Annotated in this window: 50 protein-coding genes, 2 rRNA genes and 3 pseudogenes (1 of these 55 cut by a window edge); 34 read left to right on the top strand and 21 right to left on the bottom strand. The window is 71.5% G+C overall.

Annotated features, from left to right (window positions below):
• The 7 genes and pseudogenes from DRB89_RS38980 to DRB89_RS38945 form a co-directional block, all read left to right on the top strand.
• A protein-coding gene (locus DRB89_RS38980) for a TIGR03364 family FAD-dependent oxidoreductase (RefSeq protein ID WP_112452695.1) crosses the window boundary here: on the top strand, positions 1-47 show its final stretch. It extends 1,075 nt beyond the left edge of the window; the window shows 47 of its 1,122 coding nt (coding positions 1,076-1,122); its start codon lies off the left edge, out of view; the stop codon is at positions 45-47.
• Positions 48-52: 5 nt separating this feature from the next.
• On the top strand, positions 53-844 hold the full coding sequence (locus DRB89_RS38975) for a phosphonatase-like hydrolase (protein WP_112452696.1): 792 nt from the start codon (positions 53-55) through the stop codon (positions 842-844).
• Positions 841-1,890: an ABC transporter ATP-binding protein gene (locus DRB89_RS38970; protein ID WP_112452697.1), complete on the top strand. Its 1,050-nt coding sequence runs from the start codon at positions 841-843 to the stop codon at positions 1,888-1,890. The genes DRB89_RS38975 and DRB89_RS38970 overlap by 4 nt, the downstream gene beginning before the upstream one ends.
• Positions 1,883-2,908: a zinc-binding dehydrogenase gene (locus DRB89_RS38965; protein ID WP_112463664.1), complete on the top strand. Its 1,026-nt coding sequence runs from the start codon at positions 1,883-1,885 to the stop codon at positions 2,906-2,908. Before DRB89_RS38970 ends, DRB89_RS38965 begins: the two co-directional genes overlap by 8 nt.
• A 134-nt stretch (positions 2,909-3,042) precedes the next feature.
• A complete protein-coding gene (locus tag DRB89_RS38960; protein WP_112452666.1) occupies positions 3,043-3,573 on the top strand; it encodes a DUF6879 family protein in 531 nt (176 codons plus the stop codon).
• Positions 3,570-4,195: pseudogene (locus DRB89_RS38955) on the top strand (Scr1 family TA system antitoxin-like transcriptional regulator). Before DRB89_RS38960 ends, DRB89_RS38955 begins: the two are co-directional and overlap by 4 nt.
• A gap of 515 nt (positions 4,196-4,710) precedes the next feature.
• On the top strand, positions 4,711-5,655 hold the full coding sequence (locus tag DRB89_RS38945) for a methyltransferase domain-containing protein (protein WP_112452664.1): 945 nt from the start codon (positions 4,711-4,713) through the stop codon (positions 5,653-5,655).
• Positions 5,656-5,941: 286 nt separating this feature from the next.
• Here the strand turns inward: DRB89_RS38945 and DRB89_RS38935 are convergent, their stop codons facing one another.
• Both DRB89_RS38935 and DRB89_RS46155 read right to left on the bottom strand, forming a co-directional pair.
• A complete protein-coding gene (locus tag DRB89_RS38935) occupies positions 5,942-6,418 on the bottom strand; it encodes a GNAT family N-acetyltransferase (protein WP_112452662.1) in 477 nt (158 codons plus the stop codon).
• Between the two features lie 9 nt (positions 6,419-6,427).
• Positions 6,428-6,748 (bottom strand): annotated as a pseudogene (locus DRB89_RS46155) (aminoglycoside phosphotransferase family protein); the annotation flags it as partial.
• Positions 6,749-6,943: 195 nt separating this feature from the next.
• On the opposite strand from DRB89_RS46155, the gene DRB89_RS38925 reads away from it, so the two are divergent.
• Positions 6,944-7,195, top strand: coding sequence for a prolyl oligopeptidase family serine peptidase (locus DRB89_RS38925; RefSeq protein WP_112463944.1), 252 nt, complete (start codon positions 6,944-6,946; stop codon positions 7,193-7,195).
• 132 nt (positions 7,196-7,327) lie between these two features.
• Here the strand turns inward: DRB89_RS38925 and DRB89_RS38920 are convergent.
• From DRB89_RS38920 to uvrB, 3 genes and pseudogenes are all read right to left on the bottom strand, one after another.
• Positions 7,328-7,846: pseudogene (locus DRB89_RS38920) on the bottom strand (TerD family protein); the annotation flags it as partial.
• A 79-nt stretch (positions 7,847-7,925) separates the two neighbouring features.
• Entirely contained in the window at positions 7,926-8,504 is a 579-nt protein-coding gene (locus DRB89_RS38915) for a TerD family protein (RefSeq protein ID WP_112452729.1), read from the bottom strand.
• An 88-nt stretch (positions 8,505-8,592) separates the two neighbouring features.
• Positions 8,593-10,743 (bottom strand): excinuclease ABC subunit UvrB, encoded by a 2,151-nt coding sequence (gene uvrB, locus DRB89_RS38910; protein WP_112452728.1) that lies wholly within the window; start codon positions 10,741-10,743, stop codon positions 8,593-8,595.
• Positions 10,744-10,985: 242 nt separating this feature from the next.
• On the opposite strand from uvrB, the gene DRB89_RS38905 reads away from it, so the two are divergent.
• The 7 genes from DRB89_RS38905 to DRB89_RS38875 are packed head-to-tail and all read left to right on the top strand — an operon-like array spanning position 10,986 to position 16,003.
• Positions 10,986-11,870, top strand: coding sequence for a glycerophosphodiester phosphodiesterase family protein (locus DRB89_RS38905; RefSeq protein ID WP_112452727.1), 885 nt, complete (start codon positions 10,986-10,988; stop codon positions 11,868-11,870).
• Between the two features lie 40 nt (positions 11,871-11,910).
• On the top strand, positions 11,911-12,357 hold the full coding sequence (locus tag DRB89_RS38900) for a cupin domain-containing protein (RefSeq protein ID WP_112463943.1): 447 nt from the start codon (positions 11,911-11,913) through the stop codon (positions 12,355-12,357).
• Positions 12,354-13,652 (top strand): beta-ketoacyl-[acyl-carrier-protein] synthase family protein, encoded by a 1,299-nt coding sequence (locus tag DRB89_RS38895; RefSeq protein WP_112448184.1) that lies wholly within the window; start codon positions 12,354-12,356, stop codon positions 13,650-13,652. The genes DRB89_RS38900 and DRB89_RS38895 overlap by 4 nt, the downstream gene beginning before the upstream one ends.
• Positions 13,649-14,884: a ketosynthase chain-length factor gene (locus tag DRB89_RS38890; RefSeq protein ID WP_112448183.1), complete on the top strand. Its 1,236-nt coding sequence runs from the start codon at positions 13,649-13,651 to the stop codon at positions 14,882-14,884. The genes DRB89_RS38895 and DRB89_RS38890 overlap by 4 nt, the downstream gene beginning before the upstream one ends.
• Positions 14,885-14,902: 18 nt before the next feature.
• The gene (locus DRB89_RS38885; RefSeq protein WP_112448182.1) at positions 14,903-15,160 is read left to right on the top strand and encodes a phosphopantetheine-binding protein; all 258 of its coding nucleotides are present in this window, start codon (positions 14,903-14,905) and stop codon (positions 15,158-15,160) included.
• Position 15,161: 1 nt separating this feature from the next.
• Positions 15,162-15,641: an SRPBCC family protein gene (locus DRB89_RS38880; RefSeq protein ID WP_112448181.1), complete on the top strand. Its 480-nt coding sequence runs from the start codon at positions 15,162-15,164 to the stop codon at positions 15,639-15,641.
• Positions 15,642-15,661: 20 nt separating this feature from the next.
• Positions 15,662-16,003 carry a TcmI family type II polyketide cyclase gene (locus DRB89_RS38875; RefSeq protein ID WP_112448180.1) on the top strand — a complete coding sequence of 114 codons (342 nt, stop codon included), beginning with the start codon at positions 15,662-15,664 and terminating at the stop codon, positions 16,001-16,003.
• Between the two features lie 143 nt (positions 16,004-16,146).
• On the opposite strand, the gene DRB89_RS38870 is transcribed toward DRB89_RS38875, so the two are convergent.
• Positions 16,147-16,491 carry a hypothetical protein gene (locus DRB89_RS38870; RefSeq protein WP_112448179.1) on the bottom strand — a complete coding sequence of 115 codons (345 nt, stop codon included), beginning with the start codon at positions 16,489-16,491 and terminating at the stop codon, positions 16,147-16,149.
• Between the two features lie 469 nt (positions 16,492-16,960).
• On the opposite strand from DRB89_RS38870, the gene DRB89_RS38865 reads away from it, so the two are divergent.
• Complete coding sequence (locus DRB89_RS38865; protein ID WP_112452592.1) at positions 16,961-19,228, top strand: FdhF/YdeP family oxidoreductase; 2,268 nt, start codon at positions 16,961-16,963, stop codon at positions 19,226-19,228.
• Between the two features lie 10 nt (positions 19,229-19,238).
• On the opposite strand, the gene DRB89_RS38860 is transcribed toward DRB89_RS38865, so the two are convergent.
• The 10 genes from DRB89_RS38860 to DRB89_RS38815 form a co-directional block, all read right to left on the bottom strand.
• A complete protein-coding gene (locus DRB89_RS38860) occupies positions 19,239-20,558 on the bottom strand; it encodes a VWA-like domain-containing protein (RefSeq protein WP_112454294.1) in 1,320 nt (439 codons plus the stop codon).
• A complete protein-coding gene (locus DRB89_RS38855) occupies positions 20,558-21,883 on the bottom strand; it encodes an AAA family ATPase (protein WP_112463663.1) in 1,326 nt (441 codons plus the stop codon). Before DRB89_RS38855 ends, DRB89_RS38860 begins: the two co-directional genes overlap by 1 nt.
• Positions 21,884-21,909: 26 nt before the next feature.
• Positions 21,910-22,809 carry an ABC transporter permease gene (locus DRB89_RS38850; RefSeq protein WP_239516593.1) on the bottom strand — a complete coding sequence of 300 codons (900 nt, stop codon included), beginning with the start codon at positions 22,807-22,809 and terminating at the stop codon, positions 21,910-21,912.
• Positions 22,806-23,636 (bottom strand): ABC transporter ATP-binding protein, encoded by an 831-nt coding sequence (locus tag DRB89_RS38845; RefSeq protein WP_112452891.1) that lies wholly within the window; start codon positions 23,634-23,636, stop codon positions 22,806-22,808. The genes DRB89_RS38850 and DRB89_RS38845 overlap by 4 nt, the downstream gene beginning before the upstream one ends.
• 8 nt (positions 23,637-23,644) lie before the next feature.
• The gene (locus DRB89_RS38840) at positions 23,645-24,676 is read right to left on the bottom strand and encodes an ABC transporter substrate-binding protein (protein ID WP_112452890.1); all 1,032 of its coding nucleotides are present in this window, start codon (positions 24,674-24,676) and stop codon (positions 23,645-23,647) included.
• Between the two features lie 115 nt (positions 24,677-24,791).
• Positions 24,792-25,349, bottom strand: a complete 558-nt coding sequence (gene ssuE / locus DRB89_RS38835) for an NADPH-dependent FMN reductase (RefSeq protein ID WP_112452889.1) — start codon at positions 25,347-25,349, stop codon at positions 24,792-24,794.
• A 41-nt stretch (positions 25,350-25,390) separates the two neighbouring features.
• On the bottom strand, positions 25,391-26,347 hold the full coding sequence (locus DRB89_RS38830) for a TauD/TfdA family dioxygenase (RefSeq protein WP_112463662.1): 957 nt from the start codon (positions 26,345-26,347) through the stop codon (positions 25,391-25,393).
• 321 nt (positions 26,348-26,668) lie between these two features.
• Complete coding sequence (locus DRB89_RS38825; protein ID WP_112463661.1) at positions 26,669-27,736, bottom strand: hypothetical protein; 1,068 nt, start codon at positions 27,734-27,736, stop codon at positions 26,669-26,671.
• Complete coding sequence (locus DRB89_RS38820; RefSeq protein WP_112450815.1) at positions 27,733-28,419, bottom strand: GntR family transcriptional regulator; 687 nt, start codon at positions 28,417-28,419, stop codon at positions 27,733-27,735. The genes DRB89_RS38825 and DRB89_RS38820 overlap by 4 nt, the downstream gene beginning before the upstream one ends.
• A gap of 311 nt (positions 28,420-28,730) precedes the next feature.
• On the bottom strand, positions 28,731-30,083 hold the full coding sequence (locus DRB89_RS38815) for an aspartate aminotransferase family protein (protein WP_112463660.1): 1,353 nt from the start codon (positions 30,081-30,083) through the stop codon (positions 28,731-28,733).
• Between the two features lie 187 nt (positions 30,084-30,270).
• Here DRB89_RS38815 and DRB89_RS38810 point away from each other — a divergent pair, with 187 nt between their 5' ends.
• From DRB89_RS38810 to DRB89_RS38745, 12 genes are all read left to right on the top strand, one after another.
• Positions 30,271-30,957, top strand: a complete 687-nt coding sequence (locus DRB89_RS38810; protein ID WP_112453000.1) for a DJ-1/PfpI family protein — start codon at positions 30,271-30,273, stop codon at positions 30,955-30,957.
• A gap of 28 nt (positions 30,958-30,985) precedes the next feature.
• On the top strand, positions 30,986-31,525 hold the full coding sequence (locus DRB89_RS38805) for a helix-turn-helix domain-containing protein (RefSeq protein ID WP_112453001.1): 540 nt from the start codon (positions 30,986-30,988) through the stop codon (positions 31,523-31,525).
• A 403-nt stretch (positions 31,526-31,928) separates the two neighbouring features.
• Positions 31,929-32,315 carry a hypothetical protein gene (locus tag DRB89_RS38795; protein WP_112463659.1) on the top strand — a complete coding sequence of 129 codons (387 nt, stop codon included), beginning with the start codon at positions 31,929-31,931 and terminating at the stop codon, positions 32,313-32,315.
• Positions 32,316-32,324: 9 nt separating this feature from the next.
• Positions 32,325-33,296 (top strand): LysR family transcriptional regulator, encoded by a 972-nt coding sequence (locus DRB89_RS38790; RefSeq protein ID WP_112452686.1) that lies wholly within the window; start codon positions 32,325-32,327, stop codon positions 33,294-33,296.
• Positions 33,297-33,409: 113 nt separating this feature from the next.
• On the top strand, positions 33,410-34,780 hold the full coding sequence (locus DRB89_RS38785; protein WP_112452685.1) for a nitrate/nitrite transporter: 1,371 nt from the start codon (positions 33,410-33,412) through the stop codon (positions 34,778-34,780).
• A gap of 192 nt (positions 34,781-34,972) precedes the next feature.
• On the top strand, positions 34,973-36,121 hold the full coding sequence (locus DRB89_RS38780) for a uroporphyrinogen-III synthase (RefSeq protein WP_112452684.1): 1,149 nt from the start codon (positions 34,973-34,975) through the stop codon (positions 36,119-36,121).
• Between the two features lie 969 nt (positions 36,122-37,090).
• Positions 37,091-37,540 (top strand): acyl-CoA thioesterase, encoded by a 450-nt coding sequence (locus tag DRB89_RS38770; RefSeq protein ID WP_204358208.1) that lies wholly within the window; start codon positions 37,091-37,093, stop codon positions 37,538-37,540.
• Positions 37,531-39,822, top strand: a complete 2,292-nt coding sequence (locus tag DRB89_RS38765; protein WP_112463940.1) for an FAD-dependent monooxygenase — start codon at positions 37,531-37,533, stop codon at positions 39,820-39,822. The genes DRB89_RS38770 and DRB89_RS38765 overlap by 10 nt, the downstream gene beginning before the upstream one ends.
• A gap of 19 nt (positions 39,823-39,841) precedes the next feature.
• Entirely contained in the window at positions 39,842-40,888 is a 1,047-nt protein-coding gene (locus tag DRB89_RS38760; RefSeq protein WP_112452638.1) for a carbon-nitrogen hydrolase family protein, read from the top strand.
• Entirely contained in the window at positions 40,885-41,997 is a 1,113-nt protein-coding gene (locus DRB89_RS38755; RefSeq protein WP_112452637.1) for a cupin domain-containing protein, read from the top strand. Before DRB89_RS38760 ends, DRB89_RS38755 begins: the two co-directional genes overlap by 4 nt.
• 166 nt (positions 41,998-42,163) lie before the next feature.
• A complete protein-coding gene (locus tag DRB89_RS38750; protein ID WP_112463658.1) occupies positions 42,164-42,343 on the top strand; it encodes a hypothetical protein in 180 nt (59 codons plus the stop codon).
• Positions 42,340-43,332 (top strand): hypothetical protein, encoded by a 993-nt coding sequence (locus tag DRB89_RS38745; RefSeq protein ID WP_343234834.1) that lies wholly within the window; start codon positions 42,340-42,342, stop codon positions 43,330-43,332. Before DRB89_RS38750 ends, DRB89_RS38745 begins: the two co-directional genes overlap by 4 nt.
• 18 nt (positions 43,333-43,350) lie before the next feature.
• Here the strand turns inward: DRB89_RS38745 and DRB89_RS38740 are convergent, their stop codons facing one another.
• Positions 43,351-44,226 carry an NmrA family NAD(P)-binding protein gene (locus DRB89_RS38740; RefSeq protein ID WP_112452676.1) on the bottom strand — a complete coding sequence of 292 codons (876 nt, stop codon included), beginning with the start codon at positions 44,224-44,226 and terminating at the stop codon, positions 43,351-43,353.
• A 129-nt stretch (positions 44,227-44,355) separates the two neighbouring features.
• Between DRB89_RS38740 and DRB89_RS38735 the strand changes: the two genes are divergently transcribed.
• Both DRB89_RS38735 and DRB89_RS38730 read left to right on the top strand, forming a co-directional pair.
• Positions 44,356-44,748 (top strand): VOC family protein, encoded by a 393-nt coding sequence (locus DRB89_RS38735; protein WP_112452677.1) that lies wholly within the window; start codon positions 44,356-44,358, stop codon positions 44,746-44,748.
• Positions 44,749-44,916: 168 nt separating this feature from the next.
• Positions 44,917-47,304: a helicase gene (locus DRB89_RS38730; RefSeq protein ID WP_239516592.1), complete on the top strand. Its 2,388-nt coding sequence runs from the start codon at positions 44,917-44,919 to the stop codon at positions 47,302-47,304.
• Here DRB89_RS38730 and DRB89_RS38725 read toward each other — a convergent pair.
• Together DRB89_RS38725 and DRB89_RS38720 are read right to left on the bottom strand one after the other, a co-directional pair.
• Positions 47,303-50,425 (bottom strand): 23S ribosomal RNA (locus DRB89_RS38725). The genes DRB89_RS38730 and DRB89_RS38725 overlap by 2 nt on opposite strands.
• A 284-nt stretch (positions 50,426-50,709) precedes the next feature.
• Positions 50,710-52,234: ribosomal RNA gene (locus tag DRB89_RS38720) — 16S ribosomal RNA — on the bottom strand.
• Together the 16S and 23S rRNA genes form the textbook arrangement of a ribosomal RNA operon.
• 233 nt (positions 52,235-52,467) lie before the next feature.
• On the opposite strand from DRB89_RS38720, the gene DRB89_RS38715 reads away from it, so the two are divergent.
• Entirely contained in the window at positions 52,468-53,118 is a 651-nt protein-coding gene (locus tag DRB89_RS38715) for a hypothetical protein (protein WP_112463657.1), read from the top strand.
• Positions 53,119-53,206: 88 nt separating this feature from the next.
• On the opposite strand, the gene DRB89_RS38710 is transcribed toward DRB89_RS38715, so the two are convergent.
• Positions 53,207-54,007 (bottom strand): SGNH/GDSL hydrolase family protein, encoded by an 801-nt coding sequence (locus DRB89_RS38710; RefSeq protein WP_112453994.1) that lies wholly within the window; start codon positions 54,005-54,007, stop codon positions 53,207-53,209.
• A 218-nt stretch (positions 54,008-54,225) separates the two neighbouring features.
• On the opposite strand from DRB89_RS38710, the gene DRB89_RS38705 reads away from it, so the two are divergent.
• Both DRB89_RS38705 and DRB89_RS38700 read left to right on the top strand, forming a co-directional pair.
• Positions 54,226-55,326, top strand: a complete 1,101-nt coding sequence (locus tag DRB89_RS38705) for a DUF5925 domain-containing protein (RefSeq protein ID WP_112453996.1) — start codon at positions 54,226-54,228, stop codon at positions 55,324-55,326.
• 292 nt (positions 55,327-55,618) lie between these two features.
• Positions 55,619-56,161, top strand: coding sequence for an FABP family protein (locus DRB89_RS38700; protein WP_112451751.1), 543 nt, complete (start codon positions 55,619-55,621; stop codon positions 56,159-56,161).
• An 83-nt stretch (positions 56,162-56,244) separates the two neighbouring features.
• On the opposite strand, the gene DRB89_RS38695 is transcribed toward DRB89_RS38700, so the two are convergent.
• The gene (locus DRB89_RS38695; protein ID WP_112451752.1) at positions 56,245-56,637 is read right to left on the bottom strand and encodes a GntR family transcriptional regulator; all 393 of its coding nucleotides are present in this window, start codon (positions 56,635-56,637) and stop codon (positions 56,245-56,247) included.
• Between the two features lie 82 nt (positions 56,638-56,719).
• Here DRB89_RS38695 and DRB89_RS38690 point away from each other — a divergent pair.
• A partial coding sequence (locus DRB89_RS38690) for a GNAT family N-acetyltransferase (protein WP_162688907.1) occupies positions 56,720-57,671 on the top strand: 952 nt, incomplete at its 3' end.

Here is a 57,671-nt window from a genome sequence, read left to right as displayed (position 1 = left end):
GCTCGCCCGCCATAGCCGAGACCACCGCGAACGAACTGGGCTGGTAAGCACCATGACCGACAACACCCCCCACGGCCAGGGCCACGGCCAGGGCCACGGCCACGACAACGGCAACGGCAACGGCAACGGCAACGCGAGCGACGACCGCAAGCTGATCGTCCTCGACATGGCCGGCACCACCGTCGCCGACGGCGGCCTCGTCGAGCGCGCCTTCGAGCGGGCCGCCGAACGCCTCGGCGTCGAGCCGGGCAGCGCCGACCACGACACCAAGCTCCAGTACGTCCGCGACACCATGGGCGAGTCGAAGATCTCGGTCTTCCGCCACCTCTTCGGCGCCGAGGACCTCGCCCAGCGCGCCAACTCCGCCTTCGAGGAGGCCTACGGGGAACTCGTCGACGGCGGCCTCATCGCCCCGCTCCCCGGCGCCCGCGCCGCCATCGAGCAACTGCGCGCGGAGGGCCGCACCGTCGTCCTCACCACCGGCTTCGCCCGCGTCACCCAGGACGCCATCCTCGACGCCCTCGGCTGGCAGGACCTGGCCGACCTCACCCTGTGCCCCGCCGACGCGGGCGGCCGCGGCCGGCCCTACCCGGACATGGTGCTGGCCGCCTTCCTGCGCACGGGCGCCGTGGCCGACGTACGCCACACCGTGGTCGCCGGCGACACGGCCTACGACATGCTCGGCGGCGTCCGCTCCGGCGCCGGCCTCGTGGCGGGCGTCCTCACCGGCGCCCACGACCGCGCGACCCTGCGGGAGAACGGCGCCACCCACGTCCTGGCCTCCATCGCGGAACTCCCCGGGGTGCTGGAGCAGCAGCAGCGGGATCGGGAGCCCGGCGCGTGAGCGGCATCCGCTTCGAGTCGGTCTCGGTCGCCTACGCCGGCCACACCGTCCTGGACAGGCTCGACCTCACCGTCGAGCCCGGCGAGGTCATGGCCCTGCTCGGGCCCTCCGGCTCGGGCAAGACCACGGCGCTGCGCGCGGTCGCCGGCTTCGTGCGGCCGCTCTCGGGCCGGGTGCTGATCGGCGGCCGGGACGTCACCGCGCTCCCGCCCCACAAGCGCGGCATCGGCATGGTCGTCCAGCAGTACGCGCTCTTCCCCCACATGCGCGTCGAGGACAACGTCGCCTTCGGCCTCAAGGCGCAGAAGGCCCCCAAGGCCGAGATACCCGGCCGCGTCGCCGAGGCCCTCGAAATGACCGGGATGGCCGCCTACGCCAAGCGCTACCCGCGCGAACTCTCCGGCGGCCAGCAGCAGCGCGTCGCCATCGCCCGCGCACTCGCCATCCGGCCCGGGGTGCTGCTGCTGGACGAGCCGCTGTCCGCGCTCGACGCGCAGCTGCGCTCCGGGATGCTCGCCGAACTGGCCCGCCTGCACCGCGAACTGCCCGACGTGTCGATCCTGTACGTCACCCACGACCAGGTCGAAGCGCTGACCCTGGCCGACCGGATCGCCGTCATGGACCAGGCCCGGCTGCGGGACTGCGGCACCCCGCAGGAGCTGTACCGGGCGCCGCGCACCGAGTTCACCGCCTCCTTCGTCGGCAACGCCAACCTGCTGCCGGTCACCGTGGCCGCCGAAGGCGCCGTGTTCGCCGGACACCCCCTCGCCCTCGACCGCGCCGGCGCGGCCGTCGGCGCGAGCGCGACCCTGTGCGTACGGCCGCACCTGCTCGGCCTCGGCGCCGGCCCCAACGCGCTGAGCGGGACGATCACCGAGGTGCAGTGGCGCGGCTCGACCCACCGGCTCTACGTCGACGTCGAGGGCCACCGCGTCAAGGCGGACCTGCCCGAACTGCGCGAGACCCCGGCCCTGGGCGACCGCGTCACCCTGCACTTCGAGCCGCGCGACGCCGTGCTGCTGGCCGCGGGGGTCTCCGATGGCTGAGGCCACGGACCGTCGCGCCCCCGGCCCGCCGGCCACCCCGAACCCGGCCGCCGACGCAGCCGCCGACGCCCCCGGCCAGCTCCGCATCGCCGTCACCGCCGCCGGCGTCCACCTCCTCGACACCAGCCTCCGCCGCGGCGTCCAGGGCCCGCCCGCACCCCTCCCCGAGCTCCCGACCATCCCCGGCCGCGAAGTCGCCGGCACCGTCGACGCCCTCGGCCCCGGCACCGACCCCGCCTGGCTCGGCCGCACCGTCGTCGTCCACCTCGGATTCACTCCCGGCGGCTACGCCGAGTACGCCGTCGCCGACGCCACCCGCGTCCACCCCGTCCCACCGGGTCTCGACACCGCCGAAGCCGTGGCCATGATCGGGACCGGCCGCACCACGCTCGGCATCCTCCAGTTCGCCGACCTCGGCCCGGGCTCGGTCGCCCTCGTCCCCGCCGCCGCGGGCGGCATCGGCACCCTGCTCGTCCAGTACGCGAAGAACGCCGGAGCCACGGTCATCGCCCTCGCCGGCGGACCCGACAAGACCGCCCTCGCCGCCGCGGCCGGCGCCGACCTCGCCCTCGACTACACCCGCCCCGACTGGGCCGACGCCGTACGCGCCCACCACCCCGACGGCGCCACCGTCCTCTTCGACTCCGTCGGCGGCACCATCGCCCGCACCGCCCTCGACCTCCTGGCCGACGGCGGCCAACACCTCGTCTTCGGCTGGTCCGGCGGCCCGATCCCGCTCACCGACGCCGACCGCACCGCACTCGAAGCCCGCTCCGTCACCACGCTCAACGTCCTCGGCCCCGCCATGCTCCAACGCGCCGGCGGCGACGACCCCCTCCGCCTCCTGGAAACCCGCGCCCTCGCCGAGGCCGCCTCCGGCCGACTGCGCCCCGCCCTACGCCGCTACCCCCTGTCCGAAGCCGCCACGGCCCACCGCGACCTGGAAAACCGCGCCACCACGGGCAAAGTCATCCTGGAGCCCCAGATCATGCCGCCAAACCCCCGTCCGGCCCCCTGATCCCCTGGCACGCGCACGGGAGCCAGCCGGGCCCTTCCGCGTCGCGTCCCGAGATTCATCGCGCATCACGCAGGACAGGGAGTCCGTACCCGCCCCACCCCGGTCGGGACTCGTGGGACACGGAAAGGACGCCCGTGCTGATCGGCTTCGAGGAGTTCGCCGGGATGTTCCGGACCTTCGCGCACACGGCTTGGCGTCTGGAGACCCGGCGCCGCTACCAGTCGGACGAGGAGACCGAGACGTACCAGCGGTTCGTTCGGGGCGAGGACACCGGCTGGGACCTGGACGACCCCTGGTGCGTGTCCCGGCGTGAACAGTCCGCCCTGGGCAAGCGCTTCGAGCGGGTGCGGATCGCCGACAACCCACCCACGCCCGGTCAGAGCTACCTGCTCGACAACGCCCGCCGCAACAGCGCGGTCGGCGAGGACATCCGCAACCTGTGGCGCTCCAAAGCCGAAGCCCTGCAACTTCCCAACGAAGACTTCTGGCTCTTCGACTCCCGGGTGATCGCCCGGCTCCACTTCGATGACGACGACGTGATGACCGGCGTCGAGCTGGTCACGGACCCCGTCGAGGTGGCCCGCGCGTGCCAGGTCCGGGACGCCGCGTGGCACCACGCCGTGCCGTACGAGACCTTCGCGGAACAGGTGCCGTCCGCCGAGTGAGCACCGACTTCCAACAAGCACGAGTTGCCTCGGTGCGCGGCTGCGCGAGCTGCGCACCGATCGGCGTCTCACCGGCCGCCAGTTGGCGGTCCTGCTCGGCTGGACCCAGTCCAAGATCAGCAAACTGGAGACCGGGCGCCAGACCGCGACGACGGACGACCTGCTGGCGTGGGCGGACGCCACCGGACATCCACAGGCGGCTGAGGAGCTGATCACCCGGCTCCGGAGCCTGGAGTCCCGGTCCCGCGCGTGGCGCAGACAGTTGGCCGCGGGCCACAAGCCGGTCCAGGACACGCTGACAGCGGAGTACGAACGCACGAGGACGTTCCACGTCTGGCAGGGCTCCACGGTCGTGGGCATGCTCCAGACCGCCGAGTACGCCCGCCGCGTCTTCACCCGTTACGCCGACCTCCACCAGTCCGTCCGGGACACGGAGGAGGCCGTACGGGCCCGTGTGAAGCGTCAGGAGATGCTGCACTGGCACGCGGAACTCTGGCTGGACGACGCGGACAGCGTGGGCGTGTACCGGAAGGTCTGGCAGGCACTCTCCGATTCCGCGGTCTACGGGGCAGACGCCCACCGCGTGATCGCCCGCGCCCGGCGGGCTCTCGACACCGCCTGAGAATCCGCCGGAAGGTCACGGACCAGCCCGAGAATCCCGGCGAATCAGCCCCGACAGGACCCGGCACCCGGCCCTAGCGTCCCTCTCATGGACAGCTCGCACGAACTGGAGACAGTGACCCCGAGCACGGTCGTGGAGTCGCTGCGCGAATCGCTGACAGCCGCTGGAATCGTTCGCCCCTCCCTGGGCATCGACCCGGCGCCGCCCGGCCCGGGGCTGGTGAGGCTGGGCAGTGTCCGCCCCGACGTCGCCGTGAAGCTGGCGCACGTTGTGAAGCGGCGAATGGACCGCCCAGCTCTCGCACCACCTGGCTCCGGGGAAGTCCCCTTCTGGAGTTCCTGGCAGAGGCCGGAGAACGGCAGATGCAGGCCCGGCCGGAGCGCACTCCCGGGGCCCTCACTCCAGGGTCCGACTGACCCCACCCCACAGACTCCGCCCCGGTGACCGATCCACCGATCAGCCGGGGCGGCTCACAGCACCGCTCACTCTCATCCCTCACGAGAAGGAGCACGTTCATGGGCGGACAGCACGGCGGAGGCAGCGGCTCGGGCCAGGGCGGAAGCCAGCAGGACGACGGCCAGTCGGGCGCCGGTCACGGCGGCGGCGGTTCGGAGGGCCAGGACTCCGGCCACAGCGACACGAAGGGCCCCGCCCGGGGAAACATCCCGACGTGCAGCAACTCTCAGCCCGCCATGGTGTTCTCCATGCTGGCGGCCTTGGACGTGCAACCTGGTGCCAAGGTCCTGGAAGTAGGCACGGGCACCGGCTGGAACGCGGCTCTGCTGTCCGAACGGGTCGGCTCGGAAACGGTCACCACCATCGAGTTCGACCCGGAGAACGCGGCCACGGCCCGAGCCCGATTGCATGCCGCCGGCTACAACCCGGTCGCCGTCGTCGGAGACGGCTCCCAGGGCTGGCCCGCAGGCGCCCCGTACGACCGAGTACTCATCACGGCCTCCCTCCAGGAGATCCCGGCGGACATCGTCCGGCAGACCCGGCCCGGCGGGATCATCGTCTCCCCGTACGCCACGGAGTACGGCGGGGAGGCCGTGGTCCGCCTGACCGTCGAGGGGGACGGAAGCGCATCCGGCCCGTTCGTCAGCTCCTCCGCCTTCATGCGCCTCCGGCAACAACGTGCCTACCGGACGCACGTGAAGACGTACCTGGGCGGGAAGCCGTGGCCGGCCGATGGCCGCCGGACGACCACGTCCCTGTCCCCGGAGGACGTGGCCGACTGGCTCCCCATGTTCGCCGTCGGACTCCAGACCCAGGGGATGTTCCCCTACCCGGAAAAACTCGACGGCGGCCGCTACACGCTCTGGCTCCGGGACACCCGGGTCACTTCCTGGGCGTCGATCGACTTCGTACCCGGCGCGGAGGAGTTCGAGGTCTACCAGTCCGGGCCCCGGGAACTCTGGGGCGAAGCCGGACGGCCTGGGCCCCGCGGCCGCGTGCCGTGACGCCCCGCGTGACTTCGAGACTCCAGCAAGACGGAGGCCAGGAGTCACGCGCGCAAGCGTTCCGCCTCCGCGCGGGCGGCCACCGCCTCGGTACGTGCCATGGCCCTGTCCGCAGGTTGCTCCAGGTGCTCCGCCAGGTTGTCCAGAGCCTCGGCAATGTCGTCCCGCCACGCCGCGTAGGCGGCATCGGTGCAGGGCGCTCCGGGACGCCGGCCACGGACACTCCGCAGGTGGCGGAGGGCTGCCTTGAGCGCGGTAGTGATCGGTGGCAAGGGCTCCGGTGCGCTCACTCAGCCCCGCCCAGCTTGCGGAGCGCGTCGTCCGTCAGGCGGTTCACGGTCCACTCGTCCATCGGCACCGCGCCGACCGATCGGTAGAAGTCGATGGCAGACAAATTCCAGTCGAGGACCGACCACTCCAACCGTTCGTACCCGCGCTCCACGCAGATCCGCGCCAGCTCCGCCAGCAGCGCCTTCCCGTGGCCACCGCCCCGTACCCCCGGGCGCACGTACAAGTCCTCCAGGTAGATGCCGTGCACCCCGCGCCACGTCGAGAAGCTGAGGAACCACAGCGAGAAGCCGACAGGCTCCCCCTCCGGCGTCTGCGCGATGTGCGCGAAAGCCGCCGGCCGCTCCCCGAACAGCGCCTCCCGCAACTGCTCCTCGGTCGCCCGCGCCTCCTCGGGCACCCTCTCGTACTCCGCGAGCTCGCGGATCATGGCCTGGATGACGGGAACGTCCCCGACGACAGCGCTACGGATCATGCCGGCAGCCTACGACCGACCCCCGAGCAGCAGCTCCGCCACCGCCAACTGGACCTCCGCCGGCTGCTCCTCGTCCTCCAGGTCCCACAGGCAGTTCTGCAACACCCGCCCCAGCGTCCACGCCCGAGCCCGCTCCCGGTCCGCGCCCACCGCCTCCGAAAGCAGGTCGAAGCGCCACCGCACCTCCGCCTCACGGAAGTTGTTGACGATCGCCGGCAGCAGCTCGAACCCCGGGTCACCGGCCAGCGGCTTCGGATCGATCGCCAGCCACGGCTCGCGACCGCCCGCGAGCACGTTGTCGTAGTGCAGGTCCCAGTGCAGCAACCGCTCCCCGGCCGGCCCGGCCGGCCTGCCGGCCGTCGGGGCCGGAACGGACGGGCAGGAGGCCCTGGCCCGCCAGGCGGAGGGACTCTCGGCGTCCTTGGAGTACGTCCGTGTCGAGCCCCGCGCGATCACTCCGCACCGGGTGGTGGGACGGCACGACGGTGACGCGTACGCGATGGGCGGCGGCAGGGGCGCGCCCAGGTGGACGGGCGGGACTGCCTGATCCCCGACGCGGCGGGGCGGAGACGGCCGCTGCTGCTGGTCACGGGCCTGGCCGACGACAACGTCCACCCCTCCCACACGCTGCGGCTCTCGCAGGCCGTGACCGACGCCGGGCGGCCGCACGAACTGCTCGCGCTGCCGGGCGTCACGCACATGACCCCCGGCGGGGTGCGGGAGAAGGTCATGGCCCTGGAGCTGGAGTTCTTCCGCAAGGGGCTGGGCCTGGCCTGAGGCCGGGGCGGGCACGGCGTCCTGCGGGGCGGGAGCCGGTGCCCGCAGGCCGCGCGGGACGGTCGGGGCCGGCCCGCCGGGCATGGCGGCCAGGGTGATGTCCCCGGTCGCCGCCACCCCCATGGCGAGGGCGGCGAGCTCGGCGGCGGCCGGGCCGGGCAGTCCCGCGTCGGCCAGGAGCGCGCCGAGTCCGCCGGCGTAGCCCTGGCCGACGGCGCGGACCTTCCAGGCGCCCTGGCGCCGGTACAGCTCCAGGGCCACGACGGCGGTCTCGGACTCCAGGTCCGTGAGCGTGTACCCGGCGAGCTCGGCGCCCTCCGGGTCGGCCACGGACACGTAGGAGGCCGGGACCGCGCCGAAGCGGGCCGGACCGCCGGGCGGCAGGACCAGCACGAGGCCGACCCGGTGCACGGCCGGGTCGACCGCGTCGAGGTCGACCAGCATGCTGTGGTGCCCCGAGACCGCGCCGGGCACTTCCAGCCCCGGCAGGGTCCGGGCGCCGGGATGGGCCAGCGCCTGGGGACCGGCGAGCCGGCCCTCGTCATCGCCGACCTGGGCCAGGGCGAGCACAGGTGTGCCCGCCGAGACCCTGATCTCCACCCGGCTCCGGGACAAGGGGTGGTTCTGCCCCCGGACCAGTTCGGCCGTCATCGTGCAGCCCCTCCCCCGTACCCGTTCTTCTGCTGTGCCGTCGTCTGTGGCGCTGTGCTTCGTGGTGCGTGCGTACTGTTTACAGGTGCGGCAGGATCGCCGGCATCAGGTCCTGGAACGTGCGGCCGTTGGCCGGGTTCCCGAGGGCCGTCATCTGCCAGCCGGTGCCCGCGCGCGACACCTTCGCCATGATCTGCGCGGTGTACTGGCCACCGCCGTCGAGGGTGTAGCGGGCCAGCTCCTGGCCGTTGGTCTCGTCGACGATGCGGCAGAAGGCGTTCTCCACCTCCTGGAACGTCTGGCCGGTGAAGGAGTTCACCGTGAAGACGATCTGGTCGATGTGCACCGGCACCCGCTGCAGGTCGACGAGGATCGACTCGTCGTCCCCGCCCTGGCCGACACCGCCGACGAGGTTGTCGCCGGTGTGCTTGACCGAGCCGTCGTCGCTCTGCAGGTGCCGGAAGAACACGACGTCCACGGGCTGCTTGTCGGCGAAGAGCACCGCCGAGGCGTCGAGGTCGATCTCCCGGGTCCGCGAGCCGAACAGCCCCCGGCGCTTGGCAGCCTGCCAACCGAGGCCCATCCGGACCGCGGTCAGCGTGCCCCCGTCCGCCTTCTGCAGATTGATGGCCTGACCCTTGGTCATGTTGACCGTCACGCGCTGTCCCCTCTCCATAGCCCTCCCCCGATGGGGGTGCGCAGCGTGTACCTGCGGCTGAGTCCCAACCCTACTGACCGGCTCCGGGTCAGGCGAGGCCCGCTTCCCTCATCTGTCGGAGCTCCTTCTTCAGCTCGCCCACCTCGTCCCGGATCCGGGCGGCCACCTCGAACTGCAACTCCGCCGCCGCGCCGCGCATCCGCTCGGTCATCTGCTCGATGAGCGAGGCCAGTTCGGCGGCGGGACGGTCGGTCAGGACCGCGCCGCCCTTGGCCCCCTTCGCCCCCTTGGCCCCGGCCTTGCCGCCCGCGGCCGCCTTGCCGCCCAGCGCCGGGACCGGCGCCTTGAGGGCCTTGCCGTCCTTGGTCTGCCGGTATCCGGTGCCGAGGAGCTCCTCGGTGTCGAGCTCCTCGCGGGCGATCGTCGCGACGATGTCGTTGATCTTCTTGCGCAGCGGCTGCGGGTCGATCCCGTGGGCCGTGTTGTAGGCGACCTGCTTCTCCCGACGGCGGTTGGTCTCGTCGATCGCCTGGGCCATGGCCGGGGTGATGGTGTCCGCGTACATGTGGACCTGGCCGGAGACGTTGCGCGCCGCGCGGCCGATGGTCTGGATGAGCGAGGTCCCCGAGCGCAGGAAGCCCTGCTTGTCGGCGTCGAGGATCGCCACGAGCGACACCTCGGGCAGGTCGAGGCCCTCGCGCAGCAGGTTGATGCCGACCAGGACGTCGTACTCGCCGGCCCGCAGCTCGCGCAGCAGCTCGATGCGGCGCAGGGTGTCGACGTCGCTGTGCAGGTAGCGGACCTGGATGCCGAGCTCCAGGAAGTAGTCGGTGAGGTCCTCGGCCATCTTCTTGGTCAGGGTGGTGACCAGGACCCGCTCGTCCTTCTCCACCCGCTGCCGGATCTCGTGCACCAGGTCGTCGATCTGGCCCTCGGTGGGCTTGACGACGACCTCCGGGTCGATGAGGCCGGTGGGGCGGATGATCTGCTCGACGAAGCCGTCGCCGCGCGAGAGCTCGTACTTGCCCGGGGTGGCCGAGAGGTAGACGGTCTGGCCGATCCGCTGCTGGAACTCCTCCCACTTCAGCGGCCGGTTGTCGAGCGCGGACGGCAGCCGGAAGCCGTGGTCGACCAGGGTCCGCTTGCGGGAGGCATCGCCCTCGTACATCGCGCCGATCTGCGGCACCGTGACGTGCGATTCGTCGATGACGAGGAGGAAGTCCTCGGGGAAGTAGTCGATGAGGGTGTTGGGTGCGGAGCCGCGCTCGCGGTCGTCCATGTGCAGCGAGTAGTTCTCGATGCCCGAGCAGGACCCGATCTGGCGCATCATCTCCAGGTCGTAGGTGGTGCGCATGCGCAGCCGCTGGGCCTCGAGCATCTTGCCCTGGTTGTCCAGCTCCGCCAGGCGCTCGGCCAGCTCGGCCTCGATGCCGCGGACCGCCTTCTCCATGCGCTCGGGGCCGGCCACGTAGTGGCTGGCGGGGAAGACGTACAGCTCGCGGTCCTCGCTGATCACCTCGCCGGTCAGCGGGTGCAGGGTGGACAGGGCCTCGATCTCGTCGCCGAACATCTCGATGCGGACGGCCAGTTCCTCGTAGACCGGGAAGATCTCGATGGTGTCGCCGCGCACGCGGAACGTGCCGCGGGTGAAGGCCACGTCGTTGCGCGTGTACTGGATGTCGACGAAGCGGCGCAGCAGCTGGTCCCGGTCCATCTCCGCGCCGACCTTGAGGGGGACCATCCGGTCGACGTACTCCTGCGGGGTGCCGAGGCCGTAGATGCAGGACACGGAGGCGACGACGATGACGTCGCGCCGGGTGAGGAGGGAATTGGTCGCGGAGTGGCGCAGCCGCTCCACCTCCTCGTTGATCGAGGAGTCCTTCTCGATGTAGGTGTCCGACTGCGGTACGTAGGCCTCGGGCTGGTAGTAGTCGTAGTACGAGACGAAGTACTCGACGGCGTTGTTCGGCAGGAGCTCGCGGAACTCGTTCGCCAGCTGGGCGGCGAGCGTCTTGTTCGGTGCCATCACCAGCGTGGGCCGCTGGAGCTTCTCGATCATCCAGGCCGTCGTGGCCGACTTGCCGGTGCCGGTCGCGCCGAGCAGCACGACGTCCTTCTCACCTGCGCGGATGCGCTTCTCCAGCTCGGCGATGGCCGCCGGCTGGTCTCCGCTGGGCGTGTAGGAACTGACGACCTCGAAAGGCGCCACCGTGCGTTCGATCTTCGATACGGGCCGCATGGGTCAACCGTACGACCCCCCACTGACAGCCGGGGGCCCGGCGGCCCGGCGGGACCGTCCGGGTCTGGTCCGTTTGTCGTAGTTCGGTGGCGGCCCCGCGATCTTCAACCCCATGATCGCCGTACCCGGCTCTCCCTGAAAGGGCGTCGAGAACGCACCACCGGAAGTGCGTCGCCGCAACGAATGCCGCTCCGCGCCCGTTTGAAGGCCGGAGCAGGGCTCACGACCCGAGGAGAACGCGCATGTACGTCCGACCCGCCGCCGCGGCCACCGCCGCCTTCCTGGGACTCACCCTCACCGTGTTCGGCGCGACGGCCGCCGCCGCGGCCGCCGGCCCGGGCTGGCTCTCCAACCCGATCGTGTACGCCCACCGGGGGGCTTCCGCGTACGCCCCGGAGAACACCCTGGAGGCGATCGACCTCGCCATGGAGCTGGGCTTCGACTGGGTGGAGAACGACGTCCAGCGCACCGAGGACGGCGAGCTGGTGGTGGTCCACGACGACACCCTGGCCCGCACGACGGACGTCGAGCAGGTGTTCCCCGATCGCAAGCCTTGGCGGGTCAAGGACTTCACGGCCGCCGAGATCGCCCGGCTGGACGCGGGCAGCTGGTTCGACCGGCGGTTCGCGGGCGCCCGGGTGCCGACCCTGCGGGAGTACATGGACCGGGTCCAGCGCAACCAGCAGCGGCTCCTCCTGGAGATCAAGAAGCCGGAGCTCTACCCCGGGATCGAGGAGCAGACCCTGCGGGTGCTGCGGGACACCGGCTGGCTCGACGAGAACCACGTGAGCCGCCGCCTGGTGGTGCAGAGCTTCAGCGCCGGCTCCGTCCGGACCGTGCACGAGCTGCGCCCGGACCTGGTGACGGCCTTCCTCGGCACCCCGGCCATCGCCGACCTGCCGTGGTACGCGCAGTTCACCGACCGGATCAACCCCTGGTACACCACCATCGACGGCGCCTGGGTGGACGCCGTGCACGGGCTGGTCGGCGCCCACGGCAAGGCGATGGAAGTGGACGCCTGGATCGTCGACGACGCGGCGACCGCCCGCAAGGTCCAGGACATGGGCGTGGACGGGATCATCACCAACAAGCCCGATGTCGTACGCGAAGCGGTGGGCGGGTACTGAGCCGGCCGCCCGGCCCGCCCTGTCCGGCCACAACCCCGCCATGACCAGACAACACCCACCGCACATCGTGGACCTCAGCGAGACGCAGCCCAACACCAGGCGCGGCGGCGACCTCAGGGCAGTGCTCACCCCGACTTCGGTGGGCTGCACCAGCGGTTTCATGGGCCTGGCCGTCATGGCGCCGGGCGAACACATCGCGGAGCACTACCACCCGTACTCCGAGGAGTTCGTGTACGTGGTCGCCGGGACGCTGGAGGTCGACCTCGACGGCGAGGCCCACCCGCTCCTCACCGACCAGGGACTCCTCGTCCCGATGAACGTGCGCCACCGGTTCCGCAACGTCGGGGACACCGAGGCCCGCATGGTCTTCCACCTCGGCCCGCTCGCCCCGGACCCGAAGCTCGGGCACGTGGACACGGAGGAGGCCGTCCACCCGGAGGGCTCCGCCTGGGAGCGGCCCCCGGACCGCGCGGGAGCGGTCTCGTGACCCGCCGGGTGGCCGTCACGGGGGTCGGCGTCGTCGCCCCCGGCGGTATCGGCACCGCCGCCTTCTGGGACCTGCTGTCCAACGGCCGCACGGCGACGCGCGGCATCACCCTCTTCGACCCGACCGGTTTCCGCTCCCGGATAGCCGCGGAGGTCGACTTCGACCCCGCCGAGCACGGACTCTCACCCGAGGAGGCGGCCCGCGCGGACCGGTACATCCAGTTCGCCCTGGTCGCCGCGGGAGAGGCCGTCCGCGACGCGGGCCTCGACCTCACCACCGACGAGGCCTGGCGCACCGGAGTCTCCCTCGGCACCGCCGTGGGCGGCACCACCCGCCTGGAGCACGACTACGTGGCCGTCAGCCAGTCGGGCGCATGGTGGGACGTGGACCACCGGCTCGCCGGGCCCCACCTGCACCGGGCGTTCACCCCGGCCACCCTGGCCTCCGCCGTGGCGGAGAAGACCGGAGCGCGCGGGCCCGTCCAGACCGTCTCCACCGGATGCACCTCCGGACTCGATGCCATCGGCTACGCCGTCCACTCCATCGCCGAAGGCCGGATGGACATCTGCATCGCCGGGGCCTCGGACTCACCCGTCTCGCCCATCACCGTGGCCTGCTTCGACGCCATCAAGGCCACCTCGCCGAACAACGACGACCCCGCCCACGCGTCCCGGCCCTTCGACGCCGACCGCGACGGCTTCGTCCTCGGCGAGGGCGGCGCCGTCCTCGTACTGGAAGAGCTGGAACACGCCCGCGCCCGCGGCGCCACCGTCTACTGCGAGATCGGCGGCTACGCCACCTTCGGCAACGCCCACCACATGACCGGGCTGACCACCGACGGTCTGGAGATGGCGCGGGCCATCGAAACCGCCCTCGCCCAGGCCCGGACAGGCGCCCACGAGATCGACTACGTGAACGCGCACGGCTCCGGGACCAAGCAGAACGACCGCCACGAGACCGCCGCGGTCAAGCGGGTCCTGGGCGCCCACGCGTACAAGACGCCGATGACCTCCATCAAATCCATGGTGGGGCACTCCCTCGGCGCGATCGGGGCGATCGAGCTGGCCGCCTGCGTCCTGGCGATGACCCACCAGGTGGTACCGCCCACGGCCAACTACGAGACCCCCGATCCCGAATGCGACCTGGACTACGTCCCCCGCGTCGCCCGCGAACGCACGCTGCGCAGCGTGCTCTCCGTCGGCAGCGGGTTCGGCGGCTTCCAGTCCGCGGTCGTCATGACCCGGTCCAAGGAGCCCAAGAAGTCCAAGCAGCCCAAGGAGGAGGTGGTCTCGTGAGCGACCGTACGGTCATCACGGGCATCGGGGTCATCGCGCCCAACGGCATCGGCGCCGACGCCTTCTGGAAGGCGACACAGGCGGGCACCTCGGTCCTGGGCCGGGTCACCCGGGAGGGCTGCGAGCACCTCCCGCTGCGCGTCGCGGGCGAGGTACGGGGCTTCGACCCGGCTTCGATGGTCGAGGAACGCTATCTCGTCCAGACCGACCGCTACACCCACCACGCCCTCGCCGCGGCCGACCTCGCCCTGGAGGACGCCCGGCTCGGCCGCGCCGACTACGAGGACGACCCCTTCTCGGTCGGCGTGGTCACCGCGGCCGGCTCCGGCGGCGGCGAATTCGGCCAGCGCGAGCTGCAGCACCTGTGGGAGCAAGGCCCCCGCTATGTCGGCCCCTACCAGTCGATCGCCTGGTTCTACGCCGCCAGCACCGGCCAGATCTCCATCCGCCGGGGTCTCAAGGGCCCGTGCGGGGTCGTCGCCGCCGACGAGGCCGGCGGGCTCGACGCCTTCGCACACGCGGCCCGGGCCATCCGCCAGGGCAGCCGGGCCATGCTCGTCGGAGCGACCGAGGCGCCCCTGGCCCCCTACTCCATCGTCTGCCAGCTCGGCTACGAGGCACTGAGCACGCACGACGATCCGGAGCGCGCCTACCGGCCGTTCACCGACAAGGCCTGCGGCTACGTACCCGCCGAGGGCGGCGCGATGTTCCTCGTCGAGGACGAGCGGGCGGCCCGGCGCCGCGGCGCCTCCGTCCGGGCCGTCCTGGCCGGGCACGCCGCGACCTTCACCGGCCCGCACCGCCCCGAGACGGCCGAGAAGTCCGGCGAAGGACTGGCCCACGCGATCCGGGGAGCCCTGCGGGACGCGGGCTGCGCCCCCGAGGAGGTCGACGTGGTCTTCGCCGACGCGGTCGGCACCCCGCAGGCCGACCGGGCCGAGGCGGCCGCGATCCTCTCCGCCCTCGGAGCACACGGCCGCACGGTGCCGGTGACGGCGCCCAAAACCGGCACGGGCCGGGCCTACTGCGCGGCCCCCGTCCTCGACACGGCCGCCGCCGTCCTCGCCCTGGAGCACGGCATCGTCCCGCCCACGCCGAACGTCTTCGACGTGTGCCACGACCTCGACGTGGTGACCGGCAGCGCCCGCACGGCGGAGCTGCGCACCGCGCTCGTCCTGAGCCGGGGCCTGATGGGCTCCAACGCCGCGCTCGTCCTGCGCATCCCCGCCTAGAGACAGAAGGAGCCGCTCATGTCCGAACGACTGACCGTCGAAGAGCTGGCCGCGCTGATGAAGTCCGGCGCCGGCATCACCGTGGACCCGGCCGACATGAAGAACCGCCCGGACTCCCTGTTCGACGACTACGGCCTCGACTCGCTGGGCCTGCTCGGGATCGTGGGCCTGCTGGAGAACCAGCGCGGCCGGGCGCTGCCCACCGACGCGGACCGCTGCAAGACCCCCAAGGAGTTCCTCGAACTCGTCAACACCAGCCTGATGACCGGAGCTTGAGATGGCAGGACACACGGAGAACGAGATCACCGTCGGTGCGCCGATGGACGTGGTCTGGGAGATGACCAACGACCTCCCCAGCTGGCCCGGACTCTTCAGCGAGTACGCCTCGCTGGAGATCCTCGAGGAGGACGGGCCCACCACCCGCTTCCGCCTGACCATGCACCCCGACGAGAACGGCACGGTGTGGAGCTGGGTCTCCGAGCGCACCCCCGACCCCGTCAGCCGGACCGTGCGCGCCCGCCGCGTCGAGACGGGCCCCTTCGAGCACATGGACATCCACTGGCAGTACTTCGAGGTGCCCGGCGGCACCCGGATGGTGTGGACCCAGGACTTCGCGATGAAGCCGCAGGCCCCCGTGGACGACGCGGGCATGACCGACCGCATCAACCAGAACTCCAAGATCCAGCTGGAACTGATCCGGGACAAGATCGAACAACGCGAACGCGAGAGCCGCACGCCCGCGGTCAGCCGCGTCTGAGACGAAAGGCACCACTTCGGATGCACCGCGCCCTCATCGTCGCCCGCATGGCGCCGCAGTCCGCCCCCGACATCGCCGAGCTCTTCGCGGCCTCGGACTCGGGTGAACTGCCGCACCTCGTCGGGGTCACCCGCCGCAGCCTCTTCCAGTTCGGCGACGTGTACATGCACCTCATCGAATCCGACCGCCCCCCGGGCCCGGCCATCGCAGAGGTGACCGGCCACCCGGAGTTCCGGGACCTCAGCGACCGGCTCACCGCCTACATCAGCCCGCACAACCCGGAGACCTGGCGCAGCCCCAAGGACGCCATGGCCCAGGAGTTCTACCGCTGGGAGAGCCCGGGCCGCTCCCGTACATCCTGACCATACGGGCGCCCCGCGCGACCGGCAGGCCTCGGGCCCCGCACCCACCTGGTGCGGGGCCCGCCACCGGTCGCCCCGCCACAAGCTCCCCGGCAACCCGACGCCGCACCGCAGACTGCCCCGGACCGCCCTCCATGCGCCGCTCACGTCCGCCTCCCCGCCACCGCCGCGCAGGCCAGCGCCAGCGGCAGCTCCGCACCGGCCGCCAAGAGCAGCGCCAGCGCCCGCTCCCCGCCTGCCGAGGTCGTGACATCGAACCAGGCATCGGCCACCAGCAGCGCCGCCGTCGCCGCAGCCACGGGCACCACCCGCGGGTCCTGCCGGCGCAGCAGCAGCCCCGTACCCGTGAGCCCCGCCGCCAGCATCACGTCCAGGCCTATCCACGCCGTCGCCCAGTTCGACACTTCGGTGCGCTGCGGCAGCGTCTTGGCCAGCACCAGCATCCACGGCACCAGCGCCAGCCCGGCGCCGGTCAGCACCGAAGCCATCTTCGGAGGAGTCCGCCCGACGGACCGACCGGTTTTCCGGGCGGCCGGGCGGGGCGACGTACGGGGTCGGTACTGCGGGGCTGCGAGGGCCATGGCGGAGTCTCCTTCCGCCCGCCGGTCCGTCCGCCGGGCACACCACAAGATTCCTCGCGCGGGCCCCCGAAATCAGTAGCCCCAATGTCCGAACCGGGGGTGGTGCCAGCTACACCCCAGACCGGGCACCAACGTGGTGGATCCGCCCTGGCCGGCGCGATTACCGTACGTGCATGGCAAGTTCCGGAGCGCTGCGGCGTACATTCGACTGGACCAGGGCGCATGCGCCCTGGTCTCCCTGGGCCTGGCGCAACACCGCCTTCAGCGCGGCCGCGATCCCGCCCGCCCTGCCCCTCGCGCTCGGTGGAGCGGGTCGTGGGGCAGGCCGTGGGGCGGCCGCGCACCAGGGACCGATCCCGCCCAGGACGACCCCCGCATCACCCCGCCCGAGCACCACGCGGTCGGCGTGCACGCGGTGATCAACGCGATGCTGATGGCGCGGCGGCAGATGGGCGTCGTACGCAGTGCCCGCACCCTCCTGCGGGTCAACCAGCCCGACGGCTTCGACTGCCCGGGCTGCGCCTGGCCCGAGGAGGGCAAGGTCCACCGGGCCGAATTCTGCGAGAACGGGGCCAAGGCCGTGGCCGAGGAGGCCACCCGGCGGCGAGTCGCGCCCGAGCTCTTCGCCCGGCACCCCGTGGCCGAGCTGCTCGGCATGTCCGGCCACTGGCTGGGACAGCAGGGCCGGCTCACGCACCCGATGCTCCTCGAAGAGGGCGCCGACCACTACGTCCCCGTCGACTGGGAGCGGGCCTTCGAGATCATCGGCGAGGAGTTCGCCGCCCTGGACTCACCCGACGAGGCCGTCTTCTACACCTCCGGGCGCACCCCGAACGAACCGGCCTTCGCGCTCCAGCTCTTCGCCCGGAAGCTGGGCACCAACAACCTCCCGGACTGCGCCAACATGTGCCACGAGGCCACCGGGGACGCGCTGGTGGAAACCCTCGGGGTCGGCAAGGGGAGCGTGTCCCTGGAGGACGTCCACCGGGCCGACCTGGTGATCGTCGCCGGACAGAACCCGGGCACCAACCACCCCCGGATGATGGCCGCCCTGGAGGAGACCAAGGGCAACGGCGGCCGGGTCATCAGCGTGAACCCGCTCCCCGAGGCGGGCCTGGAACGGTTCAAGAACCCGCAGCGCCCGCGCGGAGTCGTCGGCGCCGGCACACAACTGACCGACCTGTTCCTGCAGATCCGCGCGGGAGGCGACCTCGCGCTGTTCCGCGCGCTCAACCTGCTCCTGCTGGAGGCCGACGACGCGGACCCCGCGGCCGGCGTCATCGACCGGGCCTTCATCGCGGAGCACACCCTCGGCCACGCGGCTTGGGAGGCGGAGGCCCGCACCACCGACTGGGACGAGGTCCTCGCCGCCACCGGCCTGCCCCGCGAGCAGATCGAACAGGCCGCGCGGATGGTGCTCGAAGCCAAGAGCGTCATCGTGTGCTGGGCGCTCGGCCTTACCCAGCACAAGCACTCCGTGCCCACCCTGCGCGAGGTCGTCAACTTCCTGCTCCTGCGCGGCAACGTGGGCCGCCCCGGCGCCGGCGTCTGCCCGGTCCACGGCCACTCCAACGTGCAGGGCGACCGCACGATGGGCATCTACGAGCGGCCCGCCGAGGCCTTCCACGAGGCGCTCGGCAAGGAGTTCGGCTTCACCTCGCCGCGCCGCCACGGCTACGACTCCGTCAACGCCGTCAGGGCGATGCGCGACGGCAAGGTGAAGGTCTTCGTCGGCATGGGCGGCAACTTCGTCGCCGCGGCCCCCGACACCCCGGTGACCGAGGAAGCCGTACGCCGCTGCGCGCTGACCGTGCAGATCTCGACCAAGCTCAACCGCTCGCACCTGGTCACCGGCCGCCGGGCCCTGATCCTGCCGACCCTGGGGCGCTCGGACGAGGACCGCACGGCGGCGGGGCCGCAGTTCGTGACCGTCGAGGGCTCGATGGGCCTGGTGCACGCCTCGCGCGGGCGCATGGCGGGCGGACCGGCGCTGCGCTCGGAGACCGCGATCGTCTGCGCGATGGCCCGGGCCGCGCTCGGCCCCGCCGACGACGTGCCCTGGGAGGAGTTCGAGGGCGACTACGACCGGCTGCGCGACCGCATCGAGCGGGTCGTCCCCGGCTTCGAGGACTTCAACGCCCGGGTCCGGGTGCCCGGCGGATTCGCCCTGCCGCACGCGCCCCGCGACGAGCGCCGCTTCCCCACCCGCACCGGCAAGGCCAACTTCACGGTCAACGCCATGGTGGTCCTCGACCTCCCCGAAGGCCGGCTGCTCCTGCAGACCCTGCGCGGCCACGACCAGTACAACACCACCGTCTACGGCCTCGACGACCGCTACCGCGGTGTCCACGACGGACGCCGCGTCGTCCTGGTCAACCCGGCGGACATCGCCGCGCTCGGCCTGACCGAGGGCGCCCACACCGACCTGGTGTCCGAGTGGCCCGACGGCCGCGAGCGCCGGGCCGCCCACTTCAAGGTGGTCTCCTACCCGACCGCGGTCGGCTGCGCCGCCGCCTACATGCCGGAGGCCACCGTCCTGGTGCCCCTCGACCACACCGGGGACATCAGCAACACCCCCGCCTACAAGTCGGTGGTCATCCACCTCGAGCCGGACAGCGGCCCGGACGCCGTCGTGGTGATCTGAGGGCACGGCGTCAGCCGATGTCGACCACCCGGGCCCACGCGGGCGGAGAGTCCGGGACGTAGTCGGGATTGTCCTCGTCCCAGGACTCGGAACCCCGGAAGAGGCCCACCACCGTGCGGCACGGCGGTCGGCTGTCCGGCCAGGGGGTCTGCCCGTCGGTCAGGACCACGATGACGTCGGGGCGCGGGCCGCTCCGCAGCGCCTTGGCGAAGCCCGCGCGCAGGTCCGTGCCACCACCGCCCAGGAGCGGGATCCCCTCGGCCCGGGCCAGCGGGTGCGCGATCCGGGCGGCGGCGTCGCACGGCACCACGGTGATCAGGTCCCGGCGGCCGCCCACGGCACGGGAGATGGCGGCGACCTCGTGCAGGGCGCTGCCCAGCTCCGCGTCGCTGACCGACGCGGAGGTGTCGATGATCACGCTGACGCGCGGCGGCCGGCGCCGGAGGCTCGGCAGGACCACGCCGGGCAGCCCGGCCGAGCGGCGCGACGGCCGCCCGTACGTGTAGTCCTCGCCCGCCCCCGAACCCGAGGTCGCCGAGCGCACCGCCGCCCCCAGCAGCTCCCGCCACGGCTGCGGCGGGTGGAAGGCCTCCTCCGCCCAGCGCCGCCATCCCTTGGGGGTGTCGCCCGGCCGGCCCCTGATGCCCTGCGCCACCCGGAAGCGGACCGCGTCCCGTTCCTGCGCGCTGAGGCCGTACGCGCCGTCCGGGCCCAGGTCCCACTCCCGGTCCAGGCCGTCGGCGCCGCTGCCGCAGTCCAGCCAGGCCAGGTGCTGGGTGTGCGGACCGAATCCGAACATGCGCAGGTAGTCCTCCATGAGCTCCCCCTCGGGCAGCCCCACGTGCCTCGGGTCCACGGCGTCCGGGGGCCGGACCAGCCCGTCGCCGAACACGTCGTCGTTGATCTCGAAGTCCGCGGCGATGTTCATCCGCAGCCGTTCGCCCGGGCCGGTCAGCCCGCGGGCCCGGGCGACCCGGTCGCTGCGCCCGTGGTGGTCGCGCAGCAGGTGGGACACCTCGTGCACCCACACCCCGGCCAGTTCCTCCACCGGGGTGCGGTCGACGAACGCGGGGGAGACGTAGCACCGCCAGTGCCGGTCGACGCCCATCGTCGGCACCCGCCGCGACTCCACGACGTGCAGGGCGAAGAGTGCGGTGGCCAGGTAGGGCCGGACCCGGACGGCGTGCAGGCGGGCGGTGAAGAGTTTGCCGAGGTCCAGCGCACCCGTCCCGTCCGGCGTTCCTGTCCCGTCCGGTGTCCCCGTCCCGTCCGGTGCCCCTGTCCCGTCCGGTGTCCCCGTCCGGTCCAGCGTCCCCGTCTCGTCCGGCATCATCGGCCGCCGTTCGCCGCGCCCGCCATGGACCGGGCCGCCACCCGGTCGGCGCGCCGGGACAGGGCCACGGCTCCGGAGAGCCGCTCGATCGACTCGGGGACGTCCCAGTCCTCGCGGCGCAGCGCGGCGAGCGTGGTCGCGGGGACGACCACCAGGTCGGGGGCCCCGGTCTCCATGGCCCGGGCCAGGATCGCCCACGCCGCCTCCCACCGGGACTTCTCCGGGCGTTTGCGGACCGCCGCCACCACGCCGTCGAGCACGGCCTGGCGCAGGTCCCCGCGCTCGGGCAGGACGGCGCTCGCTGGGTCGGCGAGCAGCACCTCGGGGTCCGGGAGGTCCATCCGGTCCAGGCCGGCCAGCAGTTCCAACCCCGGACCGTCGCCCACGGTGCCCCTGACCAGGAGGGAGAGGACCTCGCGGGAGGAGCCGGCCGCGGTGGCGAAGGCGATCAGGGACAGCGTCATCTCCCAGCTGCGGGGCGACGGCCAGGGGCCGCCCCGGCGGGCCTCGCCGGTGGGGAGCCGGTGGACGAGCTCGGGGCGGGCGGTGAGGAGCCCGCACACCGCGCGGCGGGCGAAGGCCACGGCTTGCGGCAACCTCGAAGGGTCGAGCAGCGGCAGGGTCGCCGTGGGCCAGGTCCCGCCGAGGCCGCGTACGACCACGTCGGGGTCGTGGGTCCACTGGAGGTGGACGAACCGGTTGGCCAGGGGCGGGCTCAGCTCCCAGCCGTCGGCCGCCGAGGACCGCGGATTGGCGGCGGCGACGATCCGTACCTCGGGCGGCAGCCGCAGGGCGCCGATCCGCCGTTCCAGTACGAGGCGGAGCAGGGCGGCCTGGACGGCCGGCGGCGCGGTGGACAGCTCGTCCAGGAACAGCAGTCCCCGGCCGGCCCGTACGAGGCGCACCGCCCAGTCCGGCGGTGCCATCGGGACGCCCTGCTCGGCGGGGTCGTCCCCGATGACGGGCAGGCCGGAGAAGTCGGACGGCTCGTGCACGCTGGCGATCACCGTGGTCAACGGCAGGTCCAGGGAAGCGGCGAGCTGGGTCAGGGCCGCGGTCTTGCCGATGCCCGGCTCGCCCCACAGGAGTACGGGCAGGTCCGCGGCCACGGCCAGGGTCAGGGCCTCCAACTGGGTGTCGGGGCGGGGTTCGGTGGTCGTGTCGCGCAGCAGGGCCAGCAGCCGGCCGGGGGCCAGCATCCGGGCGGGCCCGGCGAGCATGGCGTCCGGTTCGGGCACGTACATGAGGACGCCGTGGCAGAGCACGACGTCGAAACTGCCCGGCAGGAAGTGCGCGCCGGTCTCCCGGCCGTCGCCCTCCATGAGGCGGACGCGGGTGGGACGCCGGGTCAGGACGGGACGCGCCAGACGCTCAGGCGGCGTTCGATCGCGACCAGGACCTGGTTGAAGACCAGCCCGATGGCGGAGATGGTGACGATGCCCGCGTACATCTGGGGGATCGCGAAGTTGAACTGCGAGGCGTTGATCAGGTAGCCGAGGCCCGCCTTCGCGCCGATCATCTCGGCGGCCACCAGGACCAGGATCGAGACGGCCCCGGCCAGCCGGACGCCCGTGAAGATGGCCGGCACCGACGCGGGCAGGATCACCTTCTGGAAGAGCCTCGGCGTGGACAGGTCCATGGACCGCGCCAGTTTCACCAGCGTCGGATCGGCGTTGCCCACCGCGCTGATGGTGTTCAGCAGGATCGGCCAGACGCAGGCGTACACGACGATCGAGACCTTGGAGGTCTCCCCGATGCCCAGCAGCAGCACGAACACCGGCAGCAGCGCGAGGGCCGCCGTGTTGCGGAACACCTCCAGCAGCGGCCCGAGCAGCGCGGCCACCGGCCGGTACCAGCCGATCAGCAGTCCGAGCGGCACCGCGACCAGCACCGCGATGCCGAAGCCCCCGAAGGAGCGGACCAGGCTGGCCCGGGTGTGCTCGCCGAGCTGTCCGTCGGCCAGCAGCCCCCACCACGCCGTGGCGACCTCGCTGACCGGCGGCAGGAACGTCGCGTCGACGAGCCCCAGCCGCGGCGCCGTCTCCCAGAGCGCGAGCAGGGCGAGGATCGCGGCCGAGCGCAGCGCCACCGCCCGCAGCACGCGCAGGACCCGCAGGGCCAGGGCCGCGGCCGGCACCCGTACGGGGGGCCGCGCGGGCTCCCGTACCGCCGGGGGCGCGGGATCGCGTACCGGCGGCTCCGCGACCCGGGCCTCCTGGACCTGCGCCGACTCCACTGTGGTGCTCATACCGTGGCCTCCTCCTTCTCCAGTTGCTGGGCGCGGGCCACCTCGTCGTGGAGGAGGGTCCAGATCTCGTGGCGGTAGCGGGCGAACTCCGGGCTGGAGCGCAGGTCTTCTCCGGTGGCCCCGGCGGAACGGTCGCCGAACGACACCGGGACGACCTCCTTGACCCGCCCGGGGCGGGAGGTGATGACGGCCACCCGCTGCCCGAGGTACACGGCCTCCTCGATGCCGTGCGTGATGAACACGACCGTCTTGCCGGTGCTCTGCCAGATCCGGCGCAGTTCGTCCTGGAGGGACTCCCTGGTCTGCGCGTCGAGCGCGGCGAACGGCTCGTCCATGAGCAGCACGTCCGGGTCGTAGGCGAGGGAGCGCGCGATGGCGACGCGCTGGCGCATCCCTCCGGACAGCTCGTGCGGATGGCGGTCCTCGAAGCCGGTGAGACCGACGAGGTCGAGGAACTCCCGGGCCCTCGCCGTCCGCAGGCGGCGCGGTACGCCGGTGGCCTCCAGGCCGAATTCGATGTTGCCGAGCGCGGTGCGCCACGGCAGCAGCGCGTACTGCTGGAAGACGATGCCGCGGTCCAGTCCCGGGCCCGTGACCGGCTTGCCGTCGAGCAGGATCCGGCCGGAGGTGGGCGGGGTCAGGCCGCCGAGCAGGTCGAGGAGGGTGGACTTGCCGCAGCCGCTGGGGCCCACGACGACCAGGAACTCGCCCGCCGCGATCTCCAGGTCGATGCCGTCGAGGGCGGTGAACTGCTCCTTGTTCTTCTTGTTCTTCTTGTCCTTCGTCGGGAAGGTCTTCGTCACGGACTCGAACACGATCTTCGCCATGGCGCGCCTCAGCCCTTCCCGAATCCGTTGAACTCGTTGGTGTAGAGGTCGGCGGCCTTCAGCTGCCCCTTCTTGACCTCGCCGCGCTCGCCCAGCCAGTCGATCCAGAGCTGGAACTCCTTGTCGGCGATCCGGCCGCCGGGCTCGGCGACCCCGTACGAGCGCCAGTACTGCAGGGTCGCCGTGTCCTCGTTGCGGCCGCGCTTCTTGACGATCTCCGTCATCTTGGCGATGACCTCCTCGCGCGGGGTGGAACGGGACCACTCGATGGCCTTGGCGACGCCCGTGGTGAAGGCCCGCACGGTGTCCGGGTTCTCCTTGATGAAGCGCTGGGTCATCACGTACGAGCCCGCGCTGAAGGATCCGAGGAGCTCGAAGTCCTTGAACAGCGGGCGGATGCCGCCGGCCGCCAGGGCCTTGTCGCGCAGCACGCCGCTGAGGACGCCGACCTCGATCTGCTTCTGCCGCAGCGCCTGTTCGGTGTTGACGGGCGGCACGACGAGGGACTCGACCTTGGCCGCATCGGCCTTGGGGACGCCGTTGCGCTCCAGGTAGATGTCCAGCAGGGCCTGGGCGTGGGCGCCCAGGGTGTTCATGCCGACCTTCTTGCCGATCAGGTCTCGGGCGGAGCGGATCGGGCTGTCCTCCAGGACGTAGTAGCCGAGGTACGTGTCCTTGTCGGAGCCGTAGTAGGAGGTGACGGCCTTGATCTGGGCCTTGCTGGAGGCCAGTTTGACGATCGCGCCGTTGAAGGCGCCGCCGAAGTGGGTCTGGCCGGTGGCGGCGGACTGGATGTCCTGGGGGCCGCTGATGGTGTTGCCGACCCAGTCCAGGGTGACGTCTGCGAGGTAGCCGAGTTCGGCGGCGAGTTCGGGGAGCGTGACCGCGCCGACGGATCCCTGGTACTTCAGGGAGGTGACCTGGCTGCCGCGGGCGCCGGTGGCGGTCGCCGTCCCGCAGCTCACCGCGGCCGCCGAGATGCCGAGCAGGGTGAGGAACTGGCGTCGGGAGGTGCGGGTCGTGGTGAAGGCTGCGGTCATGGCGATTCCTTGTCGATCCGGTCGGGCGCGTCGCACTGGTGGGTTCGGTCGGGTCTGACGGGCGGGCTGACGGGGCTGACTGGCGGGCTGACGGGCCGGCTGGTCCGTACGGAGGTCAGTGCGCGGTGGTGAGCACGGCTGCCTGGGCGGCGCGCAGGGCCTCGGCGAACTCGTCGACGGCCTGGAAGAGGTCCAGTTCGGCCTCGGGCCGCAGCCGGTCGGGGCCGTCCCCGCGCTCGACGGAGGAGTCCAGGACGAAACGGCCGGCGGTCACGTGCCGGGCACCGAGCGCGGCGAGGACCGGGCGCAGGGCGTAGTCGATGGTCAGGACGTGCGCGAGGCTGCCGCCGGTGGCCAGCGGGAGAACCGTTTTGCCGGCCAGTCCGTCCTGCGGGAGCAGGTCGAGGAAGGCCTTGAGCAGTCCGGTGTACGAGGCCTTGTAGACGGGGGTCGCGATGACGACCCCGTCGGCTTCGGCGACGGCTTCGAGGGCCCGCCGGATCTCCGGCTCGCCGCGGCGGGCGGAGAGCAGGTCGGCGGCGGGGAGCTCGCGCAGGGAGAGGTGCGCGGTCTCGAACCCGGCGTGGTTCAGCCGGCGCAGCACGTGGTCGGCGACGACGGCGGTACGGGAATGGACGGACGGGCTGCCGGTGAGGGCGAGCAGCTTGGGCACGGAGCGCTCCTTGGCTGGCGGGGCGGGCGGTTCGGGCGGGGTCAGGCGGCGGAGGTCGGGGCGGAGGCGGAGGCGGAGGCTCCGGAGGCGATGCCGAAGGACGGGTCGGGCACGGTCTCCGGGCTGATCAGCCGGGACGGGACCCCGTCCGGCCCGACCGGGACGTCGCCGTCGACGGTGACGCGGCGCAGGGTGCGCTCGTGGTCGTCGGAGTCGTCGACGCCGTAGTGCTGGGTGGCGCGGTTGTCCCAGATGGCGACGTCGCCGGCCTGCCACTGCCAGCGGACGGTGTTCTCGGGGCTCTCGATGTGGGCCTGGAAGAGGTCCTGGAGCAGGCGCGAGTCCCGGCCGGTGAGGCCGTTGATCCGCTGGACGAAGTTGCCGAGCAGCAGGGTGCGCTCGCCGGTCTCGGGGTGGACGCGGACCACCGGGTGCTCGGTGAGGAACGTGGTGGAGGTGAAGACCTCGCGGTACTGGGCGAGCGCCTCGGGCAGGGCGTCGGGACGCAGGGCGGCGTAGTCGTACTCGTTGGAGTGCACGGCGCGCAGGCTGTCGGCCAGGGCGCGCAGCGGCTCGGGGAGGCTGTCGTAGGCGGTGGCGGTGTTGGCCCACAGGGTGTCGCCGCCGTACGGGGGGATGGTGACGGCGCGCAGGATGGAGAAGGCGGGGTAGGCGGGGACGAAGGTGACGTCCGTGTGCCACTGGTTGGCGCGGGCTCCGTGGTGGGAGTCGATGCCGAGGGCGTAGCGGCCGTCGGCGGACGGCACGGTGGGGTGCGCGACGGGGGCGCCGAGCAGCTCGGCGAAGGCTTCGTGGCCGTCTTCGTCGAGGTGGTCCTGGCCGCGGAAGAAGACGACCTTGTGGGCGAGCAGCGCGGCCCTGATGCCGGCGACGTCCTCGGCCCCGAGCTCGCCGCCGAGGCGGACCCCGCCGATCTCGGCGCCTATGCGGCCGCCGATCTTGGTGACGGTGATGTCGGTGCGGGTGGCGGTGGTCATGATGGCTCCTTGTTTATTTCCGCAGCGGAAGAAATGAAGGTGAGCGAAGGGGGGCGGCGCGGGGGTGCGGGTGGAGACGGCTGAGGTGGTGGCGGTGGCAGGCCGCGGCCGGGCGGATCACCACGCGACGGACCGGACCGGATCGGACCCGACCGGAACGGATCGGACTCGACCGGAACGGAACGGACTCGACCGGAACGGAACCGTCCGACAGGGGGCGACCCGCGACACCGCGAGAGGATCCCGGGTCCGAGGGGATCGACGGGAAGGAGCGGGCGTCAACGGGAACGGGCGGCCGGCGGAGCGCCGGGGCGGCGCCTCTCAGGCGTGGCGGCGGCGGGCCGGACAGCGGCCCTGACACTCGCCCGGCGCGGTACAGGAGCCGGGGGTGCGGAGCCGCGGGGCGAGGATCTCGTTCGCGGACATGTCCCGGAGACTGCCAGCGCCCCCGACCCGGGTCAACCCCGTACGACCCCGCGTCCCGCACCCTCCACAACCCTGCCCACACCCGCCGCGACCTGCGCTTTCCCCCGTTCGGGCCACCTCCTCCACGGCCGAAAACGTGCGGGCCGGGTCTGCGGTGCGGGCCGGGTCTGCGGTGCCGGGGGCGCGGTTCAGCGGGACCTCGGCCACGTGCCAGCCCTGGCGGCGGATCCAGCGCAGGACCTCGGCGTCGATGGCGGGGCCGTCGAGGGTGGAGGCGCCGAAGGCGGCGCGGGCGCGGTCGCCGTCGAAGAGGGCGAAGCCGCAGGTGTCGGCGCGGAAGCCCGGTATGCCGGGGATGCCGATGGCGCGGACCAGGCGGTTCCCGGACCGGCCGAGGACCGCGGCGGGGGCGCCGTCCGGATCCGGGCCGTCCAGCTCGCGCTCCAGGCGGGCCAGCTCGTCGAGCGGCGTCGTGAGGCCGGCGTCGGTGATCAGCACCCGCCGGCCGGCGGACGCGAGCACTCCGGCACGCAGTGCGGTCCCCTTGCCGCCGGGGCGCGGATGTCCCGCGGCGGGGTGGCCGGGCTCGTGGTCGGGCTCGTCGGCGGCGGCGTGGTCGGCGCCGTGGTCGGCCGGGCGGACCAGCCGGATCCGCGGCTCGTCGGCTGCCGCGGCCAGGACGGTACCGGCCGGGCCGTCGCCGTCATCGACGACCACGACGACGAGCTCCCAGGCGCCGGGCCCCGTGCCGAGCAGGGCGTCGAGCCGGCCGGGAGCGGCGGCGAGGGTCCCGCCGATGCGGTCGTCCCCGCCGAGGACGGGGACGACGACGGAGAGGCCGACGTCACCGAGCCAGGGCGTCCGGGGCCGGGCCGGCCGGCCCGCGCTGCCCGTCTGGTCCGCGCGGTCCTCGCGGTCGGCCTGGTCCGCGTGGTCGGCCGTCACGCCGTTCTCGCCGTTCACGGGCCGGCCGCCTTCGGCCGCAGGCCCGCGGCCCAGTCCAGACCGTGCTGGTTGTACGCGTGCACGAGGCGGCGTACCTCCTCGGCGTCCGCGCGGGTGACCGCGTCGATCAGTTCGTTGTGGCCGGACCACAAGCCGGTGCGCAGGTCCGGTTGGGCCTTCAGGTACGGGACCGCGAAGACCCAGCACTGCACGCGGAGCCGGTGCAGGAACTCGGAGATGTAGGTGTTGCCGACCAGCCCGCTCAACTCCCTCCAGAAGCGCAGGTCGTAGCCGATCAGCACTTCGAGCGAGCCGCTCAGCGCGGCCCGCCGCGCCTCCTCCCCCCGACGGCGCACCGAGACGAGCCGCTCCCCGGTGCCGGGGGCGGTGCCGCGTTCCACGAGTCGGCGGAAGATCCCTTCCACGATCAGCGTACGAGCCTCGATCATGCCCCGGAAATCCTCCACGGAGAAGACTCGGACGCGGAAGCCGCGGTGCTGGACGGAGTCGAGCAGGCCTTGTCCGGAGAGGTCGACCAGGGCCTCGCGGACGGGGGTCGCGGAGACCTCGTACTGCTCGGCGATCTGCTTGACGGTGAATTCCATGCCCGGCGGCAGACGTCCCGCGAGCACCTCGTCGCGCAGCGCGTCCGCGATCTGCCGGCGAAGTGTGTTGCGGTTGACAGCGCCGCTGCCTGACATAGGGGTCCGTCTCCATCTGTGGGCTTCGGACACCTTAAGCCAGCCGGAGCGGCTGAAACCGATCGGTTGATGGCCGCTATATGCATTTAGCATCCGTTATCCGGACGGTAGAGCGCTCTTTCCTTGATCGTTCAACGTGCGCGGACGCGCCGCGCCGGGGGCGGCCGGGGAGCAGGCGAGGCCCCGTACGCACGCGCAGGAACGCGTGCGGCCCCGCGCGGGCCCTGTGGGGGCCGTACGCGCGGGGCCGCTGCGGTGCCTCTGCCCGCGGGCGGGGCGGTGGGGCGGGGCGGTGGGTCAGGCCGGGCCGGTCAGGCGCGGGCGTGCCGGTCGGCGACGGTCAGGGCGTCGTCCAGCAGGGCCAGGCCCTCCTTCGCGTCTCCCTCGGTGATGTTGCACGGAGGGACCACGTGCGTCCGGTTCATGTTGACGAAGGGCCACAGTCCGGACGCCTTGCAGGCAGCGGCGAATTCGGCCATCGGCGCGTTGTCCGCACCGGCGGCGTTGTAGGGAACGAGCGGTTCGCGCGTCTCCTTGTCCCGGACGAGTTCCAGCGCCCAGAAGGTCCCGAGGCCGCGGACCTCGCCGACCGAGGGGTGACGCTCCGCGATCTCGGCGAGCGCCGGGCCGATCAGGTTCTCGCCGAGGTGGGCGGAGTGCTCGACGATGCCCTCCTCGTCCATGGCGGTGATCGTCGCGACGGCGGCGGCGCAGGCCAGGGGGTGGCCCGAGTAGGTCAGCCCGCCCGGGTAGGGGCGCGTGGCGAAGGTCTCGGCGATCTCGGCGGAGATCGCGACGCCGCCCAGCGGGACGTACCCGCTGTTGACACCCTTGGCGAAGGTGATCAGGTCGGGCGTGACGTCGAAGTGCTCGGCGGCGAACCACTTGCCGGTCCGGCCGAATCCCGACATGACCTCGTCCAGGATGAAGACGATGCCGTGGCGGTCGCAGAGCTCGCGCACGCCGGCCAGGTAGCCGGGGGGCGGGGCCATGATCCCGGCCGTGCCGGGGACCGACTCCAGGATGATCGCGGCGATCGTCGCCGGACCCTCGAAGGCGATCGTGTCGGCGAGGTGGGTGAGGGCGCGCGCACACTCCTCGGCCTCGGTCGTCGCGTGGAAGGGCGAGCGGTAGAGGAACGGTCCCCAGAAGTGCACGACGCCGGCGGCGGCCGTGTCCGAGGGCCAGCGGCGCGGGTCGCCGGTCAGGTTGATCGCGGTGGCGGTGGCGCCGTGGTACGAGCGGTAGGTGGACATCACCTTCTGGCGGCCGGTGTGCAGCCGGGCCATGCGGACGGCGTTCTCGACGGCCTCGGCGCCGCCGTTGGTGAAGAAGATCTTGTCGAGGTCGCCGGGGGTCCGCTGCGCGATGAGGCGTGCGGCCTCGGAGCGGACGTCGACGGCGAAACCGGGGGCCAGGGTGCAGAGCGTGGCGGCCTGCTCCTGGATGGCGGCGACGACCTTGGGGTGCTGGTGGCCGATGTTGGTGTTGACCAGCTGGGAGGCGAAGTCGAGGTAGCGCTTGCCGTCGTAGTCCCAGAAGTACGACCCCTCGGCTTTGGCCACGGCGAGCGGGTCGATCAGGGCCTGGGCGGACCAGGAGTGGAAGACGTGGGCGCGGTCGGCGGCCTTGACGGTGGCGCCCGAGGTGACGTGAGGGGTCATGCGTTCACGCTAGAAGTCCGCAGGTGGGGAGGGATATCGGCGGACTGTATGGGGGTGGGGTGCGGGTCTCGGCAGTCTGTATGGGGTGGGAGCGCGGGGATTGATTGACAGCATCCTGTCGATATGGCAGTCTACTGTCATAGAGTTGGCCCAGCGAGGTACGGCAACGGCACCGGAGGCGAGCACGATGAGCGAGACCCAGTCCGAGACCACGACGACCGAGACCACCACGACGAGCGAGACCGGGGGGCCGCGGCCCGGCCGCACGGTCCACGTCGCGGTCTACGACACCTACGCCGACTGGGAGACGGGCCACACCACCGCGCACCTCACCCAGCGCGGCCACGAGGTCCGTACGGTCGGCCTCGCCGCCGGGGAGCCCGTCACCACCATGGGCGGCCTGCGCGTCCAGCCCGATCTGGCGCTGTCCGACCTGCGCCCGGAGGACTCCTCGCTCCTCATCCTGACCGGCGCCGGTCTGTGGGACACCGGCGACGAGTTGGCCCCCTTCGCGGCGAAGGCGGCCGAGTTCCTGGCGGCCGGCGTACCGGTCGCGGCGATCTGCGGAGCCACGGCCGGGCTGGCGCGCGCGGGCGTCCTGGACGGGCGTACGCACACCAGCGCGGCCCCCTTCTACCTCGGCGGCCAGCCGGGCTACTCGGGCTCCGCCCACTACGTCGAGGCCGATGCGGTCACCGACGGCGACCTGATCACGGCGGGCCCGACGGAGCCGGTGGCGTTCGCCCGCGAGGTCTTCGCCCGCCTCGGCGTGTACGAGCCGGACGTGCTCGACGCCTGGTACCGGCTGTTCCACGACTCGGACGAGAGCGCGTACCCGGTCCTGATGGCGGCGGCGGAGTCGGGCGATGCTTGAGCGCGCGGCGTTGCCCGAGCACGCACCGATGCCTGAGCACGCGGCGGGGGCGGACGGGGATCAGGGCCGGGGCGAGGACGGGCCCGACTCGGCCCGGGTCCGGGTCCGGGTCCGGCAGGACCTGTTGAGCCGGACCGCACTCGGCGTGTTCCGCCTCAACGGCCAGTTCCTCTCCGTCTCGGAGGAGTTGGCGCGGCCCGCGGGCCTGACCGCCGCCTGGTGGCAGGTGTTGGGAGCCGTGCTCCGCGAACCCCTCCCCGTGGCCGGCATCGCCCGGTCCATGGGCATCACCCGGCAGAGCGTGCAGCGCATCGCCGACCTGCTGGCCGCCAAGGGCCTCGCCGAGTACGTCCCGAATCCGGCCCACCGCCGCGCGAAGCTGCTGTGTCCCACCGAGGCCGGCCGCGAAGCCGTCGCGCTGATCGGCCCGGGCCACGCGTCGCTGGCCGACCGCCTCGCGCTGGCCCTGGGCGAAGACGGCTTCGCCGAGACGGTCCGCGTCCTGGAACGCCTGTCGGCCGCCATGGACACCCTGCGGCCCGACCCGGACGAAGCCGGCTCCGCCTAGCTGGCTACTGCTGCGGCCGGAAGGCGGTCTGGGATTCCCGGTACTCCGGGGAATCGGGCCAGGGGTTGGCCACGGCCACCCGGCCCTCCCGAACCGCCAGCCGCGAGGCCTCGGTGTTGCGGTGCGGGAAGAGGACGACGTCCAGGGGCAGTGGCTCGCCCGTCGCGCGCGACCAGGCCCGGCTCGGCCCCGGGAGGACCCGCCGTCCCGGGCCCAGCTCCCTCCACGTGGTGAGCGGGCATTCGATGCGCGCGGGGGATGGGGATCAGGATCAGGACCATGACGTCGTCGAGGTCCACGGATTCCGGGGCTGAGTCGGCCGTGCGGGGAGCGTAGGGGCACTCGCCCACGCGGCGAACGCCTCCGGTCACGCCGGGTTCCGCGGCCGGGCGCGGAACCCGGCGTGACCGGAGGCGTTCTCCAGGGTCCCGCCCTCGGAGTCGTCCAGCTCGGCGACGCCCGTCTGCTGATCGCCCACCAGCGCGGCGGCGCCCGGGAGCCACTGGTGTGCGACGTCACCGCCGGCAGCCAGGACGCGCTGGAGATTGACCTCACGGGCGCCGGCCGCGCCGAGCGGTGCCCGGCCGTCCCCGCCCTGCCGATCGAGGACCGCCACGACGCGCCCCTCGAGCTCTCCCGCTGCGCCCCGGCCGCGGGCGCGCTGCGGGTCCCGGTCGACCGCCACCGCCGGCCGCCGGCGGTCCAACACCTGTTCGCGGCCGATTCACCGCTTCCCGTTGTCAGTCCCACCCTGGCCCGGGCCGGCCCGGCCCGGCCCGGAACGGCTTAGGCTCCCCGGGTGACACCCCGAGACGTCGAACCCCGACTGCTGCGCTCCTTCCTGGCCGTGGCCGAGGAACTGCACTTCACCCGTGCCGCCGCCCGCCTCCACTTCGCCCAGCAGGCCCTGAGCCGCGATGTGCGCCGCCTCGAAGGGATCCTCGGCGCGGCCCTGTTCGCCCGCACCACCCGCGCCGTCGAGCTGACCTCCGACGGGGAGCGGCTGGTCCCCCTGGCCCGGAGCGTGCTGCGCGCCCACGAGGAGCTGGCCGCCGCCTTCGCCGGGGACGCCGCCGCCCGCCCGCTGCTCGTCGACCTCAACACCGACGGCCCCGGCACCGCCCGCACCGTCCTGGACCGGGCCCGCGAGCTCGCCCCCGACTGCGAGCTGATGGCCCGCTTCGAATCCGGGCTCACCCACGCCGCCGCCGAGATCGCCGCCGGCCGCCTCGACGTCTCCTTCGGGTACGCCGACGGCCTCGACCCGGCGCTGCGGGCCCGCCTCGCGCAGGCGCCCGTACGGTACGAGCCGCTCGCGGTGGTGCTGCCCGACGGGCACGCGCTGGCCGCGCGGGAATCCGTACCGCTGGCGGCGCTCGCCGGGGAGACCGTGTACGCCGGGGCCGGGAACCCGCGCACCCTGGAGTGGACCGGGCTGGCGCGCGAGCTGTTCGCCGGGCGGGGCATCGAGCCCGCGCCGCCCGCGCCGGTGGCGGTCGGCAAGGACGAGTTCCGCCGGGTCATGGCCAAGACCGGCAATCCGGTCCTGGCCACGGTCGACTTCGCCGATCTGCCCGGCTGCGTCAAACGCCCGCTGACCGGCCCGGTACCCCTGTCGCCGCTCGCGATGGTGTGGCGCAAGGGCCTCGCCCATCCCGGGCTCGACGCACTGCGCTCCGCCGCCGCCGCCCTCGCCGCCGAGCGCGGCTGGCTGGAAGTGCCCCCGGACAGCTGGCTGCCCGCGCTCACACCCGGCCCCGGCGGCGGGTGAGAGCAAGGTTTCCCGCCGGTCATCCGGCGGGGACCGGGGCCGAAACGAGCTGTTCCTACGGTCGTCACCACGGACGAGACGCGACGTGATCGCAGCAGCTGTGGAGGCGTGTGATGACCAGTACGACCGCACCGCGCAAGGGGGGCCGCTGGATCGAGCGGTGGGAACCCGAGGACGAGGCCTTCTGGAAGGAGACGGGGGAGAAGACCGCCCGCCGCAACCTGGTCTACTCCGTCCTCTCCGAGCACATCGGGTTCTCGATCTGGTCCCTGTGGTCGGTGATGGTGCTCTTCATGGGCCCGCAGTACGGGATCGACCCCGCCGGCAAGTTCTTCCTCATCGCCACCGCCACCTGCGTGGGCGCCCTCGTCCGCGTGCCCTACACCTTCGCCGTGGCCCGCTTCGGCGGCCGGAACTGGACGATCGTCAGCGCCCTGCTGCTGCTCGCGCCGACGGCGGCCGCCTGGCTGGTGATGGAGCCCGGGACCTCGTACGGCACGTTCCTGCTGGTGGCCGCGCTGACCGGGGTCGGCGGCGGCAACTTCGCCTCGTCCATGACGAACATCAACGCCTTCTTCCCGCTGCGCAAGAAGGGCTGGGCGCTCGGCCTCAACGCGGGCGGCGGCAACATCGGAGTCCCCGTCGTCCAGCTCGCCGCCCTGCTGGTCATCGGCACTGCCGGGGCCGGCCATCCGCGGCTGCTGCTCGGCGCCTACATCCCGCTGATCGTGATCGCCGCCGTGCTCGCCGCCCTGCGGATGGACAACCTGGCACCCGTGCGCAACGACACCGGCGCCGTGCGGGAGGCCGTCCGCGACGCCCACACCTGGATCATGGCGTTCCTCTACATCGGCACCTTCGGGTCGTTCATCGGCTACAGCTTCGCCTTCGGGCTGGTCCTGCAGACGCAGTTCGGCCGCACCCCGCTCCAGGCGGCCTCGCTCACCTTCATCGGACCGCTCCTCGGCTCCCTGATCCGGCCGGTCGGCGGGGCGCTGGCGGACCGCTTCGGCGGGGCGCGGATCACCCTGGCCACCTTCGTGGCGATGGCGGCGGCGACCGGAGTGGTGATCCTGGCCTCCGTACGGCACTCCCTGCCGGTGTTCCTCGTCGGCTTCGTGGCCCTGTTCGTCCTCAGCGGGCTCGGCAACGGCTCCACCTACAAGATGATCCCCGGCATCTTCCAGGCGAAGGCCCTGGCCCGCGGCATGGCCGGCGAGGAGGCGGCCGCGTACGGGCGGCGGCTGTCCGGCGCCTCCATGGGGATCATCGGGGCGGTCGGCGCGCTCGGCGGGCTCGGCATCAACCTGGTCTTCCGGTCGGCCTTCCTCAGCTCCGGTTCGGGCACGGCGGCCTTCGTGACCTTCCTCGGCTTCTACGCGGCGTGCGTCGCCGTCACCTGGGCGGTATACCTTCGCCGGCCCGCGCGGACGATCATCCCCACGGCGGGCGTGGAGGCGAAGCCGCAGCTCACCTCGGTGTAACGCCGCCAGAACACCGGTTAACGGCACCGAAATACGCGTGAACCGAGCCTGATACGCCCCCAGGGCAGGCTCGGTTCACGCGAAGGCGCTGCCGGATCCGATCCGGTGCGGACGCCGGACCCGATCCGGCGCCGAAGCCGGACGCGATCCGGCCCGGACGCCGGACCCGACCACTGCGCGAGGCAGGTCACCATGTACGACACCCCCACCGGGCCGGCCCCGGCCGCCGGGCCGCTCGCGGGCTTCACCATCGGGGTCACCGCCGCCCGGCGGGCCGACGACCTGATCGCCCTGCTGCGCCGCCGCGGGGCCAATGTGCTGCACGCGCCCGCCCTGCGGATCGTGCCGGTCGCCGACGACACCGAACTGCTCGCCGCGACCAAGGAGCTGATCGGCTGCGCGCCCGACGTGGTCGTGGCCACCACCGCCATCGGCTTCCGGGGCTGGATCGAGGCCGCCGACGGCTGGGGGCTCGGCGAGGAGCTCCTCGCCCGGCTGCGGGACACCGAACTGCTGGCGCGCGGGCCGAAGGTCAAGGGCGTGATCCGGGCCGCCGGGCTCGTCGAGAGCTGGTCCCCGGCCTCGGAATCGCTGGCCGAGGTACTGGACCGGCTGCTGACGGCCGGGGTGGCCGGCCGGCGCATCGCCCTCCAGCTGCACGGGGAGCCGCTGCCCGGGTTCGTCGAGGCCCTGCGCGCGGGGGGCGCCGAGGTGGTCGGCGTGCCGGTGTACCGGTGGATGGCGCCGGAGGACCTCGGACCGCTGGACCGGCTGATCGACGCGGTGGCCGCCGGCGGGGTCGACGCGGTGAGCTTCACCTCCGCGCCGGCCGCCGCCTCGCTGCTGTCACGGGCGGCCGAACGGGGCGTACGGGAACCCGTGCTGCAAGCGCTGACCGGCGGGTCGGTGCTGTCGGCGTGCGTGGGCCCGGTGACGGCCGTGCCGCTGCAGGCGGAGGGCATCGCCACGGTGCAGCCCGAGCGGTTCCGGCTGGGCCCGCTCGTGCAGCTGCTGTGCCGGGAGCTCCCGGGCCGGGCGCGGGTGCTCCCGGTGGCCGGACACCGGCTGGAGCTGCGCGGCCACGCCGTCCTGCTCGACAACGACCTGCGCCCGGTCCCGCCGGCCGGCATGGCCCTGCTGCGGGCGCTGGCCCGCCGCCCGGGCTGGGTGGTGGCCCGCGCCGAACTCCTGCGCGCCCTGCCCGGCGCGGGCCGCGACGAGCACGCGGTGGAAACGGCGATGGCCCGCCTGCGCGTCGCGCTGGGCGCGCCGAACCTGATCCAGACGGTGGTCAAGCGCGGCTACCGGCTGGCCCTGGACGCGGGCGGCTGCGAGGACTGAGGTGAGGGGGCTCGGATCAGCGGGGCACCCGGTGCACGTGGTGCTCCTGGACCTCCGGGAGCAGGCCTGACGCGGCGGCGAAGTCCTTGTCGCTGCGGGGGACAGGATCCGACATTGTCCTCGTCGATCTCGTGTGCCCATGCCTCGCTGAGGGGCCGGTCGCGGTGCAGCCGCCAGACGGCGGTCGAGTCGATCAGGTAGCGGAGCACGTCAGGCGCTGCCCCTCTCCGCCCCGTGCTGACGCCAGAAGCCCTCCTCCTTGCCCGGCACCCGGGTGGTCGATCCGTTAGCGTGCCCGGATGGTCATTGACGGGGTGGAGATGCGGGAGATCCGGGTGGCGGACGCCGCCGGGGTCGCCGAGGCGCTGGAGCGGAACCGGGCGTACATGGCCCCCTACGAGCCCTGGCGGGCCGGGGACTTCTACACCGAGGCCGTGCAGCGGGCGCGGATCGAGGAGCTGCTCGCGGACCGGGAGGCCGGGCGGGCGCGGCCGTTCGTGCTCGTCGCCGCCGGGGAATCCGGCGGGGGCCTCGGGGCGGTCGTCGGGGCGATCAACCTCGTCTCCGTCGTGCGCGGAGCGCTGTGCAGCGGTGCCATCGGCTACTGGGTGGACCAGGGCTGGGCCGGCAAGGGCCTGGCCACCGCCGCGCTGCACGAGCTCTGCCGGATCGCCCGCGACGAGATGGGACTGCACCGGGTCTCGGCGGGCACGCGGGTCGGCAACCTGGCCTCGCAGCGGGTGCTGGCGAAGGCGGGCTTCGAGCAGTACGGGCTCGCGCCCCGCTACCTGCACGTCGGCGGGGACTGGCAGGACCACCGCCTCTTCCAGCGGCTGCTGCACGACGACCCGCCCGCCCCGTCCCCCCTGGCCCTTATCCCCGCCCCCCGCGACCGTCCCCGCGCAGGCCTCGCACCCGGCCCCGGACGCGGACGACGGCGGCTGCGCCGCCGGATCTCCCGAGGCCCGGGTGCCGCACCTGCCCAGCGTCGTCGTCGAACGCCGCGTCGAGTGGACCGACACCGACGCGGCCGGCCACTACCACCACTCCACCGTCGTGCGCTGGGTCGAGTCCGCCGAGGCCGTGCTCCTGCGCCGGCTGGGCCTGTCGCACCTCTTCGGCAGCACGCCCCGCGTCCACTTCGAGGCCGACTACCGGGCCCGGCTCTGGTTCGGCGAGGCCGTGCGGACCGAGCTGCGGATCACCAAGGTCGGCACCAGCTCCCTCCACTACGCCTTCACCGTCCACGGCGAGGAGGGTGCGGAGGCCGCCACCGGCCGCATGGTCATCGCCCACTCCGCCGCCCGCGCCACCGGGACCACCCCCTGGCCGGCCGAGGTCCGCGAGGTCCTCACCAAGGCGGGCCGCCAGGCCCCCGAACTGATCGAGAACAACCGAGGAGGCGCCCCGTGCGCATAGCAGTCATCGGAGGCGGGCCGGGCGGCCTGTACTTCGCCGCCCTGGCCAAGCAGCTCTCCCCGCACTGGGAGGTCACCGTCTGGGAGCGCAACGCTCCCGACGACACCTTCGGCTTCGGGGTGGTCTTCTCCGACGAGACCCTCGACGGCATCGCGCAGGCCGATCCCGCCGTCCACGCCGCGATGTCGGCGGAGTTCGCCCGTTGGAGCGACATCGACGTCCGCCACCGCGACCGGACCCTGACCTCCGGCGGCCACGGTTTCGCCGCCCTGGGACGGCGCCGGCTGCTGGGCATCCTCCAGGAGCGCTGCGCCGCTCTGGAGGTGGACGTCCGCTATTCGACCCAGTCCCCGCCGCCGGAGCGACTGGCCGCCGAATACGACCTGGTGGTCGCCTGCGACGGCGTGCGCTCGGCCACCCGGGCCGCCTACGCCGACACCTTCGGCGCCGATCTCGACGAGCGCTCGGGCCGCTACATGTGGCTCGGCACGGACAAGGTCTTCGAGGCCTTCACCTTCATCGTCGAGGAGGGGGACTTCGGCACCCTCCAGGTGCACGCGTACCCGTACGACGACACCCGCTCCACCTTCATCGTCGAGATGGACGAGGACACCTGGCGGCGCGGCGGATTCGCGCGGTCCGAGGGGATCGACCTGCCGCCCGGCGCCAGCGACGAGGAGGGGATCCGACGCTGCGAGGAAATCCTCGCCGGGCACCTGGACGGGCACCGGCTCATCCCCAACAACTCCAAGTGGCTGCGCTTCACCACCGTGCGCAACCGCACCTGGCGCCACGCCAACACCGTGCTGCTCGGGGACGCCGCGCACACGGCCCACTTCTCCATCGGCTCCGGCACCAAGCTCGCCATGGAGGACGCCCTCGCGCTGGCCGCCTGCCTGCACGAGCACCCCGACGTGGAGAGCGCGCTGGCCGCCTACGAGGACGAGCGCAAGCCGGTCGTGGAGTCCACCCAGCGGGCGGCCCAGGCCAGCCTCGAATGGTTCGAGAACATCGACCGGTACACGGGCCAGGATCCGCACCAGTTCGCCTTCAACCTGCTGACCCGCAGCCGCCGGGTCACCTACGACAACCTGCGGGTGCGCGACGAGGAGTTCACCACCTCCGTCAACGCCTCGGCGCCGGTGCCGCCCATGTTCCGGCCCTTCCGGCTCGGCGGCCTGCGCCTGCGCAACCGGATCGTCGTACCGCCCATGGCCCTGTCCACGGCCCGCGACGGGGTCCCGGGGGACTTCGACCTCGTCCACCTGGGCACCCAGAGCCTCGGCGGCGCGGCCCTGGTCATCGCCGGCATGACGGCGGTGAGCGCCGACGGCCGGACCGACGCGGGCTGCCCCGGCCTGTGGACCGACGAGCAGGAGGCCGCCTGGCGGCGGATCACCGCCTTCGCGCACGGCCAGTCGGACACCTGCCTCGGCATCCAGCTGACGCACGCCGGCCGCCGGGCGGCCGAGGGGCCGCTGCTGGCCGCCTCCGCGCTGCCGTGGGCCGAGGGGGTCCCGGTGCCCCGCGAGGCGGGCCGCGCCGACATGGACCTGGTCGTACGGGACTTCGTGCGCGCGGCCGAGCGCGCCGACCGGGCGGGCTTCGACGTCTTGGAACTCCAGTACGGGCACGGCCACTTGATGTCGGGGTTCCTGTCCCCGCTGACCAACCGGCGGACCGACGAGTACGGCGGCGCCGTGGACGGCAGGCTGCGCTTCCCGCTCGAAGTGCTGGGCGCCGTGCGGGCGGTGTGGCCGGCCACGACGGCCCTCCTGGTCCGGATCTCGGCCGCCGACTGGGCCGAGGGCGGACTGGACGAGGCGGACGCCGTGCACATCGCCCGCGCCCTGACCGCGGCGGGCGCCGACGCCATCGACGTCTCGACCGGCGAGGTCGTGTCCCACGAGCGGCCCCGCTTCGGCCGCAGCTACCAGACCCCCTACGCCGATCTGATCCGCAACGCCACCGGGGCGGCGACCATCGCCGTCGGCGCGATCTCCACGTACGACGACGTGAACTCGGTGATCCTGGCCGGCCGGGCCGACCTGTGCGCGGTGGGCCGGGCCCAGCTCCACGACCCCCTGTGGACCCTGCACGCGGCCGCCGCCCAGGGCTACCGCGGACCGGCGGCGCCCTGGGCCCAGTCCTGGCGGGCCGGCAGCGCGCGGCCGCCGGCCTCGCGCACCGACCGGGTCCCGCCCCGCCTCGAACTGCTGCGGCAGCCCGCCGCGGCGGTGCACCAGCGATGGCTGCCGCGCGTCACCGCGCCGGCCCTCTGAACGGAACGGCCGAGATCCCATGGAGATTCCTCCCCAGCGTGACCTGCCCCGCTTCATCGCGGCCGCCGTACAGGCCGCCCCCGTCTACCTCGATCCCGCCGCCACCGTCGACAAGGCCGTCGCCCTGATCGCCGAGGCCGCCGGGAAGGGCGCCGAACTCGTCGTCTTCCCGGAGGCGTTCGTCCCCGGGTACCCGTACTGGAACTGGACGATGAACCCGGTCCAGGGCTCGCCCTGGTTCGAGCGCCTGCAGCGCGCCTCCATCGACATCCCCGGCCCGCACGTCGACACCCTGCGCGCGGCGGCCCGCCAGTACGGGATCGTCCTCGTCATCGGCGTCAACGAGCGCGCACCGCACAGCCTGGGCGTGCTCTACAACACCCTGCTCACCATCGGCCCCGACGGCGAACTGCTCGGCGTGCACCGCAAGCTGGTGCCCACCTGGGCCGAGAAGCTCACCTGGACCGGTGGCGACGGCAGTTCCCTGCGCGTGCACCCGACCCCCGTCGGCCCGCTCGGCGCCCTCGCCTGCGGGGAGAACACCAACACCCTGGCCCGCTTCTCGCTCCTGGCGCAGGGCGAACTCGTGCACGCGGCCTGCTACATCGCCCTGCCGGTGGCACCCGCCGACTACGACATGGCCGACGCCATCGCCGTACGGACCGCCGCCCACAGCTTCGAGGGCAAGGTCTTCTCCGTCGTCGCCTGCTCGACCGTCTCCCCCGAGATCGTCGACGCCGTCGCCGGGGAGGACGAGGAGGTCCGGGCCCTGTTCAACCGCCCGCGCAGCGCCCTGTCCGGGATCTTCGGCCCGGACGGCCGCCCGGTCACGGAGCCGCTCGTCGACGTCGAGGGCATCGTCTACGCCGAGATCGACCTGGCCCGGTGCATCCAGCCCAAGCAGATGCACGACATCACCGGGCACTACAACCGCTTCGACGTCTTCCGCCTCGAAGTCGACAACCGCCCGCGCCTGCCGATCACTTTCACCGCCCCGCCGGCCGCGCCGCCCCGGTCCGCACCACTGTCCGCGCCGCTGACCGCCACCCCCGAGGAGGGCTCATGACCACCGAACAGGACGACACCGCACTCGGCCGCGCCCGGGTGTCCGACACCCCCGAACTCACCGCCTACTACGCCGAGCTCGAGGCCCTGGAGGCCGGCGCGCTGTGGACCGTGGCCAATGACATCGAGCCCTGGTACCCGCAGCCCAAGTCCGTTCCGGTGCTGTGGCGTTACGAGGAGCTGCGGCCACTGGTCCACAAGGCCCTGGACCTCGTCCGGGCCGATGACGCGGGCCGCCGCGTCGTGATGCTGGTCAACCCCGGCCGCAGGGACGTCAGTGCGGCCGCCGGGCTCCTCTACACCGGCCTGCAGATCATGGGCCCGGGCGAGGCGATGACCGCCCACCGCCACCAGGCCGCGGCCCTGCGCTTCGTGCACGAGGGCACCGGGGCGTGGACCATCGTGGACGGACAGAAGCTCAAGGTCGGCCCCCGCGACTTCGCCATCACCCCGAACGGCACCTGGCACGAGCACGGCAACGACGGGACCGACGCCCCGGTGATCTGGCAGGACGGCCTGGACATCCCGCTGGTCAACGCCCTGGACGCGGGGTTCTACGAGGTCCACCCCGAGCTGTACCAGCGGCCCGGGAAGGTGGTCAACTCCTCGGTGCTCACCTACGCCGCGAACCTGCTCCCGTACGGCGCCGAGAAGTGGAGCCGACCCTACTCCCCGCTGCTGGCCTACCCGTGGGAGCCGACGTACGAGGCCCTGCTCGGCCTGGCCAAGGCCACCGGTGGCTCCCCGTACGACGGGATCATCGCCGAGTACACCAACCCGGTGACCGGCGGCTCGGTCATGCCCACCATGGGCGCGCACATGCAGCTGCTGCTCCCGGGCCAGGCCACCAAGGCACACCGGCACACCGGTTCGGTGATCTACACGGCCGCCAAGGGGCACGGTGTCTCGGTGGTCGCCGGGCAGCGCTTCGAGTGGAAGCAGGGCGATGTCTTCTGCGTCCCGTCCTGGGCCTGGCACGAGCACCGCAACCTCGACGCGTCCGAGGACGCCTGCCTGTTCTCGTTCAACGACTTCCCGGTGATGCGCTCCCTCGGTTTCCACCGCGAAGAGGCGTACCCGGACAACGACGGGAACCAGCCCGCCTCCTGAGCCGCGCCGCCGCACCGGACCGCCGGCCCTGACACCGGTCCCGTGCCGGCCGCGCACACGGACCGGTGCCGGGGGTGACGCGTGTACACCTTCGACGCTGCCGCGGGTCCACCTCATACTGCGACCCCCGGTATCTCCACACGGTAGATCGTCGGCAGCGTCAGATGTGTATACGCGCCAGCCCGCCGCCGGCGCCGCGCGCACCCCCGCCGCCGGCGCCGCGCGCACCCTCGCCAACGGCACCAGCGGGGCGCGCCTCCATCCGTACGCGGACCTCCAGCCCGCCGGCACCCGCGCCGCCGACCTCAAGTCCCTCGGCTACACCAGCCCCGGATCGGCGGGGTGATCACCACGAAGCAGATCCTGCACGCCCGGTTCCACTTCCCGGCCGCCGATGCCGGGCTCTACGGGCAACTCCTCGACCTCGCCGGGAACATCACCCCCCGGGTCCAGCCGATCCCGCCCGACGCCGCCGACCTCGACATCACCGGCGCCCTGCGCTACTGGCAGTGCGGCGCCGAGGACCTGGCCGCCCTGCTGCGGATGCGGACCATCGGCCTGCACGGCGTGCGGACGACCTGCGCCGTTGCGCCCAACCGCATGCTCGCGGCGATGACGGCCGCCTCCACGCCCTTCGGCGCCGCCGCCGTCCTCACCGAGGAGGAGGTCACCGACTGGCTGCGGCCCCGCCCGGTCGCCGCCCTCCACGGAGTCGGCCCCGCCACCGCCGCCTCGCTGGCCGCGTACGGACTGCACACCATCGGCGACCTCGCCGACGCGCCGCTGCCCGCCCTGACCAGGATCTTCGGCTCGGCCACCGGCCGCGCCCTGCACGCCCGCGCCCACGGCCAGGACCTCCGCCCGGTCGACGCCCACCCCGTGCCCAAGTCCCTCAGCGCCGGCCACCCCTTCGAGGCCGACTGCCTCGACGCGGACCAGCACCACCGCGCCCTCCTCGGCCTCGCCCACCGGCTCGGCGCGAGCCTGCGTGACGAGGACCGGGCGGCCACCGGCCTCACCCTCACCGTCCGCTACGCCGACCGCAGCACCTCCACCCGGACCCGGACCCTGACCGAACCCACCAACCACACCCGCCCCCTGACCGGCACCGCCTACGAGCTGTACGGGCTCCTCGGCCTCCAACGCGCACGCGTACGCTCCTTCGACCTCCGGGCCGAGGCCCTGTGCCCCGCCTCCGAGGCCAGGCGGCAGCTCACCTTCGACGCGGCCGACGACCAGGCGCTCGCGGTCGAGGCCGCCGCCGACCGGGCCCGGGCCCGCTACGGCCCCGACGCCGTCAGACCGGCGACCCTCGCGGGCACCGTGACACGGTGAACCCTTCCGGTCACAGCACTAGACCGGCTGTTCGCCGGCCAGCGAAGGGGCCGCCCGGCGGGCGAACTCCTCGAAGGTGTGGGGCTCACGGCCCGTCAGGTGCCGCACCGCGCTGGTGGTGGAGGTGTTCAACCCGCCGCGCAGCGCCCCGAAGACGGCCACCACCTGCTCCGCCAGCCACTGCGGCAGACCGGCCTGGGTCATCGCGGCGGCCGCCGCCTCGCCCGGTACGTCCACGTACTCGATCGGGCGGCCCAGGGCACTCGACAGACGTCGCGCGACCTCGGTGTAGGTGATCGCCTCCGGGCCGGTGAGGACGTGCGTGCTGCCGTCGTGCTCGGCCGTGACCAGCGCCGCGGCAGCGGCGGTGGCGACGTCGTGCGGATCGACCATCGCGATGCGCGCGTCACCGGCGGGGAGGAAGAAGCGGCCGGCCTGCCGGATGGTCGCGGCGGAACCGAGGACGTTCGACATCATGTGGCTCGAGCGCAGCACCACCGCCGGGATGCCCGAGCCGCGCAGGTGCTGCTCGATGCGGCCGTGCTGGTCCAAGAAGACCGTCGGGGAACCGGCCTCCGCCCCGATCGTGGACAGCATGACCACCTGCCGGACACCCGCGGCCGCCGCCGCGTCGATCGCGTTCGTCCCGTATTCGACCTGCCGGGGGTCGTTCGCGCAGAGGAGGAACATGCGATCGATACCGTCGAGAGCCCGCCGGACAGACTCCGGTTCGGCGAAGTCGCCCTGCGCCAGCTCGGTCCCGCCGCCGAGCACGGCAGCCGCACGATCCGGGTCACGGACGAAGGCGCGGACCGGGATGCCGCGCCCGCCCAGCTCCGTGACGACCCTCGAGCCGATCTTCCCTGCCGCGCCCGTCACCAGCACCGTCGCCATCTACGCCCACTCTCCGGGATCGAACTGAGCAGCCCAAAGTATCCGAAGGGTGACACCGAGTCGCGAAGGGGCGCCGACAAGTACTCCAGCAGTCGTGATCGTGGTTCGTGCCGGGGACAATGTGGCGGCATGAGGATCAACCTGACGAGCGTCCTGGTCGACGACCAGGCCAAGGCCCTGCGCTTCTACACCGAGGTGCTCGGCTTCGAGAAGAAGACGGACATTCCGATGGGGGAGGTGTCCTGGCTCACGGTCGTCTCCCCGGAGCAGCCGGACGGCACCGAGCTGGTCCTGGAGCCCGGCGACCACCGCGCGGTCCGACCCTTCAAGGAGGCCCTCTTCGCCGACGGCATCCCGTGGACCTCCTTCGCCGTCGACGACGTCCACGCCGAGTTCGCCCGGCTGACCGGGCTCGGCGTCCGCTTCACGCAGGACCCGCAGGCGGCGGGTCCGGTCACCACGGCAGTCTTCGACGACACCTGCGGGAATCTGATCCAGATCGCGCACATGCGGACCGAATGAGCGCGGAGCCCGGAGTCCCGAAAGTGAAACCTGAAAGCTGACATACGAAAAACACCCCGGACTGATTGAGGCCGGGGTGTTCGTCTGTGTATATTTGAGGTTTCACATCTTCGCCGAGCGATGATGTGAAGAAGCTTATGGGGACACTGTATCGCGTCAGGAGTGGAATTGTCAACCGAAGAATTCCGGAATGAGCAGCAATTCATCACCGCTCTCTATGCGCGCCTCGACGATCTGCGTGACGAGGCCGAACGCGCCGTACAGGGCGCCCTCGGCACCGCCGCGAGCGGGTTCCAGGCGCGGCTGGAACGGGATGTCGTGGTCGCCGAGCAGTCCGGTCTGCTTTCCGCTCTGGACTCGGGCGAGAACGGCCTGTGTTTCGGCAGGCTCGATTTCTCCGACGGCGCGGACCACCACATCGGCCGTATCGGAATCAGGCAGGACGACCGGGACCGCACGCCCCTCGTCATCGACTGGCGGGCCGATGTGGCGCGCCCGTTCTACCTCGCGACCGGGTATTCCCCCATGGGCCTGCGCCGACGCCGCCACCTCACCACCCAGGGCCGCCGGGTAACGGCCCTGCACGACGAGATCCTCGACCTCGCCGACACCGAGCGCACGGGCCACGAGGGCGCCGACGCGGACGCGGTGCTGCTCTCCGCCCTCGATGCCGCCCGCACCGGCCGGATGCACGACATCGTGCAGACCATCCAGGCCGAACAGGACCGGGTCATCCGCTCCACCCACCGCGGGATCCTCGTCGTCGAGGGCGGACCGGGCACCGGCAAGACCGCCGTCGCCCTGCACCGGGCCGCCTACCTCCTCTACGCGCACCGCGAGCTGCTCGCCAAGCGCGGCGTGCTGATCGTCGGGCCGAACCCGGCCTTCCTCGGCTACATCGGCGAGGTCCTCCCGGCCCTCGGCGAGACCGGAGTGCTGCTCGCCACCCCGGGCGAGCTGTTCCCGGGCGTCCGCGCGACCGGCCGCGACCGCCCCGGTGCCGCGGCGGTCAAGGGGCGCGTGGAGATGGCCGGGGTCCTCGCGCGCGTCGTGGGCGACCGCCAGACGCTGCCCGAGACCGTGCCCGCCGGCAGCGGAGAGGACGCCGACGTCGTGCCCGAACCGGCCCTGGAGATCGACCACGACGACTACGGGACGCTGCTGCTCGACCGGACCATGGCCCACGAGGCCCGGGACCGGGCCCGCGCCACCGGGCTGCCGCACAACCTGGCGCGCCCGTACTTCGCCTTCCGGATCATCGACGCGCTCACGGAGCAACTCGCCGACCGGCTCGGCGCCGACCCGTACGGCGGCCCCAACCTGCTCGGCCCCGACGACATCGCGCAGCTGGGCAAGGAGATCGCGACCAGCGCCGAGGTGCACGCCGCCATCGACACGCTGTGGCCCCCGCTCACGCCCCGGCGGCTGATCGCCGACTACCTCGCCGATCCCACCCACCTCCCCGAGCGGGAGGCCGACTTGATCCGGCGCACGACGACGGGCGACGCGGACTGGACACCGGCGGACGTCCCGCTGCTGGACGAGGCCGCCGAGCTGCTCGGGGTCGACGACACCGCGCGGCGCGCCGCCGAGGAGCGCGAGCGCCTGGAGCGCGTCGCCTACGCGCAGGGCGTCCTGGACCTGTCGGCGGGCTCGGAGAGCTACGAGTTCGAGGACATGGAGAACGAGTTCCTCGCGGCCCACGACATCATCGACGCCGAACGCATGGCCGAGCGGCAGGAGGAGGAGGACCACCGCAGCGCGGCCGAACGGGCCGCCGCCGACCGGACCTGGGCCTTCGGCCACGTCATCGTGGACGAGGCGCAGGAGCTGTCCGCCATGGCGTGGCGACTGCTGATGAGGCGCTGCCCGACCCGCTCCATGACCCTGGTGGGCGACCCGGCCCAGACCGGCGACGAGGCCGGCTGCGGCTCCTGGCAGCGGATCCTCGCCCCCTATGTCGAGGACCGCTGGGAGCTGGTCCGCCTCGGCGTCAACTACCGCACCCCCGTAGAGATCATGGACCTCGCGGCCGCCGTCCTGCGGGCCCGCCACCCCGGCTTCGAGCCGCCGAGCTCGATCCGCTCCACGGGGCGGCGGCCCTGGGTGCGGCGGACGGACGACCTCGCCGCGGCGCTCGCCGAGGCGGTACGGGACTGCGCCCCGGCCGAGGGCCGCCTCGCGGTGATCGCCCCGCGCCCGCTGCACGAGGCGCTCGCGGCCGCGCTGCCCGGCGTACGGGCGGGGGAGGAGCCGGACCTGACCCGCCCGGTCGTCCTGCTGGATCCGCGCCAGGCCAAGGGGCTGGAGTTCGACACCGTGCTCGTCGTGGAACCGGCGGACCACGAGCCCAGCGACCTCTACGTGGCCCTGACGCGCGCCACCCAGACCCTGGGGGTGCTGCACACCGGCCGGCTTCCGCAGGGCCTGGCCGAACAGCCCCCTTGCGCCCCGGGACGGCCTTTTCTCCGGGACCGGGACCCGCCGCCCGAAGCGCTCCCGCAGCCACCAGGCCCCCGCCGCTTCAGAACTAACACAGTGGACGCGAGCAACTGAGGACAAGCCCTCGGCCTATTAGTACCAGTCAGCTCCACCCGTTACCGGGCTTCCACATCTGGCCTATCAACCCAGTCGTCTACTGGGAGCCTTACCCTCTCAAGGAGGTGGGAATACTCATCTTGAAGCAGGCTTCCCGCTTAGATGCTTTCAGCGGTTATCCCTCCCGAACGTAGCCAACCAGCCATGCCCTTGGCAGGACAACTGGCACACCAGAGGTTCGTCCGTCCCGGTCCTCTCGTACTAGGGACAGCCCTTCTCAATATTCCTACGCGCACAGCGGATAGGGACCGAACTGTCTCACGACGTTCTAAACCCAGCTCGCGTACCGCTTTAATGGGCGAACAGCCCAACCCTTGGGACCGACTCCAGCCCCAGGATGCGACGAGCCGACATCGAGGTGCCAAACCATCCCGTCGATATGGACTCTTGGGGAAGATCAGCCTGTTATCCCCGGGGTACCTTTTATCCGTTGAGCGACGGCGCTTCCACAAGCCACCGCCGGATCACTAGTCCCGACTTTCGTCCCTGCTCGACCCGTCGGTCTCACAGTCAAGCTCCCTTGTGCACTTACACTCAACACCTGATTGCCAACCAGGCTGAGGGAACCTTTGGGCGCCTCCGTTACTTTTTGGGAGGCAACCGCCCCAGTTAAACTACCCATCAGACACTGTCCCTGATCCGGATCACGGACCGAGGTTAGACATCCAGCACGACCAGAGTGGTATTTCAACGACGACTCCACAACCACTGGCGTGGCCGCTTCAAAGTCTCCCACCTATCCTACACAAGCCGAACCGAACACCAATATCAAACTATAGTAAAGGTCCCGGGGTCTTTCCGTCCTGCTGCGCGAAACGAGCATCTTTACTCGTAGTGCAATTTCACCGGGCCTATGGTTGAGACAGTCGAGAAGTCGTTACGCCATTCGTGCAGGTCGGAACTTACCCGACAAGGAATTTCGCTACCTTAGGATGGTTATAGTTACCACCGCCGTTTACTGGCGCTTAAGTTCTCAGCTTCGCCACACCGAAATGTGACTAACCGGTCCCCTTAACGTTCCAGCACCGGGCAGGCGTCAGTCCGTATACATCGCCTTACGGCTTCGCACGGACCTGTGTTTTTAGTAAACAGTCGCTTCTCGCTGGTCTCTGCGGCCACCCCCAGCTCACGGAGTAAATCCGATCACCAGTGATGGCCCCCCTTCTCCCGAAGTTACGGGGGCATTTTGCCGAGTTCCTTAACCATAGTTCACCCGAACGCCTCGGTATTCTCTACCTGACCACCTGAGTCGGTTTAGGGTACGGGCCGCCATGAAACTCGCTAGAGGCTTTTCTCGACAGCATAGGATCATCCACTTCACCACAATCGGCTCGGCATCAGGTCTCAGCCTTAATGAGGGACGGATTTGCCTACCCCTCGGCCTACACCCTTACCCCGGGACTACCACCGCCCGGGCTGGACTACCTTCCTGCGTCACCCCATCGCTTACCTACTACAAGTCTGGTTCGCCGGCTCCACCACTTTCCTTTCCCCGAAGGGTCCGGAACGGCTTCACGGACTTAGCATCGCCTGATTCGATATTGGGCGTTTCAAAGCGGGTACCGGAATATCAACCGGTTGTCCATCGACTACGCCTGTCGGCCTCGCCTTAGGTCCCGACTTACCCTGGGCAGATCAGCTTGACCCAGGAACCCTTAGTCAATCGGCGCACACGTTTCTCACGTGTGTATCGCTACTCATGCCTGCATTCTCACTCGTGAACCGTCCACAACTAGCTTCCGCTGCTGCTTCACCCGGCACACGACGCTCCCCTACCCATCACAGCGGGCGTTGGCCCTATTGCTGCAATGACACGACTTCGGCGGTACGCTTGAGCCCCGCTACATTGTCGGCGCGGAATCACTTGACCAGTGAGCTATTACGCACTCTTTCAAGGGTGGCTGCTTCTAAGCCAACCTCCTGGTTGTCTGTGCGACTCCACATCCTTTCCCACTTAGCGTACGCTTAGGGGCCTTAGTCGATGCTCTGGGCTGTTTCCCTCTCGACCATGGAGCTTATCCCCCACAGTCTCACTGCCACGCTCTCACTTACCGGCATTCGGAGTTTGGCTAAGGTCAGTAACCCGGTAGGGCCCATCGCCTATCCAGTGCTCTACCTCCGGCAAGAAACACGTGACGCTGCACCTAAATGCATTTCGGGGAGAACCAGCTATCACGGAGTTTGATTGGCCTTTCACCCCTAACCACAGGTCATCCCCCAGGTTTTCAACCCTGGTGGGTTCGGTCCTCCACGAAGTCTTACCTCCGCTTCAACCTGCCCATGGCTAGATCACTCCGCTTCGGGTCTAGAGCGTGCAACTCAATCGCCCTATTCGGACTCGCTTTCGCTACGGCTTCCCCACACGGGTTAACCTCGCTACACACCGCTAACTCGCAGGCTCATTCTTCAAAAGGCACGCAGTCACGACCGTTATTCCGAAGAATAACGGCGACGCTCCCACGGCTTGTAGGCACACGGTTTCAGGTACTATTTCACTCCGCTCCCGCGGTACTTTTCACCATTCCCTCACGGTACTATCCGCTATCGGTCACCAGGGAATATTTAGGCTTAGCGGGTGGTCCCGCCAGATTCACACGGGATTTCTCGGGCCCCGTGCTACTTGGGAGATTCTTAAGCAAGCCGCTGATGTTTCGTCTACGGGGGTCTTACCCTCTACGCCGGACCTTTCGCATGTCCTTCGACTACATCAACGGTTTCTGACTCGCCGACCGGCCGGCAGACCGATCAAAAGAATTCCCACAACCCCGCATGCGCAACCCCTGCCGGGTATCACACGCATACGGTTTGGCCTCATCCGGTTTCGCTCGCCACTACTCCCGGAATCACGGTTGTTTTCTCTTCCTGCGGGTACTGAGATGTTTCACTTCCCCGCGTTCCCTCCACACTGCCTATGTGTTCAGCAGTGGGTGACAGCCCATGACGACTGCCGGGTTTCCCCATTCGGACACCCCCGGATCAAAGCTCAGTTGGCAGCTCCCCGGGGCCTATCGCGGCCTCTCACGTCCTTCATCGGTTCCTGGTGCCAAGGCATCCACCGTGTGCCCTTAAAAACTTGGCCTACAGATGCTCGCGTCCACTGTGTAGTTCTCAAGCAACGACCAGTCACCCATCACCCTGACCCTGAGGTCAAGTTCACTGGGGCCGGCATCACAGAAGGCATGACCTTACGGCCGTACCCTCAGATACCCAACAACGTGCCAAGCACGATCCCCCGTCAGTGAGTCACTTTCCACGCCGAAGCAGTACTTGTGATCCATCCAGGAAACCGTGCCAACTAATCAACGTTCCACCCTGAGCTGACCGTGCAGAACGTTTGTCTGCAATCGGTACTGTGCTCCTTAGAAAGGAGGTGATCCAGCCGCACCTTCCGGTACGGCTACCTTGTTACGACTTCGTCCCAATCGCCAGTCCCACCTTCGACAGCTCCCTCCCTTACGGGTTGGGCCACCGGCTTCGGGTGTTACCGACTTTCGTGACGTGACGGGCGGTGTGTACAAGGCCCGGGAACGTATTCACCGCAGCAATGCTGATCTGCGATTACTAGCAACTCCGACTTCATGGGGTCGAGTTGCAGACCCCAATCCGAACTGAGACCGGCTTTTTGAGATTCGCTCCACCTCACGGTATCGCAGCTCATTGTACCGGCCATTGTAGCACGTGTGCAGCCCAAGACATAAGGGGCATGATGACTTGACGTCGTCCCCACCTTCCTCCGAGTTGACCCCGGCGGTCTCCTGTGAGTCCCCATCACCCCGAAGGGCATGCTGGCAACACAGGACAAGGGTTGCGCTCGTTGCGGGACTTAACCCAACATCTCACGACACGAGCTGACGACAGCCATGCACCACCTGTATACCGACCACAAGGGGGGCACTATCTCTAGTGCTTTCCGGTATATGTCAAGCCTTGGTAAGGTTCTTCGCGTTGCGTCGAATTAAGCCACATGCTCCGCTGCTTGTGCGGGCCCCCGTCAATTCCTTTGAGTTTTAGCCTTGCGGCCGTACTCCCCAGGCGGGGAACTTAATGCGTTAGCTGCGGCACCGACGACGTGGAATGTCGCCAACACCTAGTTCCCAACGTTTACGGCGTGGACTACCAGGGTATCTAATCCTGTTCGCTCCCCACGCTTTCGCTCCTCAGCGTCAGTAATGGCCCAGAGATCCGCCTTCGCCACCGGTGTTCCTCCTGATATCTGCGCATTTCACCGCTACACCAGGAATTCCGATCTCCCCTACCACACTCTAGCTAGCCCGTATCGAATGCAGACCCGAGGTTAAGCCTCGGGCTTTCACATCCGACGTGACAAGCCGCCTACGAGCTCTTTACGCCCAATAATTCCGGACAACGCTTGCGCCCTACGTATTACCGCGGCTGCTGGCACGTAGTTAGCCGGCGCTTCTTCTGCAGGTACCGTCACTTTCGCTTCTTCCCTGCTGAAAGAGGTTTACAACCCGAAGGCCGTCATCCCTCACGCGGCGTCGCTGCATCAGGCTTTCGCCCATTGTGCAATATTCCCCACTGCTGCCTCCCGTAGGAGTCTGGGCCGTGTCTCAGTCCCAGTGTGGCCGGTCGCCCTCTCAGGCCGGCTACCCGTCGTCGCCTTGGTGGGCCATTACCCCACCAACAAGCTGATAGGCCGCGGGCTCATCCTTCACCGCCGGAGCTTTTAACCCCCGCCCATGCAGGCAGGAGTGTTATCCGGTATTAGACCCCGTTTCCAGGGCTTGTCCCAGAGTGAAGGGCAGATTGCCCACGTGTTACTCACCCGTTCGCCACTAATCCACCCCGAAGGGCTTCATCGTTCGACTTGCATGTGTTAAGCACGCCGCCAGCGTTCGTCCTGAGCCAGGATCAAACTCTCCATGAATGTTTACCCGTAATCGGGTGCACACGCACTTAGAGCGGGACAGTCATGTCGGAATAAGACCGACCGTCCACTGCATCCTCGCTGTGTAATTGCCTGCAAGCATCACGGCAGAACCGCGACCTCACAGGTCTTTTTCAAAGGAACCTCATCCACCGAAATGGACGGGGTATCAACTTTTTGGCGTTGATTTTTGGCACGCTGTTGAGTTCTCAAGGAACGGACGCTTCCTTTGTGTGCTGACCGCGGGGATCGTGCTGCTGGTCGTGGTGCTGGCGCTGCTGGGCTGGCTGCTGCTGAAGGACCTGCGGAACACCGGCGGGCCCGGCACGGCGACCCCGACGAGCACGCCGTCCACGACACCGGAGGGCTCGCCGTCCCCGACCCCCTCGCCGAGCCCTTCGCCCTCGGGCTCCCCCTCGGCCTCGCCTTCCGCGTCCGCGTCCGCCGGTCCCCCGCCCGGCGTGACCGTGTCCGCCGTGCAGGCGGTCCGGGACGGCTACCGGGGCAGCTGCCCGCCGCCCGCCGGAGAGGCGCCCGCCTTCGCCGCCACCCTCGCCGTGGACCGCGTACCGGCGGCGCTGGAGTACCGGTGGGCCACGCGCAGCGGGGTGACCACCGGGCCGGGCTGGCAGTCCGTCACGTATCCGGAGGGCGGGCCGGCGAGCGTACGGCTGGAGCACACCGAGCTGACGAACTACCCGGGGGCGACCTTCGAGGACGCGGTGCGGCTCGAGGTCCGGGGTCCCGCCGAGGCGGCTTCGGCTTGGCTGGAGTTCTCGGTGACGTGCGAGGAGGAGGATCCGACGGGCGGAGCCTCCTCCCCCGGAACGGCCGGACCGACCGGTTCCGCGTCACCGGCGCCGGGCCCGACGCCCAGCCCGTGACCGCCGGACCCGCCTCGGGCCGCGGCCGTCAGGCCGTCAGGCCGTCAGGCCATGGCCGTCACGTCGTCAGGCCATGACCGTCAGGCCGTCACACGGCGCCGGTGAGGACCGGCAGGTAGCCGCCGGACTGTCCGGCGGCCGTCGGGTGGTACGACTCGCTGACGTTCAGCCAGTTGAGGCTGTGCAGCCACGCGCTGCCGGAGCAGATCTCGTGGCCGGTGAAGGCGCCCGCGACCGAGGCGAAGGCGAAGCCGTGGTTGGCGGCGCGCTTGGAGATGGCGGTGTTGAGGTGGTCGGCCGCGCCGTTGATGGCCGTGCGCTCGCCCTCCGTGAGTCCTGCGACGCAGTTGCCGTTGAGCTTGTAGAAGCGGGGATAGCCGAGGACGACCACGCGGGCGCCCGGGGACCGGCTGTGGATGGCGTTGTAGACCTGGTCGAGCTGGCCGGGGAGGGTGGAGTCGACGTAGGCCTTGGCCTGGTTGACGCGGCTGACGCAGGTGGACTCGGACTGGAGCACACAGGTCGTCATGACGTCGGAGAAGCCCGCGTCGTTGCCACCGATGGTGATGCTGACCAGGTCGGTGCCGGCGTTCAGCGGGGTGAGCTGGTTGTTCATCACGTCACCGGTGCGGGCACCGGAGCAGGCGGCGAAGGAGAAGGTCTGCGGAGCGTGGGCGGCGGCCCAGAGCGCCGGGTAGGCACGGGTGGTGCGCTTGCAGTTGCCGCTGGCGCTGTCGTAGTTGCCGGCGCCGAGGCCGGAGGAGTACGAGTCGCCGAGGGCGACGTAGCCGAAGTCGGCGGCGGCGCCGGCCGGTCCGGCGCCGAACAGGGCCGCTCCCGCGGCGAGTAACAGGGCAGAGGCCAAGGCTGCGAAACGAGGCATTCTCATGCTCATGTGTGCGGCTCCTTGTGGGGGGTTGCTCCGGAGTTACTCCTGAGTCCGTGGTACAAGGAGCCGAGGTCCGCTGGAAGTGTTCATGCCAAGAATATTCGGCGCAGAGATGCGGCCCGAATCTTCACCCGCACGGCGTTTGAAGAGGGAATTCCGCCACCCGATCCGGCGAAACACGGGTGCATGAGGCCAGTTCGTGCCGGATCATGGGCGCCATGCCAGCCAACCCCCAGGACGCACTGCCGATCCGGCTCAACGTCGACGACAGCGACTCCCCGTCGGACGTGGTCGACGCGCTGTTCCTCGGCCGTTTCGCGTCGGGCGAGCAGCCCTACTCGCACAGTGTGTCGATCGACCGGGTGAAGGCCGGCGCGACCCTCCTGCCGCCCCGCGCCACCGTGTTGCGCTCCGCTCGCGACAGCGACCGCAGCGCGACGCTCGCCGAGGGCGAGGGGTGGACCATGCTCGTCTCCCGCTGGAGCCGCGGCGCGGACGTCACGGTGACGGCCGTCAGCGACGAACTCGCCGCCGGAGTGCTCGGCGAGGCCACGCAGGACGCCCAGGACGAGCCCGAACCGCAGCCCGAGAACGTCGCGATGGGGTTCTGGTACGTCTCCCCGCGCCGCGGCCCGTACCGCACGACCCGGCAGATCGCGGCCGGCACCTGGGCGGAGGTGCGGGCCAACTACACCGCGCCGGTGGCCGGGGCGATGGACCGGCTGATGAAGATCACCCCGGAGGACATCGCGGGCCGGCTGCTCCTGCTGCACGGCCCGCCGGGAACGGGGAAGACCTCCGCCCTGCGCACGCTCGCCCGGTCCTGGCGGGACTGGTGCCAGGTGGACTGCGTACTGGACCCGGAGCGGCTGTTCAACGACGTGGGCTACCTGATGGACATCGCGATCGGCGAGGACGAGGGCACGGCGAAGGGCCGCTGGCGGCTGCTCCTGCTGGAGGACTGCGACGAGCTGATCCGCGGCGAGGCCCGGCACACCGCCGGGCAGGCGCTGTCACGGCTGCTCAACCTCACGGACGGGCTGCTCGGCCAGGGGCGCAACGTCCTGGTCGGCGTGACGACCAACGAGGACCTGGAGCGCCTCCACCCGGCGGTGGTCCGGCCCGGCCGCTGCCTGGCCCGGATCGAGGTCGGCCGCCTCACGCACCGCGAGGCGGTGGACTGGCTCGGCACGGACGAGGGAGTCTCCCGCGAGGGCGCGACGCTGGCGGAGCTCTACGCCCTGCGCCGCGGCGCGACGGGCCCCTCGGCCCTGCTGCCGCCGCAGGGGCACGACACCGAGGCGGGGCTCTACCTGTAGGGGGACGGCCCGCGGGGCGACGACAATGGGGGCGCGGCCGAAGGCCCCCGCCGGCCGCGCTAGTGCTGTGGCCGGAAAGGTTTGCCGGGTCGCGGTGTTCGGTGCGGTGCCTCTCCCCCAGCTACCGCCGGGAGGGGCCCCCGGGCGGAGGAGCACGCCTCGTACTGGACGTACCGGTGTGGTCCGACAACGCGGCGAGGTGCCGTGCCGGGCGCCGCGCCCCGGTGAACCCTTCCGGTCACAGCACTCGGCGACGCACCCTCCGGGGGACCCACGAACAGGAGAACGCACCGTGCTCGAACCGGCGCAGGAGAACCCCTTCCCCGACAGCCACGTCCTCGGCGAGGGTCCCGATCCGCATCCGCAACTCCAGCCGGTGCTGGGCCTCATCGGCCGCTGGCACGGGCGGGGAAGCGGCGAGTACCCGACCCTCGAGCACGGCTTCCGGTACGAGCAGGAGATCACCTTCAGCCACGACGGCAGGCCCTTCCTGCGCTACGAGTCGCGCGCGTGGCTGATCGACGCGTCCGGGACGGCCCTGCGCCCCGCGGGGCGGGAGGCCGGGTGGTGGCGGATCCTGCCGGACGCCTCCGTCGAGGTCACGCTCGCCCACCCGACGGGAATCGTCGAGACGTACGTCGGCCGGGTGTCCGGCACGGAGATCGAGATGGCGACCGAGACCGTGGGGCTGACCCCCCGGGCCAAGGAGGTCACCGGCATGCGCCGGCGGTACGCCCTCCAGGACGGCGGGCTGACGATCGTGCAGGAGATGGCGGCGGTGGGCCAGCCCATGACGCACCACCTCGAGGCACGGCTCCACCCGCGCAAGGACTGACCCGGGGGCCGGCCGGGGCCCGCACCGGACCTGCCGGAGACCGGACGGGCCACTCGGCGTACCGGACTGCTCGGCGTACCGGACTACTCCGCGTACCGGGCGCGCAGCGCGTCCAGCGACGCCGCCGTCGCCTCCTCGAAGGTCAGGCCCAGCCGCCGCGCCCGCTCCGCATAGGCCTGCGCGGCGGTGGCCGCCTCGCGGAAGGCCCCGTCGCCCGCCGCCGCGACGAAGCTGCCGGCCCGGCCCCGCGTCTCGATCACCCCGTCGGCCTCCAGCACCCGGTAGGCCTTGGCGACCGTGTTCGCCGCCAGCCCGAGCTCTTCCGCGAGGCCCCGCACCGTCGGCAGTTTGAATCCGGCGGGCAGCCGTCCCTCCCGCGCGCCCTCGGCGATCTGGGCGCGCAGCTGCTCGTACGGGGCCGCCGCACCGGCCGCGCCGTCGATGCGGATCTTCAGGTTCGTGGAAGTCGGTGTCACGCGGCCGATTGTCCCCCATCGGACCGGGCGGCGGCCCGAAATTCACGCGCGCGCTCCCCGACCCACCCGTACCGTCACGCACATGACCGCAACGATCCGGGACCTGCGCCCGAACGACCCGGACGACGCCGAGTCAGTGGTGCGCGTGCGCCGCTCGGCCCTGCCCTTCATGATCTGCACCGCGAGCGGAGTGGCCTTCGAGCTCGCCTCCGCCCACCCCGACAAGCGCTACCGCATCCTCGTCGCCGAGACCGGCGACGGCCGGGTGGCCGGCACGGCGCAGGTCGGCATCGCCTACACCAGCCCCGAGCCGGGGCAGGGCTTCGTCAACGCCTACGTAGACCCGGACCTGCGCGGACTCGGCGCCGGGCGCGCCCTGCTGCGCGCGGCCGAGGAGCACCTCGCCGCCGAGGGCGGGACGGACTCGTACGCCTGGGTCCTGGACGAGCCGGCCCACCGCGCCTTCGCCGAGCGCGCCGGCTACCGCGCCTCCCGGTCCGCGCACTTCCTGCGCCGCGACCTCGCCGGGGCCGGCCTGCCGGCCCTCCCCCGGGACCTGCCGGCCGGCGTCGAGCTGCGCCCCGGCTCCGCTTTCACCGCCGATCCGCGCCCGCTCTTCGAGGCCGACGCGGCGGCGAGCCTCGACGAACCGGGCGACGTCGTGACGGAGTTCGACGACTACGAGGACTGGCTCCGGCACACCTGGAACCACCCGTACCTCGACCGGGGCCTCACCACCGTGGTCCTGGTGGACGGCGAGGTGGCCGCCTTCACCGCCGCCCACACGGACGGGGTCACCCGCTACTCCTCCGCCATGACCGGCACCCTGCGCGCGTTCCGCGGCCGCGGGCTGGCCCGGCTCGCCAAGAGCGACTCGCTGCTGCGGGCCCGGGCGGCCGGCTACACGGAGGCGTTCACCGGGAACGACACCGGCAACGCCCCGATGCTGGCCGTCAACACCTGGTTCGGCTACGAGATCTGCGCGACCGAGACCCGTTTCACCAAGCGACTGCCCCGAGGAGAGAACCCGCGTT

The sequence above is a fragment of the Streptomyces sp. ICC4 genome (genome assembly GCF_003287915.1).
Classification (GTDB): Bacteria; Actinomycetota; Actinomycetes; order Streptomycetales; family Streptomycetaceae; genus Streptomyces; species Streptomyces tritrimontium.
The sequence above is the reverse complement of the archived record's forward strand: the minus strand, read 5'-3'. Positions and strand labels throughout refer to the sequence as shown.

What these genes read in the sequence shown, in the direction of transcription:
- DRB89_RS38975 (WP_112452696.1), top strand. Translation starts at nt 53, where the DNA reads ATGACCGACAACACCCCCCACGGCCAGGGCCACGGCCAGGGCCACGGC.
- DRB89_RS38965 (WP_112463664.1), top strand. Translation starts at nt 1,883, where the DNA reads ATGGCTGAGGCCACGGACCGTCGCGCCCCCGGCCCGCCGGCCACCCCG.
- DRB89_RS38945 (WP_112452664.1), top strand. Translation starts at nt 4,711, where the DNA reads ATGGGCGGACAGCACGGCGGAGGCAGCGGCTCGGGCCAGGGCGGAAGC.
- DRB89_RS38935 (WP_112452662.1), bottom strand. Translation starts at nt 6,418, where the DNA reads ATGATCCGTAGCGCTGTCGTCGGGGACGTTCCCGTCATCCAGGCCATG.
- uvrB (WP_112452728.1), bottom strand. Translation starts at nt 10,743, where the DNA reads ATGCGGCCCGTATCGAAGATCGAACGCACGGTGGCGCCTTTCGAGGTC.
- DRB89_RS38905 (WP_112452727.1), top strand. Translation starts at nt 10,986, where the DNA reads ATGTACGTCCGACCCGCCGCCGCGGCCACCGCCGCCTTCCTGGGACTC.
- DRB89_RS38900 (WP_112463943.1), top strand. Translation starts at nt 11,911, where the DNA reads ATGACCAGACAACACCCACCGCACATCGTGGACCTCAGCGAGACGCAG.
- DRB89_RS38885 (WP_112448182.1), top strand. Translation starts at nt 14,903, where the DNA reads ATGTCCGAACGACTGACCGTCGAAGAGCTGGCCGCGCTGATGAAGTCC.
- DRB89_RS38880 (WP_112448181.1), top strand. Translation starts at nt 15,162, where the DNA reads ATGGCAGGACACACGGAGAACGAGATCACCGTCGGTGCGCCGATGGAC.
- DRB89_RS38875 (WP_112448180.1), top strand. Translation starts at nt 15,662, where the DNA reads ATGCACCGCGCCCTCATCGTCGCCCGCATGGCGCCGCAGTCCGCCCCC.
- DRB89_RS38870 (WP_112448179.1), bottom strand. Translation starts at nt 16,491, where the DNA reads ATGGCTTCGGTGCTGACCGGCGCCGGGCTGGCGCTGGTGCCGTGGATG.
- DRB89_RS38860 (WP_112454294.1), bottom strand. Translation starts at nt 20,558, where the DNA reads ATGCCGGACGAGACGGGGACGCTGGACCGGACGGGGACACCGGACGGG.
- DRB89_RS38855 (WP_112463663.1), bottom strand. Translation starts at nt 21,883, where the DNA reads ATGGAGGGCGACGGCCGGGAGACCGGCGCGCACTTCCTGCCGGGCAGT.
- DRB89_RS38850 (WP_239516593.1), bottom strand. Translation starts at nt 22,809, where the DNA reads ATGAGCACCACAGTGGAGTCGGCGCAGGTCCAGGAGGCCCGGGTCGCG.
- DRB89_RS38845 (WP_112452891.1), bottom strand. Translation starts at nt 23,636, where the DNA reads ATGGCGAAGATCGTGTTCGAGTCCGTGACGAAGACCTTCCCGACGAAG.
- DRB89_RS38840 (WP_112452890.1), bottom strand. Translation starts at nt 24,676, where the DNA reads ATGACCGCAGCCTTCACCACGACCCGCACCTCCCGACGCCAGTTCCTC.
- DRB89_RS38830 (WP_112463662.1), bottom strand. Translation starts at nt 26,347, where the DNA reads ATGACCACCGCCACCCGCACCGACATCACCGTCACCAAGATCGGCGGC.
- DRB89_RS38820 (WP_112450815.1), bottom strand. Translation starts at nt 28,419, where the DNA reads ATGTCAGGCAGCGGCGCTGTCAACCGCAACACACTTCGCCGGCAGATC.
- DRB89_RS38815 (WP_112463660.1), bottom strand. Translation starts at nt 30,083, where the DNA reads ATGACCCCTCACGTCACCTCGGGCGCCACCGTCAAGGCCGCCGACCGC.
- DRB89_RS38810 (WP_112453000.1), top strand. Translation starts at nt 30,271, where the DNA reads ATGAGCGAGACCCAGTCCGAGACCACGACGACCGAGACCACCACGACG.
- DRB89_RS38805 (WP_112453001.1), top strand. Translation starts at nt 30,986, where the DNA reads ATGCCTGAGCACGCGGCGGGGGCGGACGGGGATCAGGGCCGGGGCGAG.
- DRB89_RS38785 (WP_112452685.1), top strand. Translation starts at nt 33,410, where the DNA reads ATGACCAGTACGACCGCACCGCGCAAGGGGGGCCGCTGGATCGAGCGG.
- DRB89_RS38780 (WP_112452684.1), top strand. Translation starts at nt 34,973, where the DNA reads ATGTACGACACCCCCACCGGGCCGGCCCCGGCCGCCGGGCCGCTCGCG.
- DRB89_RS38760 (WP_112452638.1), top strand. Translation starts at nt 39,842, where the DNA reads ATGGAGATTCCTCCCCAGCGTGACCTGCCCCGCTTCATCGCGGCCGCC.
- DRB89_RS38755 (WP_112452637.1), top strand. Translation starts at nt 40,885, where the DNA reads ATGACCACCGAACAGGACGACACCGCACTCGGCCGCGCCCGGGTGTCC.
- DRB89_RS38740 (WP_112452676.1), bottom strand. Translation starts at nt 44,226, where the DNA reads ATGGCGACGGTGCTGGTGACGGGCGCGGCAGGGAAGATCGGCTCGAGG.
- DRB89_RS38735 (WP_112452677.1), top strand. Translation starts at nt 44,356, where the DNA reads ATGAGGATCAACCTGACGAGCGTCCTGGTCGACGACCAGGCCAAGGCC.
- DRB89_RS38710 (WP_112453994.1), bottom strand. Translation starts at nt 54,007, where the DNA reads ATGAGAATGCCTCGTTTCGCAGCCTTGGCCTCTGCCCTGTTACTCGCC.
- DRB89_RS38705 (WP_112453996.1), top strand. Translation starts at nt 54,226, where the DNA reads ATGCCAGCCAACCCCCAGGACGCACTGCCGATCCGGCTCAACGTCGAC.